The organism is Oscillatoria nigro-viridis PCC 7112 (assembly GCF_000317475.1).
Lineage (GTDB): Bacteria > Cyanobacteriota > Cyanobacteriia > Cyanobacteriales > Microcoleaceae > Microcoleus > Microcoleus nigroviridis.
The window spans coordinates 1,206,888-1,264,558 of the sequence record NC_019729.1 but is presented as its reverse complement, the minus strand read 5'-3'; the positions used below and the strand labels follow the sequence as shown (position 1 = coordinate 1,264,558).

At 46.2% G+C, this 57,671-nt stretch carries 48 protein-coding genes, 2 tRNA genes, 3 pseudogenes and 1 other annotated feature (2 of these 54 cut by a window edge); of the genes and pseudogenes, 13 read left to right on the top strand and 40 right to left on the bottom strand.

The window, feature by feature from the left end; genetic code table 11:
* On the bottom strand, nucleotides 1-97 hold the beginning of the coding sequence (locus tag OSC7112_RS05525) for an Rpn family recombination-promoting nuclease/putative transposase (RefSeq protein WP_015174974.1). The gene continues 920 nt to the left of window position 1, outside the view; only the first 97 of its 1,017 coding nucleotides appear in the window; it begins with the start codon at nucleotides 95-97; the stop codon falls past the left edge of the window.
* A gap of 478 nt (nucleotides 98-575) precedes the next feature.
* Here OSC7112_RS05525 and OSC7112_RS05520 point away from each other — a divergent pair, with 478 nt between their 5' ends.
* Nucleotides 576-3,071, top strand: a complete 2,496-nt coding sequence (locus OSC7112_RS05520; RefSeq protein WP_015174973.1) for a VIT domain-containing protein — start codon at nucleotides 576-578, stop codon at nucleotides 3,069-3,071.
* Between the two features lie 253 nt (nucleotides 3,072-3,324).
* Entirely contained in the window at nucleotides 3,325-4,221 is an 897-nt protein-coding gene (locus OSC7112_RS05515; RefSeq protein ID WP_015174972.1) for a pentapeptide repeat-containing protein, read from the top strand.
* 149 nt (nucleotides 4,222-4,370) lie between these two features.
* Here the strand turns inward: OSC7112_RS05515 and OSC7112_RS05510 are convergent, their stop codons facing one another.
* A complete protein-coding gene (locus OSC7112_RS05510) occupies nucleotides 4,371-4,910 on the bottom strand; it encodes a DUF2231 domain-containing protein (RefSeq protein WP_015174971.1) in 540 nt (179 codons plus the stop codon).
* Nucleotides 4,911-4,961: 51 nt separating this feature from the next.
* Complete coding sequence (locus OSC7112_RS05505) at nucleotides 4,962-5,240, bottom strand: hypothetical protein (protein ID WP_015174970.1); 279 nt, start codon at nucleotides 5,238-5,240, stop codon at nucleotides 4,962-4,964.
* Nucleotides 5,241-5,451: 211 nt separating this feature from the next.
* On the opposite strand from OSC7112_RS05505, the gene OSC7112_RS05500 reads away from it, so the two are divergent.
* Nucleotides 5,452-6,723 carry an NAD(P)/FAD-dependent oxidoreductase gene (locus OSC7112_RS05500; RefSeq protein WP_223300853.1) on the top strand — a complete coding sequence of 424 codons (1,272 nt, stop codon included), beginning with the start codon at nucleotides 5,452-5,454 and terminating at the stop codon, nucleotides 6,721-6,723.
* A gap of 21 nt (nucleotides 6,724-6,744) precedes the next feature.
* Here the strand turns inward: OSC7112_RS05500 and OSC7112_RS05495 are convergent, their stop codons facing one another.
* The 7 genes from OSC7112_RS05495 to OSC7112_RS05465 all read right to left on the bottom strand — a co-directional run bounded on the left by OSC7112_RS05495 (nucleotide 6,745) and on the right by OSC7112_RS05465 (nucleotide 19,912).
* A complete protein-coding gene (locus tag OSC7112_RS05495; RefSeq protein ID WP_015174968.1) occupies nucleotides 6,745-7,848 on the bottom strand; it encodes a hybrid sensor histidine kinase/response regulator in 1,104 nt (367 codons plus the stop codon).
* A gap of 4 nt (nucleotides 7,849-7,852) precedes the next feature.
* On the bottom strand, nucleotides 7,853-11,563 hold the full coding sequence (locus tag OSC7112_RS05490) for a PAS domain S-box protein (RefSeq protein ID WP_015174967.1): 3,711 nt from the start codon (nucleotides 11,561-11,563) through the stop codon (nucleotides 7,853-7,855).
* Between the two features lie 83 nt (nucleotides 11,564-11,646).
* Entirely contained in the window at nucleotides 11,647-14,433 is a 2,787-nt protein-coding gene (locus OSC7112_RS34330) for an adenylate/guanylate cyclase domain-containing protein (protein WP_015174966.1), read from the bottom strand.
* A gap of 57 nt (nucleotides 14,434-14,490) precedes the next feature.
* On the bottom strand, nucleotides 14,491-16,047 hold the full coding sequence (locus OSC7112_RS05480) for a sensor histidine kinase (protein ID WP_015174965.1): 1,557 nt from the start codon (nucleotides 16,045-16,047) through the stop codon (nucleotides 14,491-14,493).
* Complete coding sequence (locus OSC7112_RS05475; protein ID WP_015174964.1) at nucleotides 16,044-16,574, bottom strand: Rab family GTPase; 531 nt, start codon at nucleotides 16,572-16,574, stop codon at nucleotides 16,044-16,046. Before OSC7112_RS05475 ends, OSC7112_RS05480 begins: the two co-directional genes overlap by 4 nt.
* A 2-nt stretch (nucleotides 16,575-16,576) precedes the next feature.
* Complete coding sequence (locus OSC7112_RS05470; protein WP_015174963.1) at nucleotides 16,577-19,297, bottom strand: OmpA family protein; 2,721 nt, start codon at nucleotides 19,295-19,297, stop codon at nucleotides 16,577-16,579.
* Nucleotides 19,298-19,303: 6 nt separating this feature from the next.
* On the bottom strand, nucleotides 19,304-19,912 hold the full coding sequence (locus tag OSC7112_RS05465) for a hypothetical protein (protein WP_015174962.1): 609 nt from the start codon (nucleotides 19,910-19,912) through the stop codon (nucleotides 19,304-19,306).
* Nucleotides 19,913-21,095: 1,183 nt separating this feature from the next.
* Here OSC7112_RS05465 and alaS point away from each other — a divergent pair.
* Entirely contained in the window at nucleotides 21,096-23,756 is a 2,661-nt protein-coding gene (gene alaS, locus OSC7112_RS05455; RefSeq protein WP_015174960.1) for an alanine--tRNA ligase, read from the top strand.
* A 237-nt stretch (nucleotides 23,757-23,993) separates the two neighbouring features.
* On the opposite strand, the gene moeB is transcribed toward alaS, so the two are convergent.
* The 9 genes from moeB to OSC7112_RS05410 form a co-directional block, all read right to left on the bottom strand.
* Nucleotides 23,994-25,166 (bottom strand): molybdopterin-synthase adenylyltransferase MoeB, encoded by a 1,173-nt coding sequence (gene moeB, locus OSC7112_RS05450; RefSeq protein ID WP_015174959.1) that lies wholly within the window; start codon nucleotides 25,164-25,166, stop codon nucleotides 23,994-23,996.
* A gap of 79 nt (nucleotides 25,167-25,245) precedes the next feature.
* Nucleotides 25,246-25,725 carry a M67 family metallopeptidase gene (locus OSC7112_RS05445; RefSeq protein ID WP_015174958.1) on the bottom strand — a complete coding sequence of 160 codons (480 nt, stop codon included), beginning with the start codon at nucleotides 25,723-25,725 and terminating at the stop codon, nucleotides 25,246-25,248.
* A 135-nt stretch (nucleotides 25,726-25,860) separates the two neighbouring features.
* The gene (locus tag OSC7112_RS05440) at nucleotides 25,861-26,472 is read right to left on the bottom strand and encodes a Uma2 family endonuclease (protein WP_015174957.1); all 612 of its coding nucleotides are present in this window, start codon (nucleotides 26,470-26,472) and stop codon (nucleotides 25,861-25,863) included.
* 176 nt (nucleotides 26,473-26,648) lie between these two features.
* On the bottom strand, nucleotides 26,649-26,876 hold the full coding sequence (locus OSC7112_RS05435; protein WP_015174956.1) for a ferredoxin family protein: 228 nt from the start codon (nucleotides 26,874-26,876) through the stop codon (nucleotides 26,649-26,651).
* Between the two features lie 144 nt (nucleotides 26,877-27,020).
* Nucleotides 27,021-28,256, bottom strand: coding sequence for an ATP phosphoribosyltransferase regulatory subunit (locus OSC7112_RS05430; RefSeq protein WP_015174955.1), 1,236 nt, complete (start codon nucleotides 28,254-28,256; stop codon nucleotides 27,021-27,023).
* Nucleotides 28,257-28,825: 569 nt separating this feature from the next.
* Nucleotides 28,826-29,746 carry a J domain-containing protein gene (locus OSC7112_RS05425; protein ID WP_015174954.1) on the bottom strand — a complete coding sequence of 307 codons (921 nt, stop codon included), beginning with the start codon at nucleotides 29,744-29,746 and terminating at the stop codon, nucleotides 28,826-28,828.
* 97 nt (nucleotides 29,747-29,843) lie between these two features.
* The gene (locus tag OSC7112_RS05420) at nucleotides 29,844-30,659 is read right to left on the bottom strand and encodes an inositol monophosphatase family protein (RefSeq protein WP_015174953.1); all 816 of its coding nucleotides are present in this window, start codon (nucleotides 30,657-30,659) and stop codon (nucleotides 29,844-29,846) included.
* 131 nt (nucleotides 30,660-30,790) lie between these two features.
* Nucleotides 30,791-31,306: a thermonuclease family protein gene (locus OSC7112_RS05415; protein ID WP_015174952.1), complete on the bottom strand. Its 516-nt coding sequence runs from the start codon at nucleotides 31,304-31,306 to the stop codon at nucleotides 30,791-30,793.
* Between the two features lie 34 nt (nucleotides 31,307-31,340).
* Nucleotides 31,341-31,709 (bottom strand): 2Fe-2S iron-sulfur cluster-binding protein, encoded by a 369-nt coding sequence (locus OSC7112_RS05410; RefSeq protein ID WP_015174951.1) that lies wholly within the window; start codon nucleotides 31,707-31,709, stop codon nucleotides 31,341-31,343.
* A 214-nt stretch (nucleotides 31,710-31,923) separates the two neighbouring features.
* On the opposite strand from OSC7112_RS05410, the gene OSC7112_RS05405 reads away from it, so the two are divergent.
* A tRNA-Ser gene (locus OSC7112_RS05405) sits at nucleotides 31,924-32,008 on the top strand.
* 203 nt (nucleotides 32,009-32,211) lie between these two features.
* Here OSC7112_RS05405 and OSC7112_RS39380 read toward each other — a convergent pair.
* Nucleotides 32,212-32,364, bottom strand: coding sequence for a hypothetical protein (locus OSC7112_RS39380; protein ID WP_190274332.1), 153 nt, complete (start codon nucleotides 32,362-32,364; stop codon nucleotides 32,212-32,214).
* Nucleotides 32,365-32,422: 58 nt separating this feature from the next.
* Nucleotides 32,423-33,232: a pentapeptide repeat-containing protein gene (locus OSC7112_RS05400; protein WP_015174950.1), complete on the bottom strand. Its 810-nt coding sequence runs from the start codon at nucleotides 33,230-33,232 to the stop codon at nucleotides 32,423-32,425.
* 71 nt (nucleotides 33,233-33,303) lie between these two features.
* On the opposite strand from OSC7112_RS05400, the gene OSC7112_RS05395 reads away from it, so the two are divergent.
* A complete protein-coding gene (locus OSC7112_RS05395; RefSeq protein WP_015174949.1) occupies nucleotides 33,304-34,206 on the top strand; it encodes a phosphodiester glycosidase family protein in 903 nt (300 codons plus the stop codon).
* A gap of 162 nt (nucleotides 34,207-34,368) precedes the next feature.
* Nucleotides 34,369-35,025 (top strand): HEAT repeat domain-containing protein, encoded by a 657-nt coding sequence (locus OSC7112_RS05390; RefSeq protein WP_015174948.1) that lies wholly within the window; start codon nucleotides 34,369-34,371, stop codon nucleotides 35,023-35,025.
* A gap of 19 nt (nucleotides 35,026-35,044) precedes the next feature.
* Here the strand turns inward: OSC7112_RS05390 and OSC7112_RS40755 are convergent, their stop codons facing one another.
* The gene (locus OSC7112_RS40755; RefSeq protein WP_071883969.1) at nucleotides 35,045-35,446 is read right to left on the bottom strand and encodes a helix-turn-helix domain-containing protein; all 402 of its coding nucleotides are present in this window, start codon (nucleotides 35,444-35,446) and stop codon (nucleotides 35,045-35,047) included.
* 449 nt (nucleotides 35,447-35,895) lie between these two features.
* On the opposite strand from OSC7112_RS40755, the gene OSC7112_RS41640 reads away from it, so the two are divergent.
* The 4 genes from OSC7112_RS41640 (at nucleotide 35,896) to crtD (ending at nucleotide 39,902) form a co-directional block, all read left to right on the top strand.
* Nucleotides 35,896-36,177 (top strand): hypothetical protein, encoded by a 282-nt coding sequence (locus OSC7112_RS41640; protein WP_263053584.1) that lies wholly within the window; start codon nucleotides 35,896-35,898, stop codon nucleotides 36,175-36,177.
* Nucleotides 36,178-36,230: 53 nt separating this feature from the next.
* Nucleotides 36,231-36,335 carry a hypothetical protein gene (locus OSC7112_RS42310; protein ID WP_397318917.1) on the top strand — a complete coding sequence of 35 codons (105 nt, stop codon included), beginning with the start codon at nucleotides 36,231-36,233 and terminating at the stop codon, nucleotides 36,333-36,335.
* A 60-nt stretch (nucleotides 36,336-36,395) separates the two neighbouring features.
* Nucleotides 36,396-38,105, top strand: a complete 1,710-nt coding sequence (locus OSC7112_RS05375) for a CopG family transcriptional regulator (protein ID WP_015174947.1) — start codon at nucleotides 36,396-36,398, stop codon at nucleotides 38,103-38,105.
* A 180-nt stretch (nucleotides 38,106-38,285) separates the two neighbouring features.
* Entirely contained in the window at nucleotides 38,286-39,902 is a 1,617-nt protein-coding gene (gene crtD / locus OSC7112_RS05370) for a C-3',4' desaturase CrtD (protein ID WP_015174946.1), read from the top strand.
* Between the two features lie 160 nt (nucleotides 39,903-40,062).
* On the opposite strand, the gene rplL is transcribed toward crtD, so the two are convergent.
* From rplL to rplS, 9 genes are all read right to left on the bottom strand, one after another.
* On the bottom strand, nucleotides 40,063-40,449 hold the full coding sequence (gene rplL / locus OSC7112_RS05365; RefSeq protein ID WP_015174945.1) for a 50S ribosomal protein L7/L12: 387 nt from the start codon (nucleotides 40,447-40,449) through the stop codon (nucleotides 40,063-40,065).
* A 137-nt stretch (nucleotides 40,450-40,586) separates the two neighbouring features.
* A complete protein-coding gene (rplJ, locus tag OSC7112_RS05360; RefSeq protein WP_015174944.1) occupies nucleotides 40,587-41,171 on the bottom strand; it encodes a 50S ribosomal protein L10 in 585 nt (194 codons plus the stop codon).
* A gap of 29 nt (nucleotides 41,172-41,200) precedes the next feature.
* Nucleotides 41,201-41,374, bottom strand: a sequence feature (ribosomal protein L10 leader region).
* Nucleotides 41,375-41,483: 109 nt separating this feature from the next.
* Nucleotides 41,484-42,197, bottom strand: coding sequence for a 50S ribosomal protein L1 (gene rplA / locus OSC7112_RS05355; RefSeq protein WP_015174943.1), 714 nt, complete (start codon nucleotides 42,195-42,197; stop codon nucleotides 41,484-41,486).
* 258 nt (nucleotides 42,198-42,455) lie between these two features.
* The gene (rplK, locus tag OSC7112_RS05350) at nucleotides 42,456-42,881 is read right to left on the bottom strand and encodes a 50S ribosomal protein L11 (protein ID WP_006635588.1); all 426 of its coding nucleotides are present in this window, start codon (nucleotides 42,879-42,881) and stop codon (nucleotides 42,456-42,458) included.
* A gap of 3 nt (nucleotides 42,882-42,884) precedes the next feature.
* Complete coding sequence (gene nusG, locus OSC7112_RS05345; RefSeq protein ID WP_015174942.1) at nucleotides 42,885-43,523, bottom strand: transcription termination/antitermination protein NusG; 639 nt, start codon at nucleotides 43,521-43,523, stop codon at nucleotides 42,885-42,887.
* Entirely contained in the window at nucleotides 43,520-43,753 is a 234-nt protein-coding gene (gene secE, locus OSC7112_RS05340; RefSeq protein ID WP_015174941.1) for a preprotein translocase subunit SecE, read from the bottom strand. The genes nusG and secE overlap by 4 nt, the downstream gene beginning before the upstream one ends.
* A gap of 151 nt (nucleotides 43,754-43,904) precedes the next feature.
* Complete coding sequence (locus OSC7112_RS35375; RefSeq protein ID WP_071883968.1) at nucleotides 43,905-44,114, bottom strand: hypothetical protein; 210 nt, start codon at nucleotides 44,112-44,114, stop codon at nucleotides 43,905-43,907.
* A tRNA-Trp gene (locus OSC7112_RS05330) sits at nucleotides 44,085-44,157 on the bottom strand. Before OSC7112_RS05330 ends, OSC7112_RS35375 begins: the two co-directional genes overlap by 30 nt.
* A 134-nt stretch (nucleotides 44,158-44,291) precedes the next feature.
* Nucleotides 44,292-44,675 (bottom strand): 50S ribosomal protein L19, encoded by a 384-nt coding sequence (rplS, locus tag OSC7112_RS05325; protein WP_015174940.1) that lies wholly within the window; start codon nucleotides 44,673-44,675, stop codon nucleotides 44,292-44,294.
* A 40-nt stretch (nucleotides 44,676-44,715) separates the two neighbouring features.
* Between rplS and OSC7112_RS05320 the strand changes: the two genes are divergently transcribed.
* A complete protein-coding gene (locus tag OSC7112_RS05320) occupies nucleotides 44,716-46,095 on the top strand; it encodes an inorganic phosphate transporter (protein ID WP_015174939.1) in 1,380 nt (459 codons plus the stop codon).
* Between the two features lie 126 nt (nucleotides 46,096-46,221).
* Here OSC7112_RS05320 and OSC7112_RS05315 read toward each other — a convergent pair whose 3' ends face one another.
* The 8 genes and pseudogenes from OSC7112_RS05315 to OSC7112_RS05285 form a co-directional block, all read right to left on the bottom strand.
* On the bottom strand, nucleotides 46,222-46,497 hold the full coding sequence (locus OSC7112_RS05315; protein WP_015174938.1) for a hypothetical protein: 276 nt from the start codon (nucleotides 46,495-46,497) through the stop codon (nucleotides 46,222-46,224).
* A gap of 199 nt (nucleotides 46,498-46,696) precedes the next feature.
* Nucleotides 46,697-47,308, bottom strand: coding sequence for a thioesterase domain-containing protein (locus OSC7112_RS05310; protein WP_041622382.1), 612 nt, complete (start codon nucleotides 47,306-47,308; stop codon nucleotides 46,697-46,699).
* Nucleotides 47,309-47,814: 506 nt separating this feature from the next.
* Nucleotides 47,815-48,279, bottom strand: coding sequence for a transposase (locus OSC7112_RS40750; RefSeq protein WP_223300852.1), 465 nt, complete (start codon nucleotides 48,277-48,279; stop codon nucleotides 47,815-47,817).
* Nucleotides 48,280-48,916: 637 nt separating this feature from the next.
* The gene (locus tag OSC7112_RS37890; protein WP_051041479.1) at nucleotides 48,917-49,531 is read right to left on the bottom strand and encodes a class I SAM-dependent methyltransferase; all 615 of its coding nucleotides are present in this window, start codon (nucleotides 49,529-49,531) and stop codon (nucleotides 48,917-48,919) included.
* A gap of 230 nt (nucleotides 49,532-49,761) precedes the next feature.
* Nucleotides 49,762-50,853: pseudogene (locus tag OSC7112_RS40745) on the bottom strand (amino acid adenylation domain-containing protein); the annotation flags it as partial.
* A gap of 177 nt (nucleotides 50,854-51,030) precedes the next feature.
* Complete coding sequence (locus tag OSC7112_RS05295; RefSeq protein WP_150111500.1) at nucleotides 51,031-52,224, bottom strand: ISAzo13 family transposase; 1,194 nt, start codon at nucleotides 52,222-52,224, stop codon at nucleotides 51,031-51,033.
* A gap of 180 nt (nucleotides 52,225-52,404) precedes the next feature.
* Nucleotides 52,405-52,632 (bottom strand): annotated as a pseudogene (locus OSC7112_RS05290) (AMP-binding protein); the annotation flags it as partial.
* A 358-nt stretch (nucleotides 52,633-52,990) separates the two neighbouring features.
* Nucleotides 52,991-54,625 (bottom strand): annotated as a pseudogene (locus OSC7112_RS05285) (condensation domain-containing protein).
* A 537-nt stretch (nucleotides 54,626-55,162) separates the two neighbouring features.
* Here OSC7112_RS05285 and OSC7112_RS05275 point away from each other — a divergent pair.
* Nucleotides 55,163-56,938, top strand: coding sequence for an EamA family transporter (locus tag OSC7112_RS05275; RefSeq protein WP_015174933.1), 1,776 nt, complete (start codon nucleotides 55,163-55,165; stop codon nucleotides 56,936-56,938).
* Between the two features lie 25 nt (nucleotides 56,939-56,963).
* On the opposite strand, the gene OSC7112_RS05270 is transcribed toward OSC7112_RS05275, so the two are convergent.
* Nucleotides 56,964-57,671: the 3' portion of a bifunctional serine/threonine-protein kinase/formylglycine-generating enzyme family protein gene (locus tag OSC7112_RS05270; protein WP_015174932.1), read on the bottom strand. The gene runs 1,374 nt beyond the window's last position; only the last 708 of its 2,082 coding nucleotides appear in the window; the start codon falls outside the window, past its right edge; it ends in the stop codon at nucleotides 56,964-56,966.

Sequence of the window (57,671 nt, the reverse complement as noted above, 5' to 3'; positions counted from 1 at the left end):
GCAGGGCATTCAAGAAACTAATCAAAATGTCTTTGCTGTCAGCAGAACCGAAGATTTTTTTAAAAGCAAAGTCGGTTTTGGGGTTAATAAAATTCATGGCTTTTTCAATTTATTAGAAGTTGAGAGGTTGAGATTAGAGTTATTTAATTATTTAACTATCATACAATCTTCTAGGTTGGGTGGGCGGACGATCGCTCCAACCGACCTCACCCAAATACGGATCGAGCGGCCGACAGCAGTCGCCCCGAGCAATCATGGCTTCGACAAAAGTTCCAGGGCCCAGTCGGCCCCTAGGCGAGTCAATCGATTTTAGATTTTAGATTTTAGATTTTCGATTAAAGAATTGAAGCATTGACAAGGCCCAAAAACGGATACGCTGCCACGTACTCCTGTCGTGGAAAGATCAAAATTTTAGACGCTAGTTCAAACTCCCAGATTTATCTGTGGGGTAAATCTCAAATCTCAAATCAGCCCTACGCGCTCAGTGATTTTTCCCAAAAAGCTAACTCAGGAACGTTTCGGCAATCGTAAAGTCATGGTATACAAAGCATCTCAAGTCTGCTAAAAAAACAGCTATGAAGTTTGTCTGCGTTCTATCCCCTCAACGGTTGCTTTGTACTGGTATGGCATTGCTCGCTGCTATCGAGTGTAGCGCGTGGCTCGCTCCCAATGCAGCGCGAGCAAAAACTCCTGGGGAAAATTATTCGTCTCTGCCGCCGAAAATCCTCGCTAGTAACGATGTTAATTGCAATGGCGGACGATCGCCCGAAACTCGCTGTCCAGTCGGCGGTTTGTTCGTCAAAACTCCCAATACGACCCCAGAACAAGTCTTTCCTCTCAAGCAGACTGAAGTTAAAGCCAAAATAGCTGGCAATATCTCCCGCGTCGAAGTTGTTCAGAAGTTTGAGAATCCTTTTCCCGAATCTATAGAAGCTGTTTATGTATTTCCTTTGCCCGACGAAGCGGCGGTGGACGATATGGAAATTAAAATAGGCTCGCGAACTATTAAAGCTGATATCAAACGCCGCTCGGAAGCTTTGGAAATTTACGAACAAGCCAGAAAGCAAGGCCGGAGTGCGGGTTTGTTGGAACAAGAACGCGACAATATTTTTACTCAGTCTCTCGCTAATATCAAACCGGGAGAAAAAATTGAAGTTACGATTCGCTACACGGAAAGTCTCAAGTTTGCCGGCGGCGATTACGAATTTGTGTTTCCAATGGTGGTTGGGCCGCGCTATATTTCGGGAAATTCAACAGGTGCCGATCGCATTAACCCGCCTGTTTTGCCTCCAGGAACGCGATCGGGTCACAATATTGCTGTTTCGGTAGAAATAGATGCCGGAGTGGCGATCGGGGATGTCCGCTCTACTTCCCATCAAATTACCACTCACCGCAGCGGTAATATTGTGCAAGTCCAATTAGCCAATTCAGACACAATTCCCAATAAAGATTTAATTCTGCGCTATCGAGTCGCGGGCGAAAATACTCGGGCAACTATTTTGACTCAATCCGACAAGCGGGGCGGTCATTTTGCTACTTATTTAATTCCGGCATTAAACTACAAAAATAACGAAATTGTACCTAAAGATGTCGTGTTTCTCATGGATACTTCCGGTTCTCAGCAGGGCGAACCGCTAGCCAAATCTAAGGAGTTGATGCGCCGCTTCATTCAAGGACTGAATCCCAACGATACTTTTACTATTATTGATTTTGCAAATACTGCAAAAGCGCTTTCAACAAATCCTTTAGCAAATACGGCTGCCAACCGACAAAGTGCCATTAATTACATCCAAAACTTGCAGGCAAACGGTGGCACTGAACTGCTTAACGGCATTCAAGCAGTGATGAATTTTCCGGCGGCGGCAACAGGAAGGCTGCGGAGTATTGTACTAATTACTGACGGTTACATTGGTAATGAAAATGAAGTGCTAGCGCGGGTTCAGGGGAGTCTAAAACCGGGAAATCGACTTTATAGTTTTGGTGTCGGCGGTTCGGTGAATCGGTTTTTGCTCAACCGTTTGGCGGAAGTGGGAAGAGGCACGTCTCAAGTAATTCGTCAAGATGAACCGTCAGCAGAAGCGGCAGAAAAGTTTTTTCGAGAAATTAACAGTCCGGTATTGACTAATATTCAAATTAGTTGGGAAGGAATGGGGGAAAAACCGGAGATTTATCCGATCGCACCCCCAGACTTGTTTGCGACTCAGCCGCTGGTTTTGTTTGGCAAAAAGACCGATCGAGCTAACGGACAACTTCGCATCCGCGGCACTCTTGCGGGCGGCAAAGCTTACGAGCAAGTTTTACCTGTTAATTTTGCTCGCTCCGGCTCTTCGCGCCAGCGGGAGTCTACTTCCGTCGCAGCAACCGCTACGGATTTTGGCAATCCGGCGGTAGCTCAGCTTTGGGGGCGATCGCGCATTAAAGATTTAATGAATCAAATGTTTGGTGGCGAGACTAAATCTCTGGTGGAAGCTGTGACTAATACTGCTCTGACTTATCGCTTGCTGTCGGAATACACGGCTTTTGTGGCGGTGAGCGAAGAAGTGCGAGTCGAGCCAGATGGATCTCGTCGTCGAGTGCAAGTGCCTGTGGAATTGCCGCAGGGTGTCAGCTATGAGGGTATTTTTGAAGCCGAGAGGGCTGAGCCAACTAGGGGCGGCTCTCGCAGCGTTACCTCGAATCGCAACTCGGCACCGGTGAGTCCAGCTCCTGCTGTGCCGCGGCAGCCCGGTTACGGTGAGTTGCAACGCCCGAAACCTTTGGCTTCTCGCCTACAAGTAGTTAGCGCCGAAGGGTTGGATGCCGGGGCGATCGCGGCTTTGACTCAATACCTGCAATCTGTCAATCTCCCGGCGCGGGTTAGCGGTGAAACGGTATGGGAGTTATCGGTACAAGACGGCCGCGTTGCCCGATTGGCGATCCTCTTCGAGGGCTTCGCTAACGATACTCAAACCTCGACGCTGCAAGCAACAGACGCCGTAGAGGCTCTCAAGAGGGCCTTGAGTTCCTGGCAACCTCCTGCAGGATTCAAGGGCACGCTGCGCCTGAAGTTGCGAATTACGGACGCTCCTTAAGCAACGAGTATCTATGTCAAGAAACATTAACTTTTAAGTCAAAAATACCGAAAGCGCGATCGCTACCGCGTGGAAGATATAAAATCTTTATTAAGAGATTGCCTTTAAACAGAAAGTAATGTTAATGAAATTTATACCGTTTGAGGCAAACGCTAAAACAGTTTCCTTTCTGAAACAGTTTCCTTTCTTAAACAACCTTAACATTAAAGATTTCTGGATCGAAACCCCCCAATCATAGAAGGTATGATGCCCTATGGAAGTTAGTGAACTGCTCAACAATTACGAAAAAGGAGAAAGAGACTTTACCGGAGCCGACCTCAGCGGGAAAAACCTCAGCGGAGCCATCTTAATCGGAGTTAACCTTTCGCGAGCTAATCTTTCCGGGGCGAACCTCAGCAGGGCGTTTCTCACCAAAGCAACACTCAAAGGTGCGCTGCTGCACAGAACAAATCTGAGTTTTGCCAAAATGGGTGAAACCCAACTCTCTGGTGCAGATTTGACAAAAGCCAATCTCAGCGGTGCTTTTTTGGTAAAAGCAAAATTGCCCAGAGTCAAGTTAAGCGGTGCAACTTTAACTGGCGCAAACCTGCGGGGTGCTGTGTTGTGGAATGCCAATTTGTGCAGCGCCGACTTGCAATTAGTTAACTTGCTGGGCGCGAATCTGACGGGAGCTAATTTTAAGTGGGCCAACCTTTACGGTGCAAGGCTCAATAGTGCAAAACTTTTTGGGGCTCAATTAACCGGAGTCAGTCTGCGGCGAGCGCAGTTGACAGGGGTGAATCTCTGCGGTGCAGATTTGAGCGGCGTCAACGTGAGCGAAGCTAAACTAATGGGAGCTAATTTGGAAGGCTCGAATTTGGCGGGGACGAATTTCAGCGCGGCTCAGTTGCGTGGGGTGAAGTTGGCGGGTGCAAACTTAACCGGGGCTAAGTTGAGGGGAAGTTGTTTGAAAGGGGCAAATCTGAATTGGGCAAAGCTGTGTCAAGCAGATTTGATATCAGCAGATTTGAGCGAGGCGACGTTAATAGGAGCTAATTTAGATAATGCTTTGTTGGCGGGAGCTATTTTGCCGGATTCTACTAGGCGCTATTTTTCCTTAGCTGGGGCTGGCCAAGTCAATTCTTGGGAAGTTAATGAGATTAACGGTTGATTGTTGACTGATGACTGATGACTGTTGACTGTTGACTGACAACAGAAGTCCTTACTACAAACGACTATCGATAGGTTTGTAGTAAGGACTTTAGTCCTAAATTATCCATTGAAGAGGGGCTCAAGTCCCTACTACAAATGGTCAGAAACCTAGGAATTATGACTGCTAGGGCCAATGACGCCGATTTTATGGCGAAAACTTAGTTCGCCGCCGAACCAGCCTGTAACGCCCAGCAAGGTTGCAACGACGATCGAGATTGCTAAACCTGTATATACGATCGGCTCAGCCGGATTTCCTTGTCGCAACACCAGGTTAATCAGGGTAAGTACCATAACCGCCACGTTGCCGCCCATGTGCAACCAACCGGCACTGCGATCGCGCACTCTTTTAACTTTGAAAAAATCTAAAAAGCCCGTGATGGCGGCCAAAATCCCCGCAGCAAAACCGACACCCATCAGCCAAACCGAAGCTCTCGCCCAAAACGGATCGCTTGTCAGCCAATAACCGATGTCCGAACCGGCGGCTCCTACTAAAAAGGCTACCGGAAAGATGACGATGATGGGGTGGATGGGATGGCCTGCAACTGAAAGCGTACTCGTAATACCGGCGTCGCGATACTCTCTGTCGTCACTTTCTAAAATCGGCGGAAGATTGGGATAGGGCGTACTATTTCTTTGATTTGTTTCCATGATTTCTACCGATAACTTTGGTACAACAAAGCCGTTTTTATGGGATGGAACTTAATCCCAAATCCGATCGCCATTTTCGTCAACGCGGGCCTGCCTAATTACGTCGGAAATTTCCTCGGCGTCTTTGACGTGGTGCAGGGCTTTCTTTTCCCCGTCCGGTTCTTCTACGATCGCATAAGTTGGAACTGTAACTGTATCTCCCGTGATGTCGGGCACGTGGTCTACCGCCAGTTGCTGGGCTTTTTCTTCGATGGTTTGCGGTTCGTCGGAAATGCGATCGCCCGGATTGGCAGTGCGCTCCATATCTTTCCCTGGTTTGTCGATACTCATAAAAACCTCTCTGGTATTTCTAATTTTTTGCCGACTCTAATTCCTACTATTGAACGAAAAATATCTCTACGCAAACATCTCCCGACGGGTGGAAGTTTCAGTTATGCCGATCGCAGGCAGCCTCTTCCTGCAGGTAGAGGTTTTTCGATTGGTTCCGAAAAAACCTAAGCTAAAATCTAAGCATGATATTTTCCTTCCCTTTGAGTTGCCCATGAAAAGTTACGATTGGATTGTTGTCGGCGGTGGCATTACGGGTGCTGCACTGAGTTACGAACTGGCAAAAAAAGGTTTTGCTGTGCTGCTTTTGGAACGAGATGCTACCATGCAAAATGCTACTCGTTTTAGTTATGGCGGCTTGGCTTATTGGTCGGGAACAACTGATTTAACTCGTCAATTGTGTCGGGAAGGTATCGAACGCCACCGCCATTTATCGGCCCAATTAGATGCCGATACTGAGTTTCGCGAGTTGGATTTGTTGCTGACTATTGATGCGGGCAACGATGTCGAAAAAGTGGCGGCTAATTACGCGCATTTTGCGATTGTTCCGCAGCTTTTGAGTGTTGCAGAAGCTGGCGAGTTGGAACCTTTGCTGAATAAAAGTGCGATCGCCGGAGCTCTGACTGTGCGTCACGGTCACATTTCGCCGACTGCCACAAATACAGCTTACTGTCAAGGGTTTCTGCGGTTGGGAGGAACTATAGAATTTGCTGAAGTAATTGGGTTGATACAAGAGGGAAATCGAATTTCGGGAGTTAAGACGGTACACGAAAGTTATGCCTGCAAAAATGCGGTTGTTTGTGCTGGAGGTTGGAGTCGGAGTTTCCTAAAAGCCGCTGGTGTTTCTGCGGGAGTTTATTTTACTCGCACGGAGATTTTGGAAACTGCACCTGTGGATGTGAAACTCAGGACTTTGGTGATGCCTGCGGTATTAAAACGTTTTGAATTGGAAGCTGAATCGAGTAGAAATGAGGTGGATTTTCTTTGGGATGAACCTGGTAAAGAGTTACAGCCGCCGATTTTAGATTCTGGTGCGATTCAGTTTAATGATGGGAGTTTGCGGATCGGGCAATTGTCTCGCACTTTGAGCGATTTGAATGCTAAAGTCGATCGCGAAACCAGCGAAACGGCAATTCGTGCAGGAATCAGCAAAGTTTTGCCTGATTTGGCAGGTTTACCCGCAACTTGGCACGAGTGTATTGTGGCATTTAGCGCTGATAATTTGCCCGTAGTGGGGCCGATTGCCGATCGCCCTGGATTGCACGTTTTTTCTGGTTTCAGCAATCCTTTGGTGATTGTACCTGCTTTGGCTGAGCGATTTGCTAATTGGGCAGTGGGAAAAGAAGATAGGGCGATTCCCTACCCTACCCTACGGGAACCCCTACGGGGAACGGGAACCCCTGCGGGGAACGGGATAGCTTCGCTTCACGGGCTTTTATCTCCCAGTCGATTTATCGCAGAAGGAAGAACGAAGAAGGATAGATGACTGATGACTGCTAACTACTAACTAAAAAGGCAGGGCGACAATAAATGTAGTACCTTTACCTAGTTCACTTTCTACACTTATTGTACCGCCGTGCAGGTCAACTATATGTTTGACTATGCAAAGTCCCAACCCCGACCCTTTAATCTTGCCTACATTAGCATCCCGTTCAAACTGCTGAAATAATTTCCCCTGATATTCCGCTGTCATGCCAATTCCTTCATCTCTCACGCAAAAAATTACTTGTTTACCCTCACAGCTTAATTCTAGACATATATTCCCACCATTAGGAGAATATTTTATAGCATTTGACAGCAAATTAGTGAGGAGGTGTTGCAGCAGTTTTGCATCCAGACTAGCTTGGATTTTTTCGGTTTGATTGCGGAAAGCTACTAAGTGTTTTTGAGTAGCGAGAGGTTGGATTTCTTCTAAAATAGATTTGCACAAATCAATCACATTTACCGGATTTAAGTTCAAGGAAAGTTTTCCGGATTCTGCTTTGCTGAGCATTAAAATTTCCTCCAGCAATTCACTCATATTGCTGACGGCTTTTTTGATACGTTCGACATTTTTATTGGTCGTTCCGGGGTTTTTATGCAATTCGCTATCTTCCAACATTTCAGCCGATAGCTGTATGGTAGTTAAAGGAGTGTTTAAATCGTGGTATGCCATTGAAATAAATCGCGATCTGTTTTCGCTTTTGGCTGCTGCTAGTGCAATTAGTTGTTGCATTTTAACTGCTTCTTGATGTTTGCTCAGCGCTATCTTAATAGTTGCGTGCAGTTCTCTTTGTTTAAACGGCTTGAGAAGGTAGCCGTAAGAACCAGTATTTTCGGCTCGCTGCAAAGTTTCGTCATCAGCATAAGCAGTTGTATAGATAATTGGGATATCTAATTCTTGATTAATTCTTACTGCTGTTTCTATGCCGTCTATGTCGCCTTTGATGACTATATCCATTAAGATTAAATCTGGTTCCAGTTCGCCGGCGCGCTGGATGGCATCGGCTCCTGAAGAAACGATGTCTGCGATTTGATATCCCAACTTTTCTAATTTTTGGGCTAAACTTTTAGCAATTAATAGTTCGTCTTCAACAATCAAAATATTAATTGCTTTTTCTGCCAAATCCATGATTTTAGAACCTTTGAGAGTAGTTTAACTCGTTAAATTTCAGGTAAAACGCTGTGCCAGTTTGTCTTGAGAGTTCGATGCTTCCTTCTAACTGCTCAGTTAAAGTGCAGACAACTTGAAAGCCCATTGAGTTAGTTTTCCGGAAATCTAAGTTTTGAGGAAAGCCGATGCCGTTGTCCTTAACTAAGAGGTTGATTTCTCCATCGCCAGTTTGATAACATTCTACACTAACTGTACCGCTAGTGCCATCAGGAAAAGCGTGTTTGAGGGTATTTGAAACCAATTCATTGGCAATTAAACCGCAGGGAGTAGCGGTTTCAAGATTTAGGAAAATTGGTTCAGCTAATACCTGCAACTGAATTCGGTTGTTGCTAATATTGTAAGAGTGAAACAAGTTACTTACCAAATCTTCGAGATATTCGCCCAAATTAATTTGCGCTAGGTTGGTCGAGCGATACAGTTTTTCGTGAATCAGAGCCATCGAATAAATGCGATTCTGACTTTCTTCAAACATTTTGCCTAATTGCGGATCGGCAACTGTGTTAGATTGCAATTCTAACAGGCTGGCAACTACGCAGAGGTTGTTTTTGACGCGGTGGTGAATTTCTTTGAGCAAAATTTCTTTTTCTTTGAGGGAGTTTTTCAAATTTGATTCTGCTTGTTTGCGATCGCTCAGTTCAGCTTGCAGTTGCTGGTAGAGTAGAGATTGCTGAATGGCGATCGCTAATTGATTCACCAACTGCTGAAATAAATTCATTTCCCATTCTTGCCACTGGCGAGGGCGATCGCATTGATGGGCAATCAGCAATCCCCAAAGCTGGCTGTGCTGAATAATCGGCACTACTAACTTTGCCCTAACTTGAATTTCTTTCATAAACTCCATCACACAAGGTGTAATGCTGGGAGAATCTAGTTCGGAAATCGCAGAAATTCGCCCTTGCAAATAAAGCTGATAACTTTCAGGCGGAAAAACTTCTTCGCCAAAACATCTATCCACGAGTTGGCTGCATCCTTCTGCCACGGCTTCAGCAATGACTCGCCCGCCGCTTTTGGGTAAAATTTGATAGACCAAAACTCGATCGGCTAACAATACTTGCTGGAGTTCGGCAACCGTAGTGTTGAGAATTTCTTCTAATTGCAAAGACTGGCGGACGCGACGGGCGATCGCCTCCACGAGCCGTTCTCGCTCGAACTGCTGTTGCAGCGAGATTTCGGCATATTTAGAATTGGTGATCTCGGCGGCGTAACCAATAATTTCGATCGGAATGCCCCTGCTGTCAACCAAGAGTTTCAGTTCCGTCCGCAGCCAGCGGTAAATTCCATCTCGGTGCAGAAAGCGGTACTCGCAAATGCAATTTTTACCCTCGGACAAATCAGAAAAGTTTACTAAAAATTGTTGCCTATCTTCAGGGTGAATCCGGCTCGACCAAAATTTAGAATCTGCTAACAGTTCTTGGGGTTCGTAGCCCACGATTGCCTTAACGTTGTCGCTAATATAAGTAGTACAAAAATCTCCTGTAGGTGCGGCAGTAAAAATTACCGCCGGATTATAAGCCAGTAAAAATTGCAGGCGTTCTTTTAACTGCTGAAATTCCATTTCTGCCCGCTTGCGATAACTGATATCTTCGATCGCCCCCATGCTGTAGAGAGGAATGCCCTCGCGGTCGCGGATCAGCGTCACCGTCAAGTTTGCCCACATCAGCTCGCCATTCTTCTTAATCAAGCGTTTTTCTTTTTGGAAGCGAGAAATATTGCCGCAGACCAACTGCTTGACTTGCTCTACATCATCTGCTTGTAAATCTTCTGGATGCGTGAGTTCAGTAAAAGTCATGGTAGCCAACTCCGAATCGCTGTAGCCCAACATCTGGCGGTGAGCTTCATTCACTTTGATCGTGCGGTAGTCGCGCACGCTTGCCAAACCAAGCGCGATCGGAGCATCGTCAAATAAGTTGCGAAACTTTTCCTCGCTCTTTTGCAGTGCAGCTTCTGCGTGTTTGCGGGCGGTAATGTCTCGGGCGACCCACATCACCCGCTCAAACTCCAGCGGCGAAATCGTGGCATCAAACCAGAATAACTTGCAGCCAATTTCCATCCTGTATTCAACTCTGTGAGTTTGCCGGGATGCCAATGTTTGGTGAATGTGGCCCAGGGCAAAATTAGCTTCCGCTTCTGGGAAGATTTCGGCGAGGGTTTTGCCCAGCACTTCAGGAGCCGGTTTGTACAGCAGTTCGGGAGCCGTGGGAGCGATTTTGAGGTAGCGCCCGCTTGCGTCGAAAACCAGGACGATATCCGTCATGGCATTAAACAGCGCCACCAGTTCGGCTTCGGAGTTTTGGAGTTTTTCTTCGGTCAATTTGCGATCGGTAATGTCGGTGTCAGTGCCAGTCAGGCGCAAGGCCTTGCCAGAAGCCGATCGGATCGCGCTGCCGCGGCCAAGTATCCAGCAGGTGCTGCCGTCTTTACGCACCATCCGGTGTTCTACTTCATAAATTTCTGTCAAACCCTCTAAATAAGCATTTACTGCTTCGGCGACTGCAACTCGATCGTCGGGATGAACGTGAGACGCCCAATTTTCCATGCGGTTAGGAATTTCTGCGTCCTGATACCCCAACAAAGCTTTCAAAGACGGCGCAATGTAGATTTCGTCGGTTTCCAAATTCCAGTCCCAAACCCCCACTTTGCCTGCCGATACTGCCATTTCGTACCATTGTGTCCGCTGCTGCACTCTCCGTTCTAACTCTGCATTGAGCTGCTGCAAAGCGATTTCTGCTTGTTTGCGATCCGTGACATCTCGGCCTGCTGCTTGATACTCGACGATTTGTCCGCTGTCGTCGAATATCGCCCGATCGATCCACTGCTGCCAGCGAATTTCCCCGCTCGGCAAAATTACTCGGTGTTCGGAAGTAAAAATAGGGTTGTCGGGAGACACAGAAGTATATTGCTGTTGAAAAATTTCTCGGTCTGCAGACGGCAGCAGGGAGATGAAGCATTTGCCGAGCAAGTCTTCTGGTTGCACGCCGAAATAACGGCAGTAAGCTTGATTGACAAAAGTTATTTTACCGTCTGGGAGGTAGCGGCAAATCAGTTCGGTTTGGTCTTCCACAATCGCCAGGTAGCGCGCCTCGCTCTGCCGCATGGCATTTTCGGCATTTTGGCGATCGCTGACTTTTTCTAGTTCACAATTGCCCTCTAACAGTTCGCATTGTTCCTGGAGTTTTGCCACTTCTTGATGCAGTGCCTCGATCCAGCTATACATTGCTGGGCGAATCCTTTTTTCGCTGACTATACCTACTGGCTGACCCCGTTCATCTACAATTGGCAAGCAATCGATCGAGTATTGACAAAATAGCTTGAATGCGGTAGTAATATCTGTAAATTCTGATTCTTGTAAGACAATTAAATTCCGCGTCATTGCCTCGGCAACTTTCATGCCTTGCCATCCGTATTCGGAGGCGGCTAAGTTCAGCATATCTTGCGAGCTTAGCAGTCCGACTAGCTGATTTTCATCGACAACTAAGACGCAACTAATCGATGCTTTTACAGTTTCGTTTGAGTCGGGAAGTGCAGGTGAATTAGGCAGCGGGCAAGGGTCGATCGCCCGACGCATCAGGGCGATCGCCTCTGCGAGCGAAGTTGAGGGATCAACCGTCACAGGGTGGCGATCGACAGCTTCGTCGGGCGATCGTAAATTGGCAGACAAATTAGCAAGTTCCATTAGTCTCGGTCAAAAAGTATTGCTAATTAACTCTAGCAACACTTTTAGTCATCAGCCAGATTACTTATAACTGATGAGCTGCCTTATTTTATGCCCGTGAGAATATAAGTTTTCATTTCCCCTTTGCCTTTAACTTCAATCATTCCTCGCTCCTGAAACAAATATTTATTTTCCAACAACTTATAAGTAGTTTCGCTCACTTGAATCCGCCAAGGCACGCCCTGAGATTCCATCCGGGAAGCAATATTTACCGTGTCGCCCCACAAATCGTAAATAAACTTTTTGATGCCAATTACTCCGGCAACAACCGGGCCGCTGTGAATGCCGATGCGGATGCTAAAATATTTATTATGGCTAGCATTAAATCTGGCTATTTCTGCTTGCATATCTAGGGCAATTTGGGCGATCGCATCTGCGTGGTCTGCCCTGGGTTCGGGCAGTCCTCCTACTGCCATGTATGCGTCGCCGATAGTCTTGATTTTCTCTAACCCGTGCCGTTCGCACAAAAGGTCGAATCCTGAGAAAATCTTATTTAGGAGATCCACAAGTTCGATCGGATTCATGACGGCAGACAAAGCAGTAAACCCCACAATGTCAGCGAACAAAACAGTCACTTCAGGAAAGTATTCGGCAATAGTAGTTTCATTTTGCTTGAGACGTTCTGCTATTGCCTTGGGCAAGATATTTAACAGCAGCTTTTCTGATTTTTGTTGTTCTTCCCGCAGGGCATCTTCTGCTTGCTTGCGTTCCGTAATGTCGTGGTAACTCCAGACTCTGCCGATAATTGTATCTCCCAGCCGCTGCGGTTGCGAATAGCGTTCAAAACATCTGCCGTCTTGAAATTCCAACAAGTCGTAACTTTCGGCTTCTGGCTGCTCGTAAAGCGATTGTATTCTCTCTTGAAATGCTTGGGGATCTTTGATTTGGTTCAGGACAAAGGCGATCGTTGTGGCGTCGTCTCGCAGTGCCATCACTTCATTAGGTATGCCCCACATTTCCACAAATTCTCGATTGAAAGTGACTATTTTTCCGCTCCTGTCCGTAGCTAAAATACCGTCCGCAGTAGAATCAAAAGTTGCTAGCAGCAGGGACACAGATTTTGCTAGGGCGTCTTCGGCTATTTTTCGAGCAGTAATATCTCGCAAAATAGCGCGAATTGCTACTAGCGAACCTCCCGAAAATTTACAGCTTATGCTGCCTTCCAGCAAGATACTTTCATGATTTTTAGTAATAAATATTATTTCAACCGACGCTGGATATAATGTATTTTCATTTACGGTATTTTTGATAATAGCTTGATACAATATATCCACAGACTCTGGCGAACTGTTCGGATGAATGATATCAAAAACAGTAATTTGAGCAATTTCTGCTTCGGTGTAGCCCAGAGTTTCCCGCCAAGCCCGATTAACATACAAAAAATGACCGTCCGCTCCTATACTTTGAATTAAGTCAGTAGCATTTTCAAATAAGTCTCGCAGTTGTTCTTCGCTTTCCCGCAAAGCTATTTCCGCTTGCTTGCGCTTGATGAATTGACCGATTTGGCTGCCGATTGTCGCCATTGTCTGCAGCAATTCTTCATCAAAACACTGCACTTCGCGGCTGAAAAAAGTCATCACCCCCAACACAGATCTTGCAGAATTTTCCTGCTCGTAGTCGCCAAAAATCGGGAAACCAAAAGCTCCGTGCAGTCCTTCTTCAGCAGCAATTTCTCGGCGCAGACAACTGTCGCTTTTTGTGACATCTGCAATCCACTGAGAGGAACCGCTGGCCCAAACGAAACCGGGCAATCCTTCGCCAAATGCACAAGTCATTTGTTCGGTAAATTCGGCAAATTTGGGGATAGAAACTGAGCGTTTTGTCCAACTGGCGACGCAGCGAAGCAAATTGGGGTCGGAAACCGCAGTTATTCTCTTAGTTTCTGACAGCAGTTTTTCCCCAGCTTCTGGCATCCAAAGTTCGACGGTATCCCATCCCAAACAGTCGCAAATTACGGGCAGAATTGCTGCTATAGCTTTTTTGATTGTTTCGGATGCCGACAGGATGCGAGTGGTGACGTACTGAGTTATTTGTCGCTTGCGGGCGCGCTGTCTATCTGTGACATCGCGGCCGATGTACACGAAATCTTGAACGGCGGGCGAAGAGCCAGAAAGGCCTTTAATATCAGTCGAAATCGCCGTACAGGAAAACGAAACTGTTAGCTTTACTCCGGTTTTTGCCGTGCAAATTACTTCGGCGTGAGTTTGCAATTGTTGAGGCTCCTCTTGGCTGACTGCTTGCAAAGAAGAGCCAAAAGCAGCAAGAGCGTCTATTTGCTGCCCTACTAATTCTGATTCGCTGTAACCGAACAAATCTTGAGCAGCTTGATTGACTTTTTTAATCTTTCCCGAGGCGGTTGTTACCAACAACACTTCGGCCATTGAACTAATAATTTTTTCAACATAATTATTAGTAGCCGCTAAGGTACTCAATAAAATATCCATTTCATTGGTAGCTTGGACGAGAGTTTGTTCTAAAGCCATCCTGTCGCTTACGTCTTGAAAAAATATAATTAATCTCTGATAATTTTCGTCATTAGTGAACTCCACGATATACATATCAAAATAAAGCCGCGAACCATTTTCTAAGAGTCGCGTAATCGCTTTTAATTCAAAATTTGGCAAACGTTTTTCAAAAATCTCGATTAAAATTTCTTCGGTTCCCACCAATTCGGGAAAGGGAATGCGAACATCGTTGCCGGCGACAACTTCGTCGGGACAGTCTGCAAACCGCTGCACTTGCAGAGAGATTTCTTGGATTAAAAAGTCTTTATCCAGTGCTAGGTACTCCAAGTGGTGTGGAACTAACAGTTTTTTTAACAATGTTTTCATGTGGGATTTTTAGTATTGAATGCGCCCTCTGGAGCTAATTATCGAAAATTCATCTATTTATCTATGTTTCTCAAATGGAATTCTGACTAAAAAGGTAGTGCCTAACCCTATCTTGCTGGAAAATTCGATTTGACCTCCGTGCAAATCTACACACTGCTTGACTATGGATAAACCCAGTCCTGTACCGGGTATTTTTCCGACATTTTTGGCTCGATAATAAGATTCAAAGAGTTGTTCTTGGTCTTCTAGAGGAATGCCAATGCCTGCATCTTTAATTTTAAATGTAGCTTCTTCATTATTCTGACAATTTAATTCAAAATAAATATGGCTGTCGAGGGGCGAATATTTGACGGCATTTGACAGCAAATTTGTCAAGATGTGCCGCAATAATTTGGGATCTAGTGCGGGCAAATGTTGCGTTTCCTGCGAGTCGATATCATTTTGTTTCGCGGGCGGAACTAATTCTTGATAAATAAAGTTAATTGTATGATTTTTTCCATAAGTAATTTTAATTGATTCTACTAACTCGCTGCAAAATTTTTTTAAGTCAACTGGTGCGGGATAGAATTCGAGTTTTCCGGCTTCGGCGCTGCTGAGCAACCGCACGTCATCTAATAGCTGAGCCATTTGTTGAGATGCTGATTTAACGTGTTGCAGGTATTGGTGTTTTTCAGCGTGGGTGATTTCGTCGCCGTAGTCTTGGAGGATTTTAGTAGCAAATAATACTGTACTTAAAGGATTGCCGAATTCGTGAGCAATCATCGAGAAAAAACGAGATTTTACCTGTCTGAGTTCTTGCTCTTTTGCCAAAGAGCGGCGAATTTCTATTTCTTGTTGTTTGCGTTCTGTGATGTCCCTACCTATATAAATGAAATCGTAAAGTCCCTCTAATTCTGTCTGAATTGCCGAACAGGAAAATTCTACCCAAATTTCTTCTCCTGCTTTAGTAGTGCAGACTATTTCTAGTTCTCTAAGCAGCTCTTTCTGAGACAAAATATAGCGGTGGCGAGCTTGGTAAATTAATTGTTCTTCGACTACTATTATGGACAGGGGGTTGGCGATTAATTCTGCTTCGCTATACCCAAATAACCATTGGGCAGATTGATTGACAGTTTTGATAGTTCCTAATGTTGTTGTCACCAACAAAGCATCGCCCATCGAACGAATAACTTTATCTATATAATCTTTAGAAGCGGCTAAGGCACTAACCAAAAGATTAGCTTCATTCGCCCTCTGAATTAACGATTGCTTCATTACCATCTTTTCGGTGGTATCTTCAATCAAAATTAGCAATTTACTTGGCACATATTCTTGTTCCTCTTCATATTTGATAGCCAACATATCAAAGTATAAAGGGCGGTTCTGCTCGGCAAACCGAGCGATACCTTTGACTTCAAAACCCGGCAGCCGTCCCATAATGATAGACATGAGGATATTTTCAATGCCAATCAGTTCGGGAAAACTCAGGCGAGCATCTGCACCGGGTATAGCGTCGCCCGGAGTATCGGCATAATGCTGCACTTCGGCGGAGGTTTCCTGAATGATGAAATGGTGATTTACTAGAAAATACTGTGTTTGTCGCGGGCCCAACAGCTTTCTTAACAGGGGGTTCATACTTGTTCTACCATTGTGTAAGCTAGTTTGTAGAAAATTTCGTCAACGTCTTTGCCTGTTTTAGCAGATGTCGTGTAAACTCCTATTACTTTGTCTTGACCTATCGAATGGGATATTTCCACTAGCAGCGCCAATTTTTCCTCATCAATCAAGTCTACTTTGTTCAAAGCGACAATAATTGAACCTTTAGGGTTCACTGAAGAAAAAAGCTGAATGTGTTCGGATATTCGCTCAACTGTTTCGGAGCGGCTGACATCGGCAACGATTAAAACGCCGCTAGCTCCCTGCAAGTAAGTCGGTGCTATTCCTTTGAATTTTGTATGCCCTTCTAAGTCCCAAATTAGCAACTGTGCAGTCACGTTTTCTCGCTGTTTTATGCCTTCTAATTCTAGGTTTTTGCGGGAAATTTTTACTCCCACAGTGGAGAGGTATTGGTCGCTGAATTGCCGATCGACAAAACGGCGAATTAGGCTAGTTTTACCCACGCCAAAATCGCCGATCATACACATTTTTTTAGATATAGACATAATTATTTTCTGTTTATTGTCTTAGTTATTGGTTCAAATACCACGCATCTGCTTAAAAGTCGCGGTTGATTGGGTTCCACGTCGGCAGGAGGATGGGGGATGCCAACCGTTTGGAGGCGCTTTGGGTCAGCACCTTGCCGCACTAAAGCATCTCGCACTGCTGCGGCACGCCTCAGCGACAACTGTTGATTTGTAGCAAGTTCCCCAGTTCGATCGCTGTGCCCAATTATCTTAATCTGTTTTTGAGGATATTGATCCATGAAATTTTTGACACTGGCGATCGTTTCTCGGTATGTTGAGTCTAATGTTGCCGTTCCTTGCTGGAAGTAGATGCGGGTTGTAATTTTCAGCGGATCTAATTTAACTGTGCTAATCACCGATTGAACACCTGGAATTTGCTTCAGGGACTGAGCTATTTTCTGTGCGTCTGCACCGTCTCTAACTGTACCCTCTACAGTCACTTTACGATCGCCATACCGCGTAGAAATAGAAAGGCCCTCTTTCTGATTCAAAACAGCGGTAATCCGCTGCACCTCGGCCGCCGTCAAAACTGGATCTGGGGGGACATCTACAGCTAGAATTCTATTATCTAATTGCAATTGCGGTGCAGTTGATGCGGCTATTTTTTCGGCTTGTGCCCGCAATTCTTGATTTGGCAACTTTCCGGTTAGCTTTAAAGTTTTGCCATCAACTGCAACATCTAAGCGGTAAACTGCTAATTCGGGAGTGGATGCTAAAGCTGCGATGGCATTTGCTTCGAGGCGACGGTAAATGTTGCTGCGATACTGATAAATCCCCCAAGGTACTAAGATTAAGCTTAGGGCGGCTAAACTGATAGCCGCTAGGGCGATCGGGGGTTTTGTTGATTTTTTCGTTTGTAGCGGGTCGAATAAACTTTTTATGTACGGGTGCAGCGACTCCGGTATAGTACCGGAGTCGCCGTTAAACTCGTGAATTACTTTAGCGTAATTAAGGATGATATTACTAACTGTTTGCCGCAGTTTGTTGATGAACGACTGTGGCGGTTCTCCTTTGATCACGACTGCCATGTAGCAATATCCCGCTACTTCTAGCATAATTTTTGAGTCGCCGTATTCAATTTGATTTAGTTCGGAAACTTCTCCGGGTTCAACGATGCACTCGTTAACAAAGCTGCGAATAGCTGTGAGCATTCCTGCTACCATTTCTGATTCTAACTGGTAACTTTCTGAGTTTTGAACTTCGGAAATTATCAAGCCAGATGCTTTGTGAATTAAGAATGCTGCTTGGACGGTAAAGGGTACTGATTCTTTGAGGATTAATTCAGCTTCGGAGACTCCTTGTACTTTGGAGCGAATTTTTCTCTGGAATCCTTCGACGCTGATGGCATTTGACACTTTTTCATTGATTGTCTTGATAGCTTCTGCCATGTATCGGGAAATTGTACTGCCAATTACGGGATAGAGGGCATCCACCATAGAGTCGCGTTCGAGTTTTATTTGGGCTGTAATCGCTTTGCCCATTTCCGGGGCGAGGGCTTGAGCGATCGACTCTTGGTCGAGGCGAATTTGCTCTTTAATTGCCAAACCGATTTCTGGGGCGATCGCCTTAGCAATATCCGCTGGCGAATTCACTATTTGTTGAGCAAGTGCGTCGGGAAGCAGCTCAGCTATTGCCGCACTCATTGCCGACTTGTTTTCCTGAGTTTTTGCCCTAATCACTTCGTCAATAATCGGCACGATCGCCTTGACAACTTCTTCCCTGGAATCTGCCACTTTGCGGCTGAGAATTTCTGCGATCCAAGGCAACATCAACTCAATCAACTCTTGGGGATCGTAGATTTGGTGCTCCAATTTTCCTAATTTATCGTCGATTTTTGCCATCAGGTGGCGCACCCCCGGCAAGTCGTTTTCTGCCAGCAGATTTTTGACTTGCTCGATATCTGATATTTTTGAGCCGAAAATCAGATTTTGCAGCGTTTCCATCGCGCTGTCGGCTTCATTTAAATCCTGTTTAATTTGACCTAATATTTCTGCTGGCTGCGATATCGTTGTCGGCTGTTCTACCAAGTTTGGTATCGATTGAAGCGAAGAAGCAACCACCGGATCTAAATATGCAGTTTCTGGTGGCTCTGAGACTGTGGAAACTATGGGGTTATGGGGAATTTCCGAGGGTTTTGACTCGGTTTCGGAAGCGGAAAGATCCTGTAAATGCCGATCGATCCCGTGGGATTTTTGAGCCTGTACGTACTGTAGAGAATCTTTCATTGTCAAGTTAGACAATTCTTCAACAGGCTTCGATCCCTCCTCCAAATCCGGCTGGGCGATCGCGGAAACATCTATAGTTTTAGCTGAGGAATAGTCTTTTTCTAGTTCTGAAGTGTTGAGTTTGTGAGTAGCAAATAGCAAACTTTTGAACTCGTCTGCCACAGGCGGGGAATCGCCAGACTCCGGTTGGCGAGATCCAGTTTCGGGTACACTCGCTGTAACTTCCTCTGGCGCTTGCTCAGAAATACCTAACAAATCCATCAACCCGCCGAGGGCCCCAGCTTGATTATTTTTGCCGCTGCTGTCATCTTCTGGCTCTGCATTTTGCTGGTTGGAACCAGCAAAAATTTTGAGATCTGCTAACAGATTCAGCAAGGGTTCTAGCTGGGTTGCTGCATCGGCAGCAGACTCGTCAGGTTGAGAAACAAAACCCTCTAACTCATTTTCGTCAGGCGGATTTTCTTTCGGTAAAGCCATGCGTTATTATCCGTTATGGTGGCGCTCCGGCAAGAGAAATTCGGTATTTAACTTATTATCCGCAACGCCTTTAAGTTCGGGTACAAATTCTGTTCCTTTGAGCCTCATGCCGAGTTCAAACAGAATTTCTGCCATGTCGTCTCTAGAAACTTTAACATCTCTGAGCATGGAAAAGCGACGGTCGAGCTCTTCAAAAACCTGTGTTTTCAAAGTGCGGGTTTCTTCAGATAGTCGCTCTCTGGTTTGGGAGAGTTCGTCGCGAAGCGAACGGGTTTGATTGTCTACAGCCTCGTCGAGGGCTTCAATGCTGCTGGAGAATTTGCGGTTAATGCGATCGACTTGCTGACGGATGTCTGCGCTTTCTTCTTGGGTGTTTGAGGTGAGCGATTTAACTTTCTTTTCTAACGAATCAACGGCAGCCCTCATTTCTCCTGAAAGAACTGTTTTTACTTGTTCGATGCGAGTTTGCATATCTTGCTGCATCATCGACAAGTCGGAATCTATTTTATCGAAGCGATTGTCGTATTCTCTAAGCTGCGCTCCGAAAATTATATCTCGGATCTGGTCTATATTTCCCAGCCGTTCGCGCATTTCTTCTTTAGTTATTTCGGCCATACTTTTACCTGGAATCTTTGGAGATTGTGAGTTTAAGAACTGTGCTAGATTTTTTGTTAAACCGCCTGTCGAGCATTTTAATTAGGCCCAAAAGACGTGCCGGCGCGTTTTACTGTGATTTACTGCAGTTGTCGGTGGCACTAGCTTTTTTGACGGGGCGCATTTTTTTGTTTGAAGTCTCACCCCTGCGTGGGGGATGGGATTTTTTAGACTTTTGACTCTAAATATCCTGAGATTCAAATTCTTGAGCCAGGTCTTGTCACCAAAAATGGCGGTTTGCTATCCTTGCCTTGCAGTAAGCTCACAGAAGCTTAGACTGCTATACAGCCGGTGGGTTTTAATGTCTTGACTGACATCCTCAATGATATCGCATCTTGACAGTGCCTCATACCACAGCGTTTGACTCCCGGCAAAAAGCGGGCGGGCGCGATCCGCGTCCCCTTATATATAATATATAATTCAAAAGCTGCACAGATCGCTCGCCGATCGGCTTGCAGGGAAGTTGCTTGTCACCAGAAAGCACTTATACAGTCGAACTCTCCCCCAATCTCCCTCTCGAACCGTCTCCTCCTCGGATCGCCCTATAAAAATTCATAGGGCCCGATCGACAGCGACCAGACCCAATAATATGAGAGCTTTGTTTTTTCTAACAAACGAAATGTGTTTCCGGTGGAGAACTGTTACTTACTAGGGTTTACAACTTGTGCAGCTTTACTTTTAATCCGCAACGACAACTAAGTCTGACTCGACTGCGGTTTGGCTTGACTGCTCCATCGGCAGTTCGCCACTATTCCAAGTTGTGTTCGGTTAATTTCTGCTGCGCCTGGGAATCTAGACCGGAGACACCATGTCTATATCCTCGAACTTTGTTTCTAAATATAGCGACCTCCTTTCTCTTCCTGTCCCGGTGTCTATTATTAAGTTAGCACGAGCTTTCCCAGGAGTAAAGCACCATTTGCAAAACTTGATAGGTCTTTACATTACTAAGTATAATGATAAGAATATCCAAATAGATGTAAGTTAGCACTCACGCACTCGCCCACAAAGAAACCGGGTTTTTTCACCGAGATTGAGGATTTACAGCCCGTGTATTTTGGTTTGAAAACCCGGTTTCTGGACACCCGTGCAAAAGTCCTATAAATTCTATTGTTGCTACATCTTTACATACTTAACAGTTCTTGTCATGTCTATTTCTCCTAAGTTTCTCAGTGGCAGTCAAATCCGCGAAACGTTTCTTCAGTTTTATGCCCAGCGGGGACATAAAATCTTGCCTAGCGCTTCTTTGGTGCCGGAAGATCCGACTGTGTTGCTGACGATCGCCGGAATGCTGCAATTCAAGCCGATTTTTCTCGGACAGCGCGCCGCCGAATCACCGCGCGCCACCACTTCTCAAAAGTGCATCCGCACCAACGACATCGAAAACGTCGGCCGCACCGCCCGCCACCACACGTTTTTTGAAATGTTGGGCAACTTCAGTTTCGGGGATTATTTCAAGAAACAGGCGATCGCCTGGGCGTGGGAACTTTCCACGGAAGTTTTCGGCTTACCAGCATCCAATTTAGTTGTTAGCGTTTTCCGAGATGATGACGAAGCTTTTGCGATTTGGCGCGATGAAATTGGCATTCCGGGCGATCGGATTCAGCGCATGGGAGAAGATGACAATTTCTGGGAATCCGGCCCGACTGGCCCCTGCGGCCCGTGTTCGGAGATTTACTACGATTTCCACCCAGAAAGAGGCGACAATATTGACCTCGAAGATGATAGCAGGTTTATTGAATTCTACAACCTGGTTTTCATGCAGTACAATAAAGATGCAGAGGGCAATTTAACACCGCTGAAAAATCAAAATATTGATACTGGCATGGGACTGGAACGGATGGCACAAATCCTCCAGAAAGTACCCAACAATTACGAAACAGATTTGATTTTTCCGATCGTTCAATCAGCGGCAGAAATTGCCGGGATTGATTACCACAATAGCGATGAAAAAGTCAAGGTTTCGCTGAAAGTAATTGGCGACCACATTCGGGCTGTGGTGCACATGATTGCGGACGAAATTCGCGCGTCGAATGTTGGTCGGGGTTACATTTTGCGCCGGTTGATTCGCCGGGTGGTGCGCCACGGACGACTGATTGGAATTCAGGGGGAATTTACGGTGCGGGTGGCTGAAAGTGCGATCGCCCTTTCGGAAGCTGCTTATCCGAACGTGCGGCAGCGGGAATCTCAAATTAAGGCGGAATTGGCAAGGGAAGAAGCGCAGTTTCTCAAGACTTTGGAACGCGGAGAGAAGCTGCTGGAGGAAATTGTCGATCGCACAAAACAGCAAGCAAACCAACAAATCAGCGGTCAAGATGCTTTCACTCTTTACGATACCTACGGTTTTCCCTTAGAACTGACTCAAGAAATTGCTGAGGAACAGGGAATAACTGTGGATTTGGACGGCTTTGAAGCGGCGATGAAGGAACAGCAAACTCGCGCTAAAGATGCTCGCCAAACAATCGATTTGACGGTGCAGGGTTCTTTGGATAAGTTGGCTGAAACAATCCAAGGAACTGAGTTTGTCGGTTATGCTGAATTGTCGAGTTTAGCTGAGGTGGAAGTTATTTTGGTTGACGGCAAATCTGTGGAGGAAGCAGCCGCAGGCACTGAGGTACAAGTTGTGTTGAACCAAACGCCATTTTATGCTGAATCCGGCGGACAAATAGGGGATAAAGGTTATTTGAACGGCAGCATTCAGGGAGAGAATGGAGAGGGTTTGTTGGTAAGAGTTGATGATGTGAAGAAGGAATCGGATTTCTTCGTGCATTTCGGCTTTGTGGAACGGGGAACGCTGAGAGTTGGCGATAGTATTACTGCGAAAATTGACAATAGCGGTCGCCGCCGAATTCAGGCCAACCACACAGCAACTCACTTATTACAATCAGCTTTGCGAAAAATTGTGGACGATTCGATTTCGCAAGCTGGTTCGCTGGTAACGTCAGAAAGATTGCGGTTTGATTTCAATTCTCCGCGCGCTGTCACAGCAGAAGAGTTGCAGAAAATTGAGGATTTAGTTAATAGTTGGATTGCTGAGGCCCACGCTGCGGTAGTTGCAGAAATGCCGATCGCCCAAGCGAGAGAAAAAGGCGCGACTGCGATGTTTGGCGAGAAGTACGGCGACGTAGTGCGGGTGATCGATTTTCCCGGCGTTTCGATGGAATTGTGCGGCGGGACTCACGTCAGCAATACCGCAGAAATCGGGCTGTTTAAGATTGTTTCCGAAGCGGGGGTAGCGGCGGGAACTCGCCGGATTGAAGCGGTTTCGGGACAAGCTGTTTTGGACTATTTGAACGTGCGGGACAAGGTGGTGCGCGATTTGGGCGATCGATTTAAGGCGAAGCCTGAAGAATTGCCGAACCGGATTACCAATTTGCAGAATGAGTTGAAGGATACTCAGAAACATTTGGCTGCTTTGAAGTCGGAATTGGCGATCGCAAAATCCGACCAGTTGTTGAGTGCGGCTGAGGATCTCGGCGAATTCAAAATCATTGTAGCTCAATTGGGAGATGTGGATGCAGAAGCGCTGAAAACTGCGGCGGAAAGATTGCAGCAAAAATTAGGAAGTGCTGCGGTTGTTTTGGCATCAATTCCTGAACCTGATAAGGTAAGTTTGGTGGCAGCTTTTAGTCCCCAAGTCAATAAGAAAGGATTGCAAGCTGGCAAGTTTATCGGGGGAATTGCTCAAATTTGCGGCGGAAAAGGCGGCGGGCGACCGAATTTGGCCCAAGCTGGGGGACGCGATGCAAGTAAGTTGCAGGAAGCGTTGGAAAGTGCTCGCAATCTGTTAGTTGAAGGGTTGGGTTAGTCTGGGTTTTTTGTAGGGAAACGATGCCGTGCATTAGTGTCAACAAACACGTCAACCCCGCAGTCCGACAGGGGTTAAAACCCCTGCCTCAAAGCGAAAGTCCTCTTTAGAGGACTGAAGAACTCATTAGTCCTCATAGCGAGGACTTTCGCTATTAGCCAGGGACTTCAGTCCCTGGCGGGCTTTCGGCTTAAATGGACACGACGAAAGGCACGATGCCGTGTCCTGCTTTGCTACTTAATATTGAGGTACAGACGGGTCTACTTCTTGACTCCAAGCAGTAATTCCGCCCTTAACATTAATCCCCTCAATTCCAGCTTCCTTCAAAATCCCCAAAGCCTTGGCAGAACGTCCGCCCATTTTGCAGTGTGCAATCAAGCGGTGGCCGTTCAACAATTCCTTGACCTTAGCGACACCTGCGCCGTGTTCGATATCCGGCAAAGGAACCAAAACCGACCCAGGAATTTGACAAATTTGATACTCGTTGGGATTGCGAACATCCAACAATACAAAATCCTTCGCACCGCTGTCGATTAACTCCTTAAGTTCCGTGACAGTCATCTCAGGGATTTTCTTTTGATCTTGTGCTTCCTTATCTTTTGCTTGAGGAATGCCGCAGAATTGTTCGTAATCGATTAACTTTTCAATTACCGGACGCACTGGATTAGGCCGCAGTTTCAATTGCCGGAACGTCATATCTAAGGCATTGTAAAGCAACAATCTGCCGCTCAAAGTAGTGCCCTGACCTAAGATAATCTTGATAGCTTCCGTTGCTTGGATAGAACCGACAACTCCGCACAAAACGCCTAAAACGCCGCCTTCGGCACAAGAAGGAACCATCCCGGGAGGCGGGGGTTCCGGGTACAAATCGCGGTAATTCGGGCCGCCTTCGTAGTTGAAAACTGTTGCTTGCCCTTCAAATCGGAAGATGGAACCGTAGACGTTGGGCTTGTTTAAAAGCACGCAAACGTCGTTCATCAAATAGCGAGTCGGGAAGTTGTCCGTACCGTCGATGATGATATCGTAAGGAGTGGCAATCTCGATCGCATTTTCCGAACTAACGCGAGTCTCGTACAAATCAACTTGACAAAAAGGATTAATTTCTAAAATCCGATTTTTAGCGGACTCAATCTTCGGTTTCCCCACCCAAGAAGTGCCGTGAATTACTTGCCGCTGCAAATTAGAATGGTCTACAACATCAAAGTCTACAATGCCAATGCGGCCAACACCGGCGGCTGCTAAATACAGCAGCAGCGGCGAACCGAGGCCTCCCGTACCGATGCAGAGCACGCTGGCAGCTTTGAGACGCTTCTGCCCTTCCAATCCAACTTCTGGGAGGATCAGGTGGCGAGAGTAGCGTTCGTATTCTTGTTTGTTGAGCTGGATCTCCTCCAGATTAGGATTTAGCATGATATTGTGTGTAGCGCAGATTTTGAATTACATCCTATCTGAATCTTTCGCATTTTTACGTGTTTGTTATTTTTACTAATTATTTCTTAATCTCAGTCGGTTCAACTAGGCGAATTTCCTCTGCTTGAAAGTTCCCCTCTCCGTCAAGACTCCAACTGCGGAGGTCTTCCCAACAGCCTTGTCGGACGGACACAATAATATAAGAGTATTCGGCCCAGGCCAATGTCCGATCGCACTCTGAGGGCACAGCAGGACAATCCGTGTGAGAATGATATATACCGATAATATCCAGAGTGCGATCGCGCCCGTGTTTCATCGCCCGCAACATATCTTCGGGCTTGATAGCATATCTGCGTCTTTCTGTCAATCCTTTTTGTTCGGGCCAATTCTCTTCAGCTTCCGCACTCCAAGCATTTTCAGTCGGCCAAACTTCCACTAAAGTTTTAACATCGCCAGTAACTCGACCGAGCAACAAACCGCAGCATTCTTCAGGATAAGCGCTTTCGGCGTGGGTGCGGATGGATAAAATTTGAGAGTGGGAAAGTGCGATCGGCTGCATAGAATTTTATTGTAGATTTTATTGTAGTTTTTTTTGTAAACTGCGATTAAGAGCGGGATAGCTACGCTTCACGGGCTTTTTTTTTATTGTGGAACAGCCCGGAAAGCCTTTCAATACTGGCTTTTCTGGAGATGTCTATGGATTTGACATTCCTGTAGCTGTTTGCAAAACTGTTCTATAAGCAATAACAGCTTCTGTTTGGTTAACATATCCTACATATTGACTCAATACAGAAAAGTCTAACTCAGGCAAAAATTCACTGCTCGAAATTAACTCATAACCAGACTCCTGCAAGTGGTAAATAGAAAATTGATCGTTAGCCCAAAACCAGACTTCAGGAACTTGCAAACCGCGATACACTTCTAGTTTGTCAACTCCACCGCCAGTTAGAGCAATTTCGATCGCAATATCAGGGATTTCTGCAAGTGAACCCAAGCAGTAACACTCATCCGGTTCGGCACCCCGTCTCACAGCTTCGCGGCGAAATGTAGCACTTCCGTAACCGTTGAGATTAATTAGCCTTTCAACTGCATAGGTTTCTATCAACCGGGCAATAATTGTTTTAAGCCTTTCATGTTCTGGCGAATTCGTCATAATAATTTCTAACGTTCCTTCCAAGTAGATCATCCTGGGGAATTCATCGACAAACATATCAGAAAGTTGCTCGTATTGCTCCCAACTCACATCATATAAAATAATGCGCTGTTCGGTAGCAGGTTCGAGAGTTTTTGGATCTAAAAGTAACATAATTAATTACCTGCACTTAGATATCTAAACGTTATATTTATCTAATATTTCTCGCCCTTCTTCTCTGCGCCCTCTGCGCCCTCTGCGGTTCGTTAAAAAACTTCCTATATAAATTTAACGAACCGCGAAGACGTTTATGACACAAAGGAAGAGAAGGGGAAAAAGAGTTAATTCAATCAAGAGGGAGTTTGCTGCAACTCAGGTCGTTCATCGGGAACGATCGCACCTTCCACCGGACACACCTGCAAACAAATGCCGCAGTCAATGCAGGTATCAAAATCAATCCAAAACCAATCAGTACCCTTGACATTTTTGCCGGGGCCTGGGTGAATGCAAGCAACCGGACAAGCGCCAACGCAATCAGCAACTCCCTCGCAAATATTCGTAACAATAGTGTGTGCCATAGTGTTCTCTCAAAAGATTTTAGTTAGATAGGGAATTAGCAATTAGCAATTGGCAAAACCTTCTCTAAATCAGCAGGATACATAATATCATATCTGGTGATTTTTAACCAATTACCAACTACCAATTACCCATTACCAATTCGGCTAATTTACCGTTTCAATTGTTGGCAATCCTTCGGCATTTACCCAAGCAATTTGAGCAATTCGCCGATCGCGCGCGTATTCCCGCGCCGCCTCTTCCGTCTCCCGACTCTCCAAATCTATTTCTACCCGAACTAGGTGAGTAGAGTCTCGGAGTTTGCGAGCGTAAGCAAACGCGGCGGCACTAGCTTCAGGAGTTTGAGCCACAACCAACCAGTCGCTAGCGGGCGTCTGGCTGGGCAATTGCCCCTCTGTCAGCAAAACTTGGTGCAAATCTTCAATATTCAGACAAAACCCGATGCCGGGGGAATTTTGCCCTTGGGGATCGAACAGTCCCAACAGTTGGTCGTAGCGTCCCCCTTGTCCTAAAACTCGCTGTCCTGTCTTGCTGCTGCTGACAACTTCAAACACAATTCCAGTGTAGTAGTCAAATGTTTGAATTAAACTCAAATCGAGGTGAATGTGAGATTTGAGATGGGGAATTTTTGACTGGCATTGGTGCAGCAATTCGATCGCCGATTTGAGATTGTTTAACGCCGATTGCTGCGACAAATCTAAATCCAGCTTGGCAACAATTGGCAACACCTCTTCGGGGCGGCCGCGCAAGTCAAATAACAGCAGTGCTCTTTCTCGCAATTCGGTTGACAGCGGCAAAGTTTCCAAGGTAATTCGATCGAGATTGGCGATCGCCCCCCGAACTTTTTGGCGCACGTTTGGCGGAAACGGTTCCAGCAATCTTGCAGTCAAGCCCGCTTCTCCCAAAACCAAATGCCACTCATCAATTTCCAAGCTCTGCAAGCACTCAGACAGCAGCAGCAGCACTTCTGCATCCGCAACCGTCCCCCCCGCGCCGAGCAGTTCTACCCCAGCTTGATAGAACTCCTGTTGCCCGCCTGAGCCAGTATCTGGGCCTTTGCGGAACACGTTAGCGTTGTAGTAGAGGCGAAACGGCTGCCAGCGAGTCCCGGCCATCCGCATTGCAGCCGCGCGGGCGATAGATGCTGTCAATTCCGGCCGCAAACCGAGTTCTCCATCCTCGGCGTCTTGCAGTTGAATTAAGGTCGATCGGTCGATCGCGCCCCCAGCCATCAATGTCTCCAGCCTTTCTAGAGTAGAGGTAATAATCCGGTGATAGCCCCAGCGGTGAAAAACCTGCTGTAAGCGCCGTTCGATCGAAATTTTTTGAGCAACGTCAAGGGGCAATAAATCTCTTGCACCCGATGGGGGTTGGTGAACCATATCAATTTTAGATTTTAGACTTTAGATTTTAGATTGGGCCCAGAAGCTTAGCTTTATGGACGCTGTTAAAGTCGAACCAGGCAAGCTTAACATTTGACTTTAACAAATTAAGGTGTCATATCAATTTGAGATTTGAGATTTGAGATTGGGCTTAGAAGCTTAGCTTTAGGGGACGCTGTTAAAGTCGAAGAAGGCAAGCTTAACCTTCGACTTTAACAAATTAAGGCGTCATATCAATTTGAGATTTGAGATTTGAGATTTGAGATTGGGCTTAGAAGCTTAGCTTTAGGGAACGCTGTTAAAGTCGAAGAAGGCAAGCTTAACCTTCGACTTTAACAAATTAAGGCGTCATATCGTTTTCGTTTGCATCGGAACAATCATTTTCCCCGTCAGTGCTAGCGTCCCGTTCTTTCTGGAGCATCCGCGTCGCGGGACGATCGCACTGACGGTATAATTCCGACCGCGATCCGATGCGATCTCACCAACTCTTGATTCTTTTGAGCGAACTCACTCCACTGCTCAGCAATTCAACACTTTCTAACTATTCCCGACTCACAATTCACAACTTCTCATTTCTTCTTCCCGCCAAACAAACTTGCAAAAAATCCTGGTTTTTCGTCACTTTTTTTGGCTTTTGCGGAAGCTTGTTCCAGCTTTTTCTTAACCTCTAAAGCCGTCGGTTCTTCAGGATTTGATGCCAAAGCTTTGTTCATCTCAATTTTTGCCATTGTGGCTTGATTTTGTTCAAGGTAACACATTGCTAACAAAGCGTGGGCGTGGCTGTGTTTCGGCTCGCGTTTCACCGCTTCTTTCAACTCTAAAATTGCTTTGGCGTAACTTTTGCTGTCCATGAATCCTTGAGCTCGGCGGCAATAGGCTTCGGTCTGGGAGTCTTTGGCAGGAGGCGGAGTTGGGGTTGGGGTTGGGGTTGGGGGTGGGGGTGGGGTTGCATCTTTTATTGGGGTTGCATCTTTTATGGGTGAAGCGGGTGCAACCCCAACACCAGCACTCATGCGCTCTTTTCGCAGCAGGTAAACCATGTTGAGTTCGCTAATTTGATCGATCGCCTCTTGCGTTTCCTTAACTGATTCGTACTGCTTGAGAGCGAGTTTGCTAACTGCTGTTTTGTAAGCTTCTTCCCAATCTTTAGCGGTAGCTAACTGTTTGGCTGCTGCGCTTTCAATTTGCATTTTAGCTTGTTCTTTAACGACGCGCTTGGCGATGGCTGCTAATAGCAGGCTGTATTCTTTGCGATCGTTTTCCTTGGAAAATTTGTTGTAGGCCGGATTGACTACTTTTGACAAAAATTGGTTAGCCCAATCCTTATCGGCTTGGCTTTCAAAAGAGCAAGTATCCGAATGCAACCGGCGGGCGATTTTCATGTAGCGTTTGCGGATGTCGTTAAACTCGGCGTCTAAGGGAATTCCCAAAATTGCGTGCTGATCTGTAAAGTCATACTTGAACAGCCCTTTTGTCATTTCAAAAGACATAAATTTTACTCTTCCTTTCCTGGCTTTTCACTATAATGTAGCTTGAGTCAAGGGGTTGTGACCCCCGTACTACCCCCGATCCTTGGCTGCGGAGGCGCTACTTCCAAGAAGATAAGGGAGGAACTGCTAGCAGTGCGCCGCTGAGTTCGGCGTGTATTTTGCCGTTTGTGGCCAAAATCCGACCCGAGTTCATCTCAAAGGCACTGCCGTCATAAGCTGTAATTTGACCTCCGGCTTCGGAGACGATGAGTACACCGGCTGCTACGTCCCAAGGGGAGAGTCCCCGTTCCCAGTATCCGTCCGATCGCCCCATCGCCAGGTGTGCGAGGTCTAGGGATGCGGAACCGCTGCGCCGCACGCCTTGGGTGAGGTGGGTGAGGTGACAGAATTCGGCATAATTATTGTCTGCTGTTTCGCGCCGATCGTATGCAAAGCCAGTGACTAGCAAGCTGGTTCTCAATTCTGAGATTTGGGAAACTTCGATCGGCGAACGGTTGCAGGTTGCTCCCAATCCTTTGCCTGCCCGAAACAATTCATTATGAAAAGGGTCGTAAATTACTCCAATTTGTGGTATGCCGTCGATTAAAAGTCCGATCGACACGGCCCAAAAAGGATATTGGTGAGCATAATTTGTTGTGCCGTCCAAAGGGTCGATCGCCCACAGGTATTTGCTGCTGGCATCTCCTAATTTGCCGGATTCTTCGGCGAGGATGCCGTGGTCGGGTACGTGGCGGCCCAGAATTTCTAAGATGACGGCTTCTGAGGCTTTGTCGGCTTCTGTGACTAAATCGCCCGATCGTCCTTTTTCTTGAATTTTTTCTAATTTTCCGCAGAAAGATTTCAGGACGGAACCGGCGGCTAGGGCTGCTTCGGTGGCTATTTCTAAGAAGTTTTGCAGTTGATTGTCTGTCATTGGGAATTGGGAATTGGGAATTGGGAATTGGGAATTGCTTCCAATGACAACTGTCAACTGCCAACTGCCAACTGTCAACTGTCAACTGTCAACTGTCAACTGCCAACTGCCAACTGTCAACTGTCAACTGACTATTTCCGATTTTGCTGGCGAAATTCTGCGGGAGTTTGGCGCAAAGCTCGTTCTGGATTCCACAGACCTTTACCCATAAGTCTCGCCCATTCTTGAGCGTTGATGAGTCGCTGCTGGTATTTGGTGTTGGGCGATCGCACTGAGGCAAGGGCATAACCTTCTTTGACTAGCTGTTCGTTGAGCAAATTTTTATCTTGCCACAAGTAGGCTAGTTTGCGATCGAACTGGTCTTTCTGTTCGATGTCTGATTCTAACAATACCTGTTTTCCCCCAATTAGCTTTTCTAGTCTTTGTTTGGCTGCTTCTCCCCAAGGCTGCTGTTTTAAATCCGGCGCATCAATACCAATCAGCCTGATTTGTTCTAATAAGGCTATTTTGTCGGCGGTACTGATAACTTCGATTGTTTGGCCGCTGATGGCCCTTTCTACTTTGGCGATCGTACCTTGGGGAATTTCTGGTTTTTGGCAGCTAGCTAGCAACAGACAAAGGGCGATCGCAAATAACCGATAAAGCATGGATAATTGGTAGTTGATAATTTATCAAATTGCCTCACTCTTCATCCAACGGCAAACCGGCTTTAACTTTACCTTTGCCGAAGTAGCGGCCGAATTGCAGTTCGTACACTTCGTCTTCGTCTTGTGTCTCTACCTCGATGTTGGAACGGGGATAGCTGACGCACAGCAGGGCATAACCTTCTTTTTGCAGTTCCACAGAAAGCCCCATTGCTTCTGGCTGGTACAGTTCCCCCGACTTGACGCGCACCGCACAAGCAGTACAAGCGCCGTTGCGGCAGGAAAAGGGCAATTCTACTCCTTGGTTTTCGGCGCTTTGCAGGATGTAGCGGTCTTCGGGTACTCGCACGGTGTGGCGATCGCCTGTCTGTCTGTTATGAATTTTAATTGTGTAAGAGTTAGTCATGGAATTTTAGATTTTAGATTTTAGATTTTAGATTGGGGTTGGCGGGGCAAGATCCTTGAAATGAATGGGTTTGCGACCCAGAGGGGAGAACCCAAGCCTGCCCGTTTCACACCCTACCCATATTAAACAGCAAATTTATGCCGTTACCCCTTCCCAAATCAGATTTGTTCTGCTAAGATAGTTTAGCTGTGGCTAAATGAATGAATTTAGCCCTGGAGAGGTGGCCGAGCGGTTGAAGGCGCACGCCTGGAAAGTGTGTTTAGGGCAACTTAACGAGGGTTCGAATCCCTCCCTCTCCGTTAAACAAGCTGTTTAGGCAAAAAAAACAGCTTGCAACCAAAATCTCTGATATGAGATAAACACTTTGATTAGAGCGAGATCCCTTGAATTCTTTTAGAAAAATCAAGGGATCTCGCTTTTATATTTTGGAGTGTAAATTACGGGCGATCGCGCCGAGAATAAACGCCCAGATATAATGCCAATAGTAGAAAACCATAGTGACCTACACCAATCGCCAGCGATATGGTGTATCAGCTAAACTCAGCCTCACCATTCCCTGCGAATCTCGCATACATTCGACCATATTTTTGAGCAGTTCGCTGTCGTTGGGATTGAAAGTTGCGAGGGCGATTTGCTCCCTCACCGTTTGCAGCAAAGCGTCGCTTTCTGCTGGATCGATTGCTGTTTGAATATCACTCAGGGAATGTGAGATTTTAAATTTTAGATTTTAGATAGAGGTAATTTATATCGAACTTAGTATCAGCGAGATTTGCCCCTCTGAACGAAGTACCCTCAGCATTTCCAATCTCTAGAACAATAGCCGAGAAAGACACAAACGCAAACCAAAGATACAGCAGCGACAGCAAACCTAAACCCATACCCCAAAACAGTTTGTGAGTACTCAGAAAAGCGCTCGCCGTTGCACTGAACAAAAAAGCCGCTGCGTAAGTCGCCACACTTCCAGCCGATGCGATCGCAACCTGTGCAAATTGGCTGCGAATCCGCGAACTCACAAAAAACATTAACACCCCGCCGATCGCCATTCCAGCAAGAGCAGCCTGGGAATTATTATCAGTTGCAGTGCCAGCATAGAAAAATCCCAACAAAGCTCCTGATAGAATAGCAGAAATTGTTCGTGCCACTATACCCGCTTTTGAGGTTTTTGGCTGTTTGCTGGCGATCGCCGAAGCGAAACCAGCAGCGCTCAAAACCCCGTACAGCAACAGAACAAAAGGCCAACTGCGAGAGTCCGGTAGTTGTCCTTGGGCTCCCAAAATCAGTCGAGTCAGAACATCGCCCACAACCAAACAAACCGCGATCGCCCCAGCACTCAAAACAGCTATCTGTCGCCTAGAAAGCCCGATTTTCGCACCGATAAAATTCGCACCCGCTAACTGAGCATTTCTAAAATTGCAGCCTCGAACATCCGCACCGCTGAAATCAGCACCGTTAAGAACTTGTCCTTGGAACGATCGATTTCGTAAAATTTGATTGCTAAAATTATTAGAATCATAATTGTTCATATTAGTAGAGAATGCTTGAAAATATATAAATCTGTCAGTGTTACCGTCCCCTATCTAAAATCTAAAATGGTATGACTTATCGACCCACCATCAAACAAATTTGGCAGATTCTCGGTCTCGGAATATTGCTCGCACCAATACTACTCTACAACATTCCCTACTTTTTGCGTCCCCAACAAACAAACGAAGCCCGATCGCTCTTTCAAGGAATAGCCTACCGCAGGGAATTTTGGCCTAATCCCCGTCCCGCCCTAATTCACATTGTTAGCATCGACCTAAAAGCGCCGGGAATAGGAATTTTTGTCACTCCCGGAAACCCAACACCCGATTTAACAGAAACCAATGCCCGCACCGCTACTGAATTCCTGAAAGAATTTAAATTGCAATTAGCAGTCAACGGCAATTTTTTTTATCCCTGCATCGAGAAAGCACCTTGGCATTACTATCCCCGCAGTGGCGATCGAGTAAATAATATCGGACACGCCATTGCCAAAAGCCAAGCTTATTCTCAACCAGATCCAAGCTTTCCCGCCCTTTGTTTTGATGCCAAAAACCGCGTTCAAATAATCGAAAACGGCACTTGTCCTGCGGGGACAGTCTATGCAGTTGCCGGAGATACTTTGCTGGTTAAAAATGGCAAACCCGTAGTACAAAGTCAGGAAGAACGCAAACAGGATAAACCCTATCCCCGTGCAGCCGCGGCGATCGACAAAACAGGCGACAAGTTGTGGTTAATTCTGGCAGACGGCAAGCAGAGGCTTTACAGTGAAGGGCTGAAATTGAGCGAAATAACTGAGATTTCGCTGCAGTTGGGAGCCGAGACAGTGCTAAATTTAGATGGCGGCGGGTCGGTAAGTTTTGCAGTAGCATCGCCGTCAGGAGCGAAACTGTTGAATGCTCCGATTCAGAATAAAATCCCCATGCAGGAACGTCCAATTTCCAATCATTTGGGATTTTATGCGCGGGATAATTAGGAGTGTAAATTGCGCTTTAATCTCCGATAATTGAGGTGAAAAGTGATTGTATTGTCCCCGGTACCCAAGTCGCTGATTGTAAATAATCATTGGAATCTGCCCCAAATCCGGGAATAATTGCTAAAATTGTAAAGAAACGTAACAAAAATATATAATTGGCTTATGAAAATTAGCGAAATCCAAGCAGCGCTGGAAAGTTCGGATTCTCAACAGAGGCTGCGGGGGGTAACGGCTCTGAGAAAGTGCGATTCTGCGGTGGCGCTGCCGATGTTGCTGAGCAAAGTGGACGATCGGGAGTTTATCGTGCGATCGTGTGTGGCGATGGGATTGCGGGAGACTAAAAGTGCGGAAGCTTTTGCGGCACTGTTAAAAATGATGCAGTTCGATCGCGATCCGAACGTGCGCGCCGAAGCCGCTAACTCTTTGTCAATGTTCCAAAGCGAGGCGATTCCTCACTTGGTGGAAGCTTTCCGCCGCGATGACAATTGGCTCGTCCGCCGCAGTATCATGGCTGCGCTGTACGAAATGCAGTGTCCTGATGCAGTATTTGAAATTTGTGCGATCGCTCTTGGCGGCGAAGATTTTTCTGTTCAGGAAGCAGCAATTGACGGATTTGGTCTGCTGGCAAATACCCAGAAGCAAGAAGAGGCATTGCAGCAATTGTTACCTTTTGTAAGCGCGGATTACTGGGGAACTCGGCTGCGAGTTGCTCGCGCGCTGAGCAAATTTGACAATCCTCAAGCTCGCGCTGCTGTGAGCTATTTGGCAAAAGATCGAGATCATCGGGTTGCAGGTGCGACTTTGGAAGCTTCGCTTTAAAAACCGTCAATATAAATAGTTATACAGCCTTATCAAGGGGCTCTCCGGCCCGTTCCACAAAACTCAATATTATTGTGGAACGGGCCGGAGAGTCCGTTGCCAAATTAACTTTTTCTTTTCGCCATTTTTCTAAAGTTTTTTGAACGGCTTTTATTTCCTGAAAATCTACCCGGATCGCAGCCGTTTCAAATTCTACGCCCAATGCTATGCTGACTTGGAGGATTTCCACAAAACTAGCGCATTGATAATCTGTGTCTTCATATTTCTTAAGTCGCTCAGGATTAATTCCTAGTATCGGAGCTAGTTCTTGTTTGCTAATTTTTGCTGCTATGCGATATTTAATTAAAAAATCTGGCAACTTATTTAAAGTATCAAATGCTCGGATTTTGCTAAATATTGTTGCACTGAACAAGTCGCTCATATTCTTCAGCAACTTCTGACTTTAGCTCGTCCACTTGACTCTGATATAAGTCTCTATGAAGCTGCCATCGCACAGGTTCGTGTTTCAAGCTCTCATTACTATCCTATTCGGCTACAGACTGCTAAAATCGCAGTAACCAATCTAAGCTGTGCTGATATTGTTGCTCATTTTTGATCGTCATGGTTTCCACCTTGGTAAATTTACAGGAGTAATTCCTTGACGTGTATTGGTTCTTGTATCAAATTGAAAGAAGTCTATCTAGGCTGTCCCCGCATCATTAGCTGGGTAGTTGGCTGGAAAAATTTCACCTCTGTACTTGTTTTTCTGTTCGGCACGCCGCAGTCCAAAATTATATAAAGTAGGAGCAATAGATTTCAGGTAATCTCTATCAACCGTTTTGTGGGGCGGATTTTGTAACGCTGCCGGGTGGCCATTTAATTGCTCTGGATATGCAGCCTCTGTTTGGCGGCGAGGCTGACCACCAAGCCAACTATACTGGATCGATCGAACAAATTTTTCAAGCTCATCAACTGCACCTTCCCTGGGGTGGGGACTTTCCAGAGGAAGCGAAGCAGTTTTTCTCGTCGCCGTTCCTGTGGACTCGCCCCAAGGAAACGGAAGTTGTGGAAACTCGCGTTTTTGCAGCGTTCAAAGACTATCTGGCGGCTTATTTGGATTTGGTCGATCGCGCCGAACCGGTGAGATCGGGCGCAAAGTTAGATAGTATCTAACAAGCTCAACTGCGCTCTCTGCCGTATCGTGCGGAAAAAAACCTGCCCGGGGAATGTTTAAGCGGTTCTACGGCGAGGAATGGATCGAAAAATACATTCACGGATTTTTGTTCAATTGGGAACGCAAGCTGGCACAATTGGTAAGTAACAAGAATTAATTTTAATACAAGCTTCAGCCACTATACTAATAAGTGTAGGTTGGCATGAGGAAAATGCCAATGGTCAAAAAAAATCGCAATGTAGTTAGTTCCAATTCAGACAGCAAAGTCAAAATCGGACTTTCGCTGACTTCTTCTAGTGCAGATCGATTAAACGCGATCTCTCGAAAGCTCGGAATATCAAGGTCGGAGCTCCTAGAACGCTTGGCACAAGGCGCTCTGGATATTTCTAAGGACAAGACGGAAGTTACTGTCACTTGGAAAAAAGGTGAAGAAACGAAGGTAGAGGCAGCCCACTTGCAAGGGGAAACAGCCGAAGAAAGCGAATTTAATGACGCTGTAACGGCAGAAACTCTATCGGACTCGGTGAGTGTAAAGCCAAATTCGCTGCAAGAAAGTTACGAAACTTTACAGCAGCAGTTGGCTGAACGCGAAAGTTCGATCGCTTCTTTGCAGCAGCAATTAGCTAGCGAAAAGCAAAATCTCGAAAGCCAATTGCAGGAAACAGTAGCGAAGTCAAGTTACGAAGCTTTACAGCAGCAGTTGAGTGAACGCGAAAGTTCGATCGCTTCTTTGCAGCAGCAATTAGCTAGCGAAAAGCAAAATCTCGAAAGCCAATTGCAGGAAACAGTAGCGACGTCAAGTTACGAAGCTTTACAGCAGCAGTTGAGTGAACGCGAAAGTTCGATCGCTTCTTTGCAGCAGCAATTAGCTAGCGAAAAGCAAAATCTCGAAAGCCAATTGCAGGAAACAGTAGCGAAGTCAAGTTACGAAAGTTTACAGCAGCAGTTGAGTGAACGCGAAAGTTCGATCGCTTCTTTGCAGCAGCAATTAGCTAGCGAAAAGCAAAATCTCGAAAGCCAATTGCAGGAAACAGTAGCGAAGTCAAGTTACGAAAGTTTACAGCAGCAGTTGAGTGAACGCGAAAGTTCGATCGCTTCTTTGCAGCAGCAATTAGCTACCGAAAAGCAAAATCTCGACAGTCAATTGCAGGAAACAGTAGCGAAGTCAAGTTACGAAAGTTTACAGCAGCAGTTGAGTGAACGCGAAAGTTCGATCGCTTCTTTGCAGCAGCAAGTCTCCGAAAGAGAACAGCGGGAACACGAGTTTCAGCAGCAGCTAGCCGAAAAATCCAGTGCTCTGGAATCTTTGCAGCAGCAATTGGCCGAAAGAGAACAGCGGGAACACGAGTTTCAGCAGCAGCTAGCCGAAAAATCCAGTGCTCTGGAATCTTTGCAGCAGCAAGTCTCCGAAAGAGAACAGCGGGAACACGAGTTTCAGCAGCAGCTAGCCGAAAAATCCAGTGCTCTGGAATCTTTGCAGCAGCAATTGGCCGAAAGAGAACAGCGGGAACACGACGAGTTTCAGCAGCAGCTAGCCGAAAAATCCAGTGTTCTGGAATCTTTGCAGCAGCAATTCGCCGAAAAATCCAGTGCTCTGGAATCTTTGCAGCAGCAATTGGCCACCGAAAAGCAAAATCTCGAAAGCCAATTCCAGGAAACCGTGTCGAAGTCGAGTTACGAATCGTTGCAGCACGAGTTAGCAGAAAAGTCAAGTGCGATCGGCGACTTCCAAGTTAAACTGACCAAGTTGCAATCTCTAGAAAATCAATTGAGCCAGAGTGCGGCGATACAGCGAAATTACGACGCTTTGCAGCAACAGTCTCAAGAACAGCTAAGAACCATCAAAGCTTTACGGGAACAGCTAGCTCAAATGCAGGCTGTGGCTGGGATTGGCGAAGCTTATCTCAACAAGTGGCGCCGTCCCTGATTTTCTCATCAGCACAACACAGTCTAACGCTCCGGGTGCGCCCGGAGCACTTGACCCGTAAAACCTCCTCTAAACTCCGCCTCCTTCCTCTTGTAGCGATAGATTTCAACCTGTCGCTACAAGAGCTTTTTATTGCAAAATATGAGCATAATATTAAGAAATATTACAATAAATAAATTTATGAGAGGCGATCGCACCCATTTTGGCAAATCCAGCCCCACAGACACTAAGGGCCGCGTCACGGTAATTGGAGGCGGTATCGGCGGGCTGACAGCAGCCGCCCTGCTAGCCCGCAGAGGATACAAAGTGCTAGTCTTAGACCAGGCGATCGTCCCCGGCGGATGCGCTTCCACCTTCAAGCGCAAAAGCTTTACCTTCGATGTCGGCGCCACGCAGGTTGCAGGATTGGAACCAGGAGGCATTCACCACCGAATTTTTTCAGAATTAGACATAGAACTCCCCGCAGCCACACCCTGCGATCCCGCTTGTGCGGTGTTTTTGCCGGGAGAAACCGCACCGATTAGCGTGTGGCGAGATCCGCAAAAGTGGCAGGAAGAAAGGCAGCGGCAGTTTCCTGGAAGCGAACCTTTTTGGCAGTTATTGTCTGCATTGTTCAAAGCTAGCTGGAAATTTCAAGGGCGCGATCCAGTTTTACCGCCCAGAAACTTATGGGATTTCTGGCAATTAATTCAAGCAGTTCGCCCCGATACTCTAATTACTTTGCCTTTCACTTTTATGACAGTGGGAGATGCTTTGCGGCTTTGCGGGTTGGGCGACAATTTGCGCTTGAAAACTTTTCTGGATTTGCAGTTAAAATTGTATTCTCAAGTTGATACCGAAGAAACGGCGCTACTTTACGCGGCGACGGCTTTAGGAGTTTCGCAAGAGCCGCAGGGATTGTATCATCTACAAGGAAGTATGCAGGTATTGAGCGATCGACTCGTAGGGGCGATCGAACTCTACGGCGGCAAAGTCCTGTTGCGGCACACAGTTGAAAGCATTGTCACCGCCAACGGCAAAGCCACCGCTACAGTGATTCGCAATCAAAAAACAGGCGAAGTTTGGACAGAAACTGCCGATCGCATTGTTGCCAACGTGACCGCGCAAAATTTAGTAAAATTGTTGTCAATCGAGCCGATTGTCGGGAATTTAACAGATAATTTATCGGTTAAATCAGAGACTTCAGAGACAACAAACCAACTCCCAAATCAAATGGCAGGCTACAAATATCGAGTAGATAAATTGCCGCCCGCCTCCGGTGCATTTGTTATATATTTGGGAGTGCATGAAAGCGCAATTCCGGCCAATTGTCCGCCGCACCTTCAGTTTCTCTACGATTACGAAGGCGAGATTGGGGAGAATAATTCATTATTTGTTTCAGTCAGCCATCCGGGTGATGGCCGAGCACCGGAGGGAATGGCGACAATTATCGCTTCGTCATTTACTGATACTCGAATGTGGTGGAATTCGGTTGATTATGAAGGATTGAAGCAAAAATATACGGTCGGGGCGATCGCCCGTTTGAGCGAATATTTCAATTTGACGCCAGAGTCGATCGTACACCAAGAATCAGCGACACCCCGCACCTTTGCCCGCTACACGGCGAGAGATAGAGGCGTTGTCGGCGGTATCGGGCAGCGAATACCAACCTTCGGCCCCTTCGGATTTGCCAACCGCACACCAATTAAAAACTTGTGGTTAGTGGGCGACTCCACCCATCCCGGAGAAGGAACTGCCGGCGTTTCCTATTCTGCTTTAACAGTAGTGCGGCAAATGGAAGCCGCCTCTAAAATCTAAGAGGACACCGCACCGTGCCGTTTCCATACGCCACAAATAATTAATCGCGCGAGAGATGTAACTATCGCGCGATTAATTTTAGGGAACAGTCAACAGTTAACAGTTAACAGTCAACCATCATTCCGGTGTCGCCGGAATTGATATCAACTACATTCTCTGACTACTTGATAGAAATCTTTGCGCCCACAGCTTCAAGCTGTTTCTTCAATTCTTCAGCAGCTTCCTTAGCAATAGCTTCCTTAACCGCCTTCGGTGCGGCTTCTACCATGTCTTTCGCTTCCTTCAGACCCAGACCGGTAATTGCGCGGACTTCCTTGAGAATTGCGATTTTCTTGTCAGCAGGAACTTCTTCGAGCATTACAGTAAACTCGGTTTGCTCTTCTACGGGTTCAGCAGCGGTAGCAGCAGGGCCGCCCATCATTACCTGGCCGACAGGAGCAGCAGCGCTGACGCCGAAAGCTTCTTCAATTTGCTTGACCAATTCAGAAGCTTCGAGCAAAGTCAGAGACTTAAGTTTTTCCAAGATTTCATCAGTTGCAGTAGACATTCGTTAAACTCCTAGTTCAATTGTAGATTTGGGATTTGGGATTTGAGATTTGCTCCTCGATCATTAGTTTCTCGTCTCCAGTCTTCAGCCTGTGGATTAACACTAATGACTGATAACTAATGACTGAGGACTAATGACTAAGCAGATACGCTTTCTGCTTCAGGTTGTGCTTCTGCTTCTGCTGCTACTTCTGCTGAATCGCCGTCTTTTTCAGCATAAGCTTTAAGACCGCGAGCGATCGAAGTAGGAACTTGATTAATACCCACAGCCAGCTTGGTTGCGACACCGTTGATAGCGCCAGCAATTTGAGCCATGAGTTGTTCTTTCGACGGCAGATCTGCTAATGCTTTAACATCAGCTTCTTTCAGTACCCGTCCTTCCATTACGCCACCGCGTAGTTCAGTCTTCTTAGAGACTTTTTGGAATTCTTGGTAAGCTTTAATCGCGCCGCCAATATCTTCTTGCACGAACAGAAAAGCCGACGTACCAGTCAGCAATTCCTGTATCGGCTGCCAGGTGTCGTTGCCTTCAACAGCAATTCGCATCAGCGTGTTTTTTGCCACTTGGCAACTGCTGCCTTTCGGACGCAAACGCCGACGCAAATCTGTGATTTCAGCAACAGTTAAGCCCTTGTAGTCGATCGCGATTACCAGTTGAGATTCGCTCAAGGTTTGCTTGAGGTCTGCAATAATCTCATTTTTTACTGCTAAAGTTTTGCCCATACTTATTTCACCTCCTTTCAGGATAGAAAATTGCCCGTCAAAAACCCCGACCTTCGAGCCGGGGCAGAGAATTAAAAATTAACAAGTCAGAATTAAAAAATAGAAATTTTCTAATCTTTGAGTCTTGAGTTTTTATTTCTTCAGCCTCGGCAGGAAATTAAGCGATCGGCACCTGCGGTCTTCAGCTTATTGATTTTTGATTAGGCTATCACCAGAAGGCAGACATAGCAAGGCTGTGACGCAAATCTTGTGAGAGATTTACACAGACAGCCGAAGCTGTCTTTTACCTTCTGCCTTCTGCTTAATGCTGTACTAAGCAGCGTCAATTTTCGTATCGCGCAGGGCATTGATATCGACTTCGATCGACGGGCCCATTGTTGCGGATACGTACAAACTGCGCCAGTAGCGACCTTTAGCACCTGAAGGACGGTTGCGGTCAACAGTTTCTTGCAAAGCATGAAGGTTGACCAGCAAATCTTCCGCTGAGAAAGCTGCCTTGCCAAACATAACATGAACGATGCCAGTTCGATCGGCACGGAATTCTAGTTTACCACCTTTAAACTCGTTGATTGCCTGAGCAATGTCAGTCGTCACCGTGCCACCTTTCGGAGAAGGCATCAAACCCCGCGGCCCCAACAACCGGCCCAATTTTGCCACCAACGGCATCACGTCTGGGGTAGCAATCAGGCAATCGAAGTCCATCATGCCCTTCTGAATTTCATCGATCAACTCTTCAGAACCAGCAATATCCGCGCCGGCATTCAAAGCTTCTTTAACTTTTTCGCCCTTAGCAATCACCGCAATTCTGACTACTTGACCAGTTCCTTTTGGTAGCGATACAGTTGTCCGCAACTGTTGGTCAGTGTATTTCGGGTCAATTCCCAAACGGATGTGAGCTTCAGCAGCTTCGCCAAACTTAGCGGTTGCTGTTTCCTTCAAAAGTTGCAGAGCTTCCAGCGGTAGATAAGGTCTGTCTTCAACTTTCTTTTGAAGTTCTTGCAGTCTTCGCGATACTTTCTTTGCCATTGTTATCTCCTGGGGTCAGTCGATTTTAGATTTTGGATTTTAGATTTTAGATTGAACTGTTTAGCTCATTTCTAATCTCAAACATTTGCGATTCCTAGCGAAGCTTGGCTTCTCCCCCTGAATCCATCGATTTTGGATTTTGGATTTTGGATTTTGGATTGAAGATTTTACCTTCACAATCAGGAATTTTGGATTAGCAATTTGGAACTTGGACTAGGAAAACTCTTCCTTCTTCCTTCTTCCTTCTTCCTTCTTCCTTCAATCCGCGATCGCCACGCCCATATTTTTAGCCGTTCCCGCCACAATTTTCATAGCAGCCTCAACATCATTAGCATTGAGGTCAGGCATTTTGGTTTCAGCGATTTCTCGTAACTGAGCCTGTGTAATTGTCCCTACTTGCTTGCGGTTAGGTTCTCCCGAACCTTTAGCAATGCCAGCAGCTTTTTGAATCAAAACCGACGCCGGCGGGGTTTTGAGAATAAACGTAAAACTGCGGTCTTCAAAAACCGAAATTTCTACCGGAACCACCAGACCCGCTTGGTCTGCGGTTCTAGCATTGTACTCCTTGCAAAACATCATAATATTGACGCCGTGCTGACCCAAAGCCGGGCCGATCGGAGGAGCTGGGTTGGCTTTTCCCGCCGTAATCGCCAACTTAATTACTGCAACAACTTTCTTTGCCATTAGTTAGTTCTGTTTCTGAACCTGATTGAACTCCAATTCTACAGGCGTATCGCGCCCAAAAATCGAGAGTAAAACTTTGAGCTTGTTTCGTTCCGGGCTAACTTCTATCACATCACCTTCAAAATCCTTAAACGGCCCGGAAAGTACCACAACGTGGTCTCCAGCAGACATCGATACTTTGACAACCGGTTCTGATTCCTGAGCGTTTCTGAAGATCCGTTCTACTTCTGAATGACTCAGAGGTAGCGGTTTGACGTGACCCCTGCCGCGCCCGTAGCGGCGTTTCTGCTCTGCCCCGACAAAATTAATTACATTCGGGGTATTCTTGATCACCTGCCAAGTATCCTCGTCCATAAACATACGGATGAGTACGTAGCCGGGAAAGATTTTTTCATCTGACTGCCGCCTGGAACCGTCTTTGCCGACTTTGATCGCCGGAGTTTGCGGAATTTCTACTTGAACGATGCGATCGGCAACATCCAAAGTTTGAATCCGCTGATCCAAGTTTGCCTTCACCCGCTTCTCGCAGCCAGAGGCAACTTGAACAGCATACCAGCGAGCATCAATCTCCGGCACATCTGGCGATGCTGCCTGTCCAGTCGCTTCTGTGGAATACTCAGATTCTTCTGATGCAAAAGTCATGGCCCAAACACCTTTCCCGCGCCCCAGTTAAAGAAGTTATCCACCAAATAGATCAGGCTTGCTGAGAGGATGACCATTAAAAGCACTGCCAAAGACTCGCTGATTAGCTGCTGCCTGCTGGGCCAAACCACTTTGTCGAGTTCTTCTTTAGTTTCCTTAAAAAAACCCGTAGGATTAAACCCAGGCGCCGTTATTTCTTGAGTTTCTTGAGCTTCGTCTTTTTTCGCCACGATTCAATCCCCCTTGCGATTTGAGATTTTAGATTTTAGATTGTATATGGTGTGAGTGGCCCGCGGCTCTCTGATTTTGTGACACTAACCACTTACGTCCAAGTCCCAAATCTCAAATCTAAAGCCACGACTTTTTTACAAGCCCAACCAATCAACGGCGTAAATGCCGATCGCCGGAACCGACGATCGAGAAGCCACACCGAGCATTTGTTGATGGCATTTTTTGCGAACCGCCCACAAAAATTAATTCTACCCGAAAGTTTGCGGTTTTGACTGTTGCCAGCCAATAATCCGGGCGCTTTCGGGCAGAATTTAAAGTTTGGTGATTCAGCGCGCCCTGGAGGACTTGAACCCCCGACATCAGGTTTTGGAGACCTGCGTTCTACCAACTGAACTAAGAGCGCACAGGTGAGGTTGCTGAAATTCGCTTAACCTCTAGATTTCTATTTTAACACAGTGCGCTCGTAAATGGGAAACTTTTTTTTGAATTTTTTTCATTTCCCATGAACCATGAACCAAGGGAAAGCAGGGTGCATTCCTACAGGGAGCGATCGAACCGCTGTTTGACGCGAGTAGCTTTGCCCACCCGATCGCGCAGGTAGTAAAGTTTTGCTCTGCGAACTTTCCCGCGGCGCATCACTTGGATCGTGGCGATGCGGGGCGAGTGAATCAAAAACACCCGTTCCACTCCGACGCCCTGAAACACGCGGCGGACGGTGATTGTTTCATTAATCCCGCCGTTACGCATGGCAATCACAGTCCCTTCGTAGGGCTGAACCCGTTCTTTGTTACCCTCTTTAATTTTCACGCCGACTCGCACTGTGTCGCCCACGTAAATTTCGGGAACTTGTTTATTGAGTTCTTGCTTGACTCTATTTATTTCTTCCGTTTCGATAGAACGGATTATTTCTGCGCCTTTCATCGGATTTACCAAAACTCACAATCCCTTATCATATATCGAAATGCCCGTTTTATGTCAAAAAATTTCTATGTTAGATAGCTCTGGGGTCGTATTTCTGCAACTGGGGGCAATGGCTGCACTGGCCTTGTACGTCGCCGCCAACTTGGGGGCCAACGATGTCGCTAACTCGATGGGGACATCCGTAGGCTCGAAGGCGCTAACGCTGCAGCAGGCAATAATTGTTGCAGGCATACTGGAGTTTTCCGGCGCAGTGCTGTTCGGGCAAGGAGTTTCCGAAACTCTCGCAACAGGAGTTGTGAATGCACAAGTGTTCGCGGCCCAACCGCAAGTATTTTTAATCGGGATGGTGTCAGTGCTGATAGCTTGCGGGATCTGGCTGCAAATCGCGACCAGTCGAGGTTTGCCGGTTTCTTCATCCCATGCAGTGGTGGGGGCGATCGCGGGTTTTAGCTGTGTTGCAGCCGGAATTAATGCAGTAGATTGGCGAACCATCGGCACCATCTCCCTAACTTGGCTGGCGACACCTGTTGCCAGCGGTGCTTTAGCCGCGCTATTTTACAGTGGCGTGAAGTATTGGATTCTCGATCGACCAGATCCTCTATTTCAACTGCGCGAGTGGATACCTTGGCTGAGTGCAGCAATGCTGAGCGTATTTGGCATAATTGTACTGCCGTCTGTTGTGGATGTTGCTTTGGTGCAGACAGGGGCGATCGCCGCCGCGCACGATCGATTTGGCTGGAATCTTCCCATTCACGATATTGTCATTGGCATCGGGAGTATTGGGGCGATCGGTCTGACACTCAATAGCTGGAAAAAATTAGAATCAGTTGAGAACGAAAAAGACAGAGGGGAGAAAGCAGAAGGAATAAGTACAAAATCCTCCCCCACTCCGAAACTGGGCCACTCTCTCATCGAGCAACAAATGGCGAGATTTCAAGTCTTGAGCGCCTGTTTTGTAGCATTTTCCCACGGTTCCAACGACGTAGGAAATGCAGTTGCTCCCCTAGCTGCGATCGCCTACATCCGGCGCACAGGTTCCTTTCCCTCAGAGGATTTCAGCGTCCCCCTGTGGATTTTAGTCGTCGGAGGCGCAGGAATAGTCATCGGTTTAGCCATCTGGGGCAAAAATGTAATAGCCACAGTCGGCGAAAAAATCATCGAACTCCAACCAAGCGGCGGATTTTGCGCGGAATTAGCCACAGCAACCACAGTCTTGCTAGCATCCCGCTGCGGTTTGCCAGTTTCCACATCCCACGCTTTAGTCGGTGCAGTCGTCGGAGTCGGGCTGATCAAAGCTTGGAAAACAGTACGCTGGGAAACTTTGCTGTCAATTGGTTCGGCTTGGGTGGTGACAATTCCGATCGCAGCAGGTTTGGGTGCTATCATCTTCAGCATCGCGCAATCCCTTGGGCAATTTTAGATTGAAGAATTGAAGAATTGAAGAATTGAAGAATTGGAGGTAGATGGGGATTTACTGTTGGGTGGGGGCGGGTTTACGAGATGATTGGTCTTAGCCCGAGATTGTTGGTAAAACCCGCCCCTACTGTCAACTGTCACCCGACTCATCTTTCTGATTGCCTCGGTTGGGATAAACTCGCGAAGGCAAAAACTTCCAAGCCGCAGCATCTGCACCCCAGTTGCGAAAAATCTTCACTGAAGCGAAAATTTTAGCGAAACGCCAATTATAGTAACGCTTCCAGTCAAGAGGCCACTGGGCGGTTTCGTCAGCGGCTTGCAAATCTCTGACTTCAGCTTCGAGTGCTGCGGCGTGGCGCTGCATGATGATTTCTAGTTGCAAAAAGTGTTCTTCGGGCGATCGCAATTTTTTGACCTCCTAACTACAAGCGCGATAACGGTGATTTTACCGGACATCAGAGTAGTCACTTCTTCATCACTAATAGACATCTCCAGAAAAGCAAGCTTTGAACAGGCAAGATGCCTGTTCCACAATAATTATTGGAGATGTCTAATAGTAATTTCCCACATCAAACCCGGTTTCGACACACAAGCACGCGGGCCGCTCAATCAATTAATTCCTCCTCAAAGCAATGCTTCAGCTTTTGAGCCAGCACCTCAACGCTAGGCTTTCTCAACATAGTAAGATGATTCCCAGGAACTCCAATCACCTCTACTCTTTGGGTCGTTAATTCGCTCCATCCAAAAGTGGGATCTTGATGATTCATGCTTAGCTGTTCCCTCGATCTAAACAGAGTAATTCGCTGCGGATAAATTTTCGGTACATAGCCGAGAGTTGCTTGACTGTTAGCCTGAAATACAGTAAACATAGATGGAATTGCCAGCTCGCGCCAGTTGTTTTTTTTTGACTCCTGAGATAGGATGCTAACCATAACGGCCTGTTTCCAATTCCAGCGATGCCAAAAATTAGCTGCTAAATTAAGCATCTTATTTAATGTCGGAAATTTGGCATAAATACCGCCACTTTGAACATTTTCCGCAGCAGCCACCAATCGAAAATAATCTACTACAAAAGGCCAGATAGAGCGCGAAACAGTAGTCAGAATAAACTTGCAACCGTCCCAAAAAGAAGGTTTGTTAGCAGCAATCGGCGCTAAAGTATCCAGCACAGCAAGCAAAGCCACTTCATCCCCCGCTGCAAGCAACTGTTGAGCCATCTCAAAAGCAACCAAACCTCCAAACTGTAGTTTAGACTAAAAAATGAGTGCAGCTAAAAGTAGTCGCCTTTTAACAGAAGGCCAAATGTTGCTCAAAAACTCAAGAGGTAGAAGATTAAACAGCTAATCTTGAAGACTTTTTGCGTCGAGAAACCCGTTTTTTAACAGTGGGATAGTATGGTGCCTTAGTACGTACCTTTCCTTTTTCCCAACAGGCGTGATTTTCCCCTATGTTTAGGCATTTTCGCGGGAGTACCAAGGTCAACTAAAACTGACAACATTGATTGGGCAACACGTCCAGGAGTTAAATTGATACGCTTCAGATTGCCAAGGTAAGATATTCTCGACGACTAAATCCCTAGCTAGCCAGAGTTGCCAACTCATCAATGGCATTAAATCGCTCCAGCGCTGGTGATTGTTCGGGAGTTCTCAAGTTAGGCAATGTCCAATGTAATCTTTGCTTAGCAAATCTATACCAACGATCCACTCCAAAACGTCGTAAATACTTAAACCAAACAGTTTCGCTTAGGGAGAGTTCGTTCTCCCACCCAAGCCAACCACAAGGGTGGAAACGGCTGACCGTTTGACATGGGATTCAGTCTTTCGACGAGGATTAAATTAACTGGATGTCCCGGCGCACGATAAAAGTGTAAGTCAAGCCATTGACTGACTCGAACTTGTCCCAACTGTGGATGTTCGTCAATTTCGATGGCACTATCGGCTTTGAGCCATGTGGTTGGGTCATTGAGTCTCATTTTAGACCCGTGCTTACGCGGTCTACCGCGACCACTATAGACTGGTGGTTCCGACCACAAGCAGGCATTTTTTCGGACTCTCATTAAGCAATCAGCTTGAATATCTGCTTGCGCTAAGACCCAACTGGCATTCCCATATTCTCGATCTAAAACTGCTAAAACAGGGTTGACGCTCTGTTGGCAGACAAGTTTGAGTTGCGAAGCTGCTTGAAGTATCGGTGAAGACTCACTATTAATTCGTTCGTGAAGCAGGGGTAATGCCCAACTTCAAGAGTGCTTCTGGTATCCACGCAATTGTACTTTATCCCTGTCCAACAATGGAGCCCCTCTGATATTCATGGGTTCTGTCTTTTAATGTTTTGGCATCTGGTCTTCCCCATGCAGTGTGGTCTAGAGCCACTAAGATATGTTCTGTTGCGGGTACTTGCTGTTCTAATTGCTCAAGGGTACAACTCCATTAGTTTTTTTCGGTCTGGTCTGCAGTCTTGTAAGGCTTCGTAGACGCTTGACCATTGTCGATTGAATAGTGGGCTGAGTGAAAATTCTGCCAAACATGACGCATTAGGAGTGGTCATCACTGCATCCATCAGCTCGAATGTGGCATCCTTGGCTTGCACCAATAACTCGTATGCTGCTTGACGAAAGTCCTTTAATCGTTCACTGTTCATTGAGGGAGGGGATAGGTTTTATTTTGCACCCTCATTCTCTCCCGGCGCGGTGGCTCAAGTTCTTCTTTTGCCACCGTTCTCATCTTTATTTAGTCTAAACTACAGTTGTGACTTTAGTGGCTAAAAAAGACTATGACATTCTTGATGTTATGATTAATAATATGTCATATTCTACCATGCTGTGCCTAGATTGTTAACCTTCTTTTTTTACTGTTACCCCGATTTATTGAGCGGATACGAAAATCAGTTAACTCATTGCAATCGCTACCGCGAATTAATTGAATCTCTACGCCGTCAATCTGCGGAAAGCGGTGCTTTAATGCGCTAAAAAAATCTGGTTCAATAACTAACTCGGTTTCTTGAAAAATTTGCATTTGTACTCGCTGCTGCAACTGTTCGCCCGCGAGAGAAGGTTCGGCTTGATACAGTTGTACCGAAGCGTGAAAAGCTGCCAGCAACGGCAAGCTGCGGAGATTTCCTATGAATATAAAGCCGCCGGTAGCAGTTGCTTTCACCGCACCTTCTAGCACCTGCACGAGATAGTCGATAGTCGGGAAATATTGCACGACAGAGTTGAGAATTACTGCGTCAAAAGCTGCTGTCTCTACTCCTTCAAAGTCTGTCGCCATTTTCTGAAGCAGCTTTACATTAGCTAACTGTTGATTTGCCAAGTGCTGCCGAATATAGTTGAGCGAAATAGGTGAAAATTCTGTTCCGCAATATTGAGTGCAGCGAGAGGCAATTTGAAACAGCAACAAACCTGTGCCGCAGCCATTTTCTAACACTCGGCTAGGCTGCACAGCTAAAATTTTGGCGGCTTAATTGTTCGCCCAGTCGCGCATCTGTTCTGCTGGATTGGCTGATTAGTATAACTGCTATTCCAGCCGACTATATTAAAGGTTGGATCTGACTCAACAGCAGGTCGATCGTAAGTTTCATTGTAGAGCATTTGCCACTGCAAAACCTGTTCGTCCTGCAATTGCATTATTGGGTTTTTTTCGCTGGCACTGCTATATTCAGGATTCAGGGCAATATAAGCTACTAAACGTTTATCTCCATGTCCATCTTCCGAAGCTGTTGCTACAGTTTGCTGCACGGCGGGATGTTGAGTTAATACTGTCTCGATTTCTCCTAATTCGATGCGGAAACCGCGAATTTTTACTTGTTCGTCAATGCGTCCTAAAAATTCAAGGTTGCGATCGCCTCTGTAGCGAACTAAGTCGCCGGTTTTGTAAATTCGCTCTCCTGAATTTGGTTTAAACTCAGATGTTGCACCATTATCGAGAACAGGCAAGATGCCTGTGAAGCGAGAGATGTATTTTATTGTGGAACAGGCATCTTGCCTGTTCCTAAACAAGTCATTGAGAATGGTGCCTGAATTTGGTTTAAAAGGATTGGGAATAAAGCTTTGTGCGGTTAAATCGGGGCGGTTGAGGTAGCCGCGAGCGAGTCCGTTTCCGCCGATGTACAATTCGCCCACAACGCCGATCGCCACCGGCTGCAAATATTTGTCTAATATGTAGATTTGAGTGTTAGCAATGGGGCGGCCAATTGTCGGGGCGATGTCTGTTTGCTCTGTTACAGGAATACAACCGGAAGTTGTGACGACGGTGTTTTCGGTTGGGCCGTAATTATTTACGAGCTTAAATGGATGGGATTTTAAAGGATGTTTTTGCAGTTTTTCGCCGCCTGCGAGCAAGATTCGCAACGCTGTTGTTTGAGGCCAATCTAATAGCAAAACTTTCTCGGCTAAAGGTGTTGGCAAAAAGCTAATTGTAATTGCTTTTGATACTAACCAGTTTTGCAGTTTTTCAGGATCTCGCCTGATGTCATCTTCTGGAAAGTAGATGCTAGATCCGGCGGCGAGATCAGGCCAAATTTCCCACCCGCAAGCATCAAAGCCGATCGCTGCAATTTGCGTTGCTCGATCGCCCGCTGACACCCCAAACTCTCTTTGATGCCAAAAAACGAGATTTAACAAGCTCCCGTGCTCAATTTCCACTCCTTTCGGCTTTCCCGTGGAACCGGAGGTGTAAATCGCGTAAACCAGATTTTCGGCTGTGACTGCGCTGGTGGGATTGTCGGCGATTTCTTGGGAAATCATCTCCCAGTCTGTGTCTAGAAAAACAACCCTTGGATGGTGAATTTTATCATCTGACTGTGTTTCTAAATTTTGCACTTCGCCATCATCCACCAGGGAATGTATTCCCTGGCTCATAGCTGAAGTCGGCTGAAGCCGACTGGAAACTTGTCCTCCTTGAGTCGTCTTTAGACGACTTGCGCTATAAGGAATGAAAAATTAATAACTTGATTGCTTAGTGATTTGAGGTACGGCTCGATAGTTCCATTTTGGTAAATATTCATCAAAAACAATTTTCAGATTTTTCTTGAAATCATCACTCACCTTTCGACCAATTTCATAGATTTTATCGACCACATTTACAACTACACATAGACCCTGATTAGTGTGAGTTTTTTCCATGAGATTTTTGACTAAATTTAGGCTTGTAAAAATCACTCCTTGACAAGCTCTGGTAATATGAGGAAAGAGTCGATGTTCAATGGGATTATACTTAGATGTATAGGGAGGATAATGAGCAATTCTGATCTCAATTCCAATTTCATCGACTAATTTTTGTAAATCTTGTTTAAAAATATAATGATTAGCATTATTGCTGCCGCCGCCATCACACTTAGCTAAAATCGAATTGGCATTAGGATAAGCAGCTTTTCCATAATTATTCCACCAGTTTTTAATAGACTCACAAGCAAATTCACTGGTATCTTTACTGTTCCCTAATGTTACATACCCTCTATTTTTTTGGCAATCGTAAATTCCATGTGGAATCACTTTCCCGCAACCTAAACTCCAAAAATCATGATCCAAAGTAATAAGAGGTTCGGTTGTATAAAGAGTACCTGGACGATATAAATTACCTAAAACTTCTTTCTTTTTGGTGTCAAAACTAATAATAGGATTACCTGCTTCTCTATACTGTGTGTCGAGTATAGCAATATTTTCAAATTGAGCATTACGATTTTTATTAATTCCTATTGTTTGCTTTTTTTGGGCTTTTCGCTTTACATATCCATGTTTTTTTAAAAGTTGACTTACTATGGGAAGACTGACAATAAATCCGGCTTTTTTAAGACCCAAAGCTATTTCTTTATGTGTTAAATTAGTCCATTTGATTAACTCGTTCATTGGGTCTCCGGCTGTCTGGAATTTTAAAACCTCTAAAAATGCGGCATCAATTCCACTTTGGGTAGATAAAATACTTTTTCTACCACCTCCTTTTTTTCTAATTCTTAAATTATTTACTGTGTGTTCATCCATTTTTTTTAAATCTTCCAATCCCTGGACGATGGTATTTCTACTACATCCCAAAAGTCGTACTATATAGCTAATTCCACCCCGCCCCAATTTTTGAGACTCTACTGCTGCATACCTTCTTTTATCTTTCTCTGATAAAGACTTATAAAACTTCTTCATTTCTGACTCAATTGAACTAGAATAAAACATTGGTTTCAAGGTGAAATAGTTTACGAATACCCAAAAACTTGCAACTCGATCTCAATTTTGCTTAAATAAGCAAGCTATCCCTGTTTTAAATTATAGCTGAGGATTCATCAAGTTATTTATTTTTCATTCCTAAGAGGGGGAATTTATTCCCTGGCGGGTAAGCAATACTGACACTCGAGCATCTTCTACCATAAAGCTCGATCGCTCAACAGGATAGCTCGGATCTAAAATTAAGTAAGCTCCTCCCGCTTTCAGGATACCCAACATCCCCACGATCGGATCGAGCGATCGCCCGCAGCAAAGCCCGACTAAAACTTCCGCCCCCACCCCCATTTTTTGCAAATAACGTGCTAGTTGGTTGCTGCGGAGATTTAGCTCTCCTTGACACTCTCCGACCTGAAGGTACGGAGATTCTTGAGAAACTTTAACACTCTTAAAGGTGCTGTCAAGACACCTCTAGACGTTCAAAACAACTACCTTTCGGTGTTGCAATTACGCTTACTTTTTGTATGCTTTCGTTCGCACTTTTCAACACGCTTGCCAGTTCGGTACGCTCACTATCCTGCGTTGCTTGGCTGTGCCTTAGTCTTTCTCAGACGATGAACGCTGAGGGTGTCTTACTGCCGGGAATCTCACCGTACTAGGAATAGTTCATCACGTAGTTGATACGCCTACTTGTTCGGCATTGCTCAATTATTATAACACAGACTCGTAGCCTAAAGGCTACAAGTGCGTTTCATACCCTGCGGGAAAGACCGGGGTTCTCACGCGACGCGCTATAGGTGACTCGCTCCTCTCCAAATACCAGCGCCACCGCCTCCGGTGTCCGATCTGCCTGCATTTCAAATAGCTGATGGATGCACAAATCTTGCGGATAATCTGCCTGAGTCTTGTTGCATTCAACTAACAAATGATAGCGCTCTTGGGCGCTCAAATATTGCAAGTTTGCTATGCGCCGATCGGGATTTGTCACAATGCTTTCTAACAAGGTTTGAAAATGCCCGATCGGGCGGGTAATCGTAGCTTCATCAAATAAATCTGCGCTGTAAATAACCATGCCGCTGATGCCCAGAGAGCTATCAACCCACAGCTTATTGCTGGGCGATTGGTTGCTTCCCGAACTGTTGGGCGATCGCTCCCACAAATGAAACTCCAAATCAAACCGCGCTGTACCCACATCTAACTGCTGCGGGCTGAGTGTTAATTCTGGCAATTCTAAGTGATTCCCCGGCGCGTTTTGCAGCGCAAACGCCACCTGAAATAAGGGATTTTGGTTCAACGCGAGATCGGGGTGCAGTTCTTCTACTAACTTCTCAAACGGCAAATCTTGGTGAGCGTAAGCTCCTAATGCTACCTCTTTGACTCGGTTTAAAAGTTCCCGAAAAGTTGGATTTCCCGACAAATCTGTACGCAACACCAAACTGTTGACAAAAAAAACGATTAATGCTTCAATTTCACTGCGGTTGCGATTGGCGATCGGCGAACCTACTACAATATCTTCTTGTTGCGAGTAGCGGTAAAGCAAAGTTTGAAATGCTGCGATCGCTGTCATAAATAAAGTCGCTCCTTCTCGCTGCGAGAGCGCTACAAATGCGTCTTTCAAGTTTTTTGGCAGTTCTAAATATTGAGTTTTTCCCCGATAATTTTGCCTAGCTGGTGCAGGGCGATCTGTGGGCAAATTTAACACAGAAATGCCGTGCAATTGCTGCCGCCAATAAGCAAGCTGAGTTTCTAATACTTCACCTTGCAGCCATTCGCGCTGCCACTCGGCAAAGTCGGCATATTGAAGTGATAATTCTGGCAGGGGAGATGGCTGTTGATTTATCAAAGCTGTATAGATAGCCTCCAGTTCTCGAATTAGCACGCCGATAGACCAATCATCGGAGGCTATGTGGTGCATATTTAGCAAGAGAATATGCTCGGTTTCTGTCAGCCGCAGAACGGTGACTCGCATCAGCGGCCCGGTGGATAAATTGAAAAGACGAAGAGATTCGGCGGCGAGTTTATTTGCTTCTGTTTCCCGTTGTTCTGGCGGAAGATTTTGCAAGTCTAATACTTTTCAATTAGTCTAGAAAGCGGGAGAGATTATCTGCACTGGTTGGCCTGATACCGCTGCAAAAGTGGTTCGCAAAGTTTCGTGGCGCTGTACTATTTCGTTGAAGGTTTGCTCTAACGCTGTTAAGTTGAGGGAACCAGTTAATCGCAGTGCTGTTACTACATTATAGAAAGGGTTTTCCGGTGCGAATTGGTCGAGAAACCACAAGCGCTGCTGGGCAAATGATGCCGGAAAGACAAACACTTCGGCTTCTGAGGAAATATTCAGTTTTTCTATATCGTTTGTAAAGGACTTGTCAAAAATTTCGGATGCCATATCTGTTGCTCTTGGGGGATGGGATGTGTTAATTTTTTGATGGCGCGGGGTGGCTTTTTGACGGCGCGATCGCCTCTTAAAACTTTCGCGAGCAAAAGATCGGAACCTTTAATATAATAAATCTGGGTGCGGGAGTGCGGGAGAAAGGCGGGCAAAAGAAACCGGATTTCTGGCTGCAGGATCGAGTTATCCATTGAGGGGCTAGGAGTGCCACCCCCCAATCAAATTTAGTCGCGGAACGGGCTCTTAGGTTTGTGAGTCGGGTGCAATCGGGTGAGTTAGATGCGAGAATTACCGGGAGCAATCCGTGGAGAGGTCAAGCTGTAGTATGATTTCTAATTGCACAAAGTGTTCTTGGGGCGATTAAGAGCGGGATAGCTTTGCTTCACGCAAATTTTTCACATCTCCAACTGAGCGACTACTATTGATTAAACAGTGTTCGCAATCTTTTAGATCGACTCACTATAACTGGCGACCTGATTTGCCACAATACTTAAGAACACTGAACGTGCAGTTTAAATTAGAGGTTATAGGCTAATGGCGCAGCGGAACGTATACTCGTCAAAGGGCGAGCCAGAGGATGCACAATCAGCAGAAGAAGTCCTCCACTCAGTAATGCAAGAACTGGACGCTTTGCATGAAAATGTCAAAGGCCAGTTAAATCAAGACATTACTCGGCTGCAAACTGAAAAAAATCACCTGATTGAAGATATTGAAAACCTCCGGGAGCAATATCGCAAATTGCAGTCTCAGCAAATGGAATCTCTGTCTGGGCGATACATTCAGCAGCAGCAATTGTGGCTGAAGCAGTTGGCTCAAGTTTTGGCTCACAATTTGCAGGATTTGTTGGTGCAGCGGTTCAACGAACTCAGCGCTAACTCGGGAAATTCTCTCAGCAGCCCGATTCCCAGCGGCGAGTTCCCGATACCCTTGCCGCCGAGCAACTACGACGAACGGGCCTCGCAGTTGCTGGCGGCGCTGGATGAAAGGATCGATCGCAGTTTCCAGATGCTGGAACAAGATTTGAGCAGCTATGAAAGCGAGCTTTCCGTGCGGCTCAACAACATGAAAACCCTGGAACTGCAAGGGGAAGAGTTGTTACAAAATCTCGTCAACCGCATCAGGGAAGAACTCGAATCAGAAGAAGAATATCTTGAGAATCCTTTCGATGCTCAAGATTCCTATGTCGAGGAATCAAATAATTCTGTTAATTCTGTCCGCCCGCAATTTCAGCAGCCAACACCTGCGGATGCGCCGCGAGAACCCGTGTCACAGCCTTCTTCAGCGCCTGCTGCAACTGTTAAAGCATCTTCTCAAGTACAGACAGGTTTGGTGCTGGCGTTGTCTTCGGCTGTTGTATTGTCGCTGTTTAATGTTTGTTTAAGAATTCTGATTAAAAGCAAAAATCCTCGGGTGGTTTTTGGCTTGTTTGAGTTTCCGGGGGTGGTGACTCCGGGTTTTGGAAATTCTTTGTTGATTTTGTTGATGCGGCTGATCGTGGTGATGGCTTTGATGCCGATATTGGCGACATTTCTGTATCCTTCTGTGTGGAAAGATATTAGGCGGTTGTTCGAGTCGGGCGATCGAGCTTTGTGGAGTAAGGTTTTAGGAAGCGCATTTTTTCTGTTTTTGTCTCAGGTTTTGATTTATTTGGCGATCGGCAATATTCCAGCCGGGATTGCGATTACGATTTTCTTTATTTACCCGATCGTCACCGTACTGGGTTCTTGGATCTTGTTTGGCTCTCGCCCCAGCAGAGTCGGTTTTTTGGCGATATTCGGGATTACCGCAGGTCTGATTTTAGCTGGGTTGCCGAGTTTTGCGGCCCCAGCTCCGGGCGGCGGCAATGTCGGGGTGGGAGTCGCTGCGGCACTGGCTTCTGGGATTACCTTTGCAGGTTACGTATTGCTGACGCAAATGGCTGCGGGCAAGCTGCACCCAATTCCTTTTAGTTTAGTTAATTTCGCCACGATTTTTGTATTTTCCTCCCTGAGTTTGTGGGTACCGCTGTCGGACAATTTTGCTCCTAAAATCGACCAAAATGTTTGGCCCGGTTTGATTGTAGGAGGCGTTATTTTAGGGGTGCTGACGCTGTTTAGCTATCTTTTGAATAATTTTGCCATCCGCTTTGCGGGGGCGGCCTTAGCGTCAGTAATTGGCACTTTGGGGCCGGCAATGACCGCACTCTTCGGTTTTCTAATTATCAATGAAAAGTTGCAGCCTGTGGCAATTCTCGGCATGGCTGTGGTGACGTTGAGCGTGGCTGCTATGAGTGTGGAACGCATAGTCGCTCCTCAAAAGAAGGCTAGTTAAGGCAAAAATTTGGGCGATCGTCCATTCAGAAACCCGGTTTCTTCAAGAAACCGGGTTTCTCTGTGCGAACACAAGATCGAGCAACAGAAACCACCACTCGAAAACCCACAATACTAGCCTTACAATCCGCCTGATATCTAAGGCGGCACGCGCTTCGGCAATTAGGAGGATGATCGTTCCAAGAACCCCCCCGCAACAACCTCAGCGAAGAGTCGCCGTCAGACTCCCAAACGCTACCATCAGCAGGCGCACCGTTATAATTATTGTGCCAAGAATCCGCGCACCATTCCCAAACATTTCCGTGGAAATCGTACAATCCAAAAGCATTAGGTTTAAAACTGCCAACATCTGTAGTTTGAAAGCGATAAACTCCCTTCGGCGCATCAGCGTAATTAGAATTTCCGTTGTAATTGGCTAACTCGCTGGTAATCGTTTCCCCAAAGTGAAACGGCCCCGTAGTTTGCCCCCGGCAAGCATATTCCCATTGGGCTTCGCTAGGCAAGCGATAATTCTTACCTGTTTTGCGAGAAAGTCGATCGCAAAACTCCACAGCCTCGTACCAAGATACATTTTCTACAGGTCGATTTGCACCTTTAAAACGGGCAGCATCGGGATTGAGAAATATTTTAATTTCCGGCAGGGCGGCAACTGCTATCCACTGGGCCTGAGTGACTGGAAATTTGCTAATATAGAAAGAGCCTAAAGTTACTGGGTGCTGCGGTTTTTCGTCGCT

Bases quoted from the DNA above. Each gene is read 5' to 3' on its own strand.
- rplL (WP_015174945.1), bottom strand. From the start codon at position 40,449: ATGTCTACTGCAACTGATGAAATCTTGGAAAAACTTAAGTCTCTGACT.
- OSC7112_RS42310 (WP_397318917.1), top strand. From the start codon at position 36,231: ATGTTTAAGCGGTTCTACGGCGAGGAATGGATCGAAAAATACATTCAC.
- OSC7112_RS05505 (WP_015174970.1), bottom strand. From the start codon at position 5,240: ATGAGTATCGACAAACCAGGGAAAGATATGGAGCGCACTGCCAATCCG.
- rplS (WP_015174940.1), bottom strand. From the start codon at position 44,675: ATGAAAGGCGCAGAAATAATCCGTTCTATCGAAACGGAAGAAATAAAT.
- OSC7112_RS05310 (WP_041622382.1), bottom strand. From the start codon at position 47,308: ATGGCTCAACAGTTGCTTGCAGCGGGGGATGAAGTGGCTTTGCTTGCT.
- rplJ (WP_015174944.1), bottom strand. From the start codon at position 41,171: ATGGGCAAAACTTTAGCAGTAAAAAATGAGATTATTGCAGACCTCAAG.
- OSC7112_RS05425 (WP_015174954.1), bottom strand. From the start codon at position 29,746: ATGTCTTTTGAAATGACAAAAGGGCTGTTCAAGTATGACTTTACAGAT.
- OSC7112_RS05520 (WP_015174973.1), top strand. From the start codon at position 576: ATGAAGTTTGTCTGCGTTCTATCCCCTCAACGGTTGCTTTGTACTGGT.
- OSC7112_RS05470 (WP_015174963.1), bottom strand. From the start codon at position 19,297: ATGGCTTTACCGAAAGAAAATCCGCCTGACGAAAATGAGTTAGAGGGT.
- rplK (WP_006635588.1), bottom strand. From the start codon at position 42,881: ATGGCAAAGAAAGTTGTTGCAGTAATTAAGTTGGCGATTACGGCGGGA.
- OSC7112_RS05395 (WP_015174949.1), top strand. From the start codon at position 33,304: ATGACTTATCGACCCACCATCAAACAAATTTGGCAGATTCTCGGTCTC.
- OSC7112_RS05390 (WP_015174948.1), top strand. From the start codon at position 34,369: ATGAAAATTAGCGAAATCCAAGCAGCGCTGGAAAGTTCGGATTCTCAA.
- OSC7112_RS05500 (WP_223300853.1), top strand. From the start codon at position 5,452: ATGAAAAGTTACGATTGGATTGTTGTCGGCGGTGGCATTACGGGTGCT.
- OSC7112_RS05440 (WP_015174957.1), bottom strand. From the start codon at position 26,472: ATGTTACTTTTAGATCCAAAAACTCTCGAACCTGCTACCGAACAGCGC.
- OSC7112_RS34330 (WP_015174966.1), bottom strand. From the start codon at position 14,433: ATGAAAACATTGTTAAAAAAACTGTTAGTTCCACACCACTTGGAGTAC.
- OSC7112_RS05295 (WP_150111500.1), bottom strand. From the start codon at position 52,224: ATGAAGAAGTTTTATAAGTCTTTATCAGAGAAAGATAAAAGAAGGTAT.
- OSC7112_RS05415 (WP_015174952.1), bottom strand. From the start codon at position 31,306: ATGCTTTATCGGTTATTTGCGATCGCCCTTTGTCTGTTGCTAGCTAGC.
- rplA (WP_015174943.1), bottom strand. From the start codon at position 42,197: ATGGCAAAGAAAGTATCGCGAAGACTGCAAGAACTTCAAAAGAAAGTT.
- OSC7112_RS05445 (WP_015174958.1), bottom strand. From the start codon at position 25,725: ATGCAGCCGATCGCACTTTCCCACTCTCAAATTTTATCCATCCGCACC.
- OSC7112_RS05515 (WP_015174972.1), top strand. From the start codon at position 3,325: ATGGAAGTTAGTGAACTGCTCAACAATTACGAAAAAGGAGAAAGAGAC.
- OSC7112_RS05490 (WP_015174967.1), bottom strand. From the start codon at position 11,563: ATGGAACTTGCTAATTTGTCTGCCAATTTACGATCGCCCGACGAAGCT.
- OSC7112_RS05410 (WP_015174951.1), bottom strand. From the start codon at position 31,709: ATGACTAACTCTTACACAATTAAAATTCATAACAGACAGACAGGCGAT.
- OSC7112_RS35375 (WP_071883968.1), bottom strand. From the start codon at position 44,114: ATGTCGGGGGTTCAAGTCCTCCAGGGCGCGCTGAATCACCAAACTTTA.
- crtD (WP_015174946.1), top strand. From the start codon at position 38,286: ATGAGAGGCGATCGCACCCATTTTGGCAAATCCAGCCCCACAGACACT.
- OSC7112_RS05435 (WP_015174956.1), bottom strand. From the start codon at position 26,876: ATGGCACACACTATTGTTACGAATATTTGCGAGGGAGTTGCTGATTGC.
- OSC7112_RS05400 (WP_015174950.1), bottom strand. From the start codon at position 33,232: ATGAACAATTATGATTCTAATAATTTTAGCAATCAAATTTTACGAAAT.
- OSC7112_RS41640 (WP_263053584.1), top strand. From the start codon at position 35,896: ATGCAGCCTCTGTTTGGCGGCGAGGCTGACCACCAAGCCAACTATACT.
- OSC7112_RS40755 (WP_071883969.1), bottom strand. From the start codon at position 35,446: ATGAGCGACTTGTTCAGTGCAACAATATTTAGCAAAATCCGAGCATTT.
- OSC7112_RS05375 (WP_015174947.1), top strand. From the start codon at position 36,396: ATGGTCAAAAAAAATCGCAATGTAGTTAGTTCCAATTCAGACAGCAAA.
- OSC7112_RS05420 (WP_015174953.1), bottom strand. From the start codon at position 30,659: ATGACAGACAATCAACTGCAAAACTTCTTAGAAATAGCCACCGAAGCA.
- OSC7112_RS05320 (WP_015174939.1), top strand. From the start codon at position 44,716: ATGCCCGTTTTATGTCAAAAAATTTCTATGTTAGATAGCTCTGGGGTC.
- alaS (WP_015174960.1), top strand. From the start codon at position 21,096: ATGTCTATTTCTCCTAAGTTTCTCAGTGGCAGTCAAATCCGCGAAACG.
- moeB (WP_015174959.1), bottom strand. From the start codon at position 25,166: ATGCTAAATCCTAATCTGGAGGAGATCCAGCTCAACAAACAAGAATAC.
- OSC7112_RS05480 (WP_015174965.1), bottom strand. From the start codon at position 16,047: ATGAACCCCCTGTTAAGAAAGCTGTTGGGCCCGCGACAAACACAGTAT.
- OSC7112_RS05475 (WP_015174964.1), bottom strand. From the start codon at position 16,574: ATGTCTATATCTAAAAAAATGTGTATGATCGGCGATTTTGGCGTGGGT.
- OSC7112_RS05275 (WP_015174933.1), top strand. From the start codon at position 55,163: ATGGCGCAGCGGAACGTATACTCGTCAAAGGGCGAGCCAGAGGATGCA.
- OSC7112_RS05510 (WP_015174971.1), bottom strand. From the start codon at position 4,910: ATGGAAACAAATCAAAGAAATAGTACGCCCTATCCCAATCTTCCGCCG.
- OSC7112_RS05465 (WP_015174962.1), bottom strand. From the start codon at position 19,912: ATGGCCGAAATAACTAAAGAAGAAATGCGCGAACGGCTGGGAAATATA.
- OSC7112_RS05430 (WP_015174955.1), bottom strand. From the start codon at position 28,256: ATGGTTCACCAACCCCCATCGGGTGCAAGAGATTTATTGCCCCTTGAC.
- OSC7112_RS05495 (WP_015174968.1), bottom strand. From the start codon at position 7,848: ATGGATTTGGCAGAAAAAGCAATTAATATTTTGATTGTTGAAGACGAA.
- nusG (WP_015174942.1), bottom strand. From the start codon at position 43,523: ATGACTTTTGCATCAGAAGAATCTGAGTATTCCACAGAAGCGACTGGA.